Annotated in this window: 56 protein-coding genes (1 of these 56 cut by a window edge); 39 read left to right on the top strand and 17 right to left on the bottom strand. The window is 66.8% G+C overall.

What is annotated here, in order from left to right:
* Together DWV11_RS02320 and DWV11_RS02315 are read left to right on the top strand one after the other, a co-directional pair.
* On the top strand, positions 1–41 hold the end of the coding sequence (locus DWV11_RS02320; protein WP_115787289.1) for a lysophospholipid acyltransferase family protein. Its footprint begins 673 nt before the window's first position; the window shows 41 of its 714 coding nt (coding positions 674–714); its start codon lies beyond the left edge, outside the window; it ends in the stop codon at positions 39–41.
* Positions 42–136: 95 nt separating this feature from the next.
* On the top strand, positions 137–1,507 hold the full coding sequence (locus tag DWV11_RS02315; RefSeq protein WP_115787288.1) for a class II 3-deoxy-7-phosphoheptulonate synthase: 1,371 nt from the start codon (positions 137–139) through the stop codon (positions 1,505–1,507).
* 77 nt (positions 1,508–1,584) lie between these two features.
* Here DWV11_RS02315 and pknB read toward each other — a convergent pair whose 3' ends face one another.
* Together pknB and DWV11_RS02305 are read right to left on the bottom strand one after the other, a co-directional pair.
* Positions 1,585–3,678 (bottom strand): Stk1 family PASTA domain-containing Ser/Thr kinase, encoded by a 2,094-nt coding sequence (pknB, locus tag DWV11_RS02310; protein ID WP_115787287.1) that lies wholly within the window; start codon positions 3,676–3,678, stop codon positions 1,585–1,587.
* An 80-nt stretch (positions 3,679–3,758) separates the two neighbouring features.
* Positions 3,759–5,078, bottom strand: a complete 1,320-nt coding sequence (locus DWV11_RS02305; RefSeq protein ID WP_115787286.1) for a lytic transglycosylase domain-containing protein — start codon at positions 5,076–5,078, stop codon at positions 3,759–3,761.
* 227 nt (positions 5,079–5,305) lie between these two features.
* On the opposite strand from DWV11_RS02305, the gene DWV11_RS02300 reads away from it, so the two are divergent.
* Positions 5,306–5,659: an Rv2175c family DNA-binding protein gene (locus DWV11_RS02300; protein WP_115787285.1), complete on the top strand. Its 354-nt coding sequence runs from the start codon at positions 5,306–5,308 to the stop codon at positions 5,657–5,659.
* Positions 5,660–5,782: 123 nt separating this feature from the next.
* Here DWV11_RS02300 and DWV11_RS02295 read toward each other — a convergent pair whose 3' ends face one another.
* Both DWV11_RS02295 and DWV11_RS20545 read right to left on the bottom strand, forming a co-directional pair.
* Entirely contained in the window at positions 5,783–6,874 is a 1,092-nt protein-coding gene (locus DWV11_RS02295) for a polyprenyl synthetase family protein (protein WP_115787284.1), read from the bottom strand.
* Positions 6,871–7,158 (bottom strand): hypothetical protein, encoded by a 288-nt coding sequence (locus DWV11_RS20545; RefSeq protein WP_342767698.1) that lies wholly within the window; start codon positions 7,156–7,158, stop codon positions 6,871–6,873. The genes DWV11_RS02295 and DWV11_RS20545 overlap by 4 nt, the downstream gene beginning before the upstream one ends.
* Here DWV11_RS20545 and DWV11_RS20540 point away from each other — a divergent pair.
* From DWV11_RS20540 to dnaE, 25 genes are all read left to right on the top strand, one after another.
* A complete protein-coding gene (locus DWV11_RS20540; protein ID WP_342767697.1) occupies positions 7,157–7,282 on the top strand; it encodes a hypothetical protein in 126 nt (41 codons plus the stop codon). The genes DWV11_RS20545 and DWV11_RS20540 overlap by 2 nt on opposite strands.
* Before the next feature lie 303 nt (positions 7,283–7,585).
* Positions 7,586–8,788, top strand: coding sequence for a DNA polymerase IV (dinB, locus tag DWV11_RS02285; protein ID WP_342767699.1), 1,203 nt, complete (start codon positions 7,586–7,588; stop codon positions 8,786–8,788).
* A 235-nt stretch (positions 8,789–9,023) separates the two neighbouring features.
* Positions 9,024–9,386: a DUF3040 domain-containing protein gene (locus DWV11_RS02280; protein ID WP_115787283.1), complete on the top strand. Its 363-nt coding sequence runs from the start codon at positions 9,024–9,026 to the stop codon at positions 9,384–9,386.
* 323 nt (positions 9,387–9,709) lie between these two features.
* Positions 9,710–10,141, top strand: a complete 432-nt coding sequence (mraZ, locus tag DWV11_RS02275; protein ID WP_115787282.1) for a division/cell wall cluster transcriptional repressor MraZ — start codon at positions 9,710–9,712, stop codon at positions 10,139–10,141.
* Between the two features lie 176 nt (positions 10,142–10,317).
* Positions 10,318–11,316 carry a 16S rRNA (cytosine(1402)-N(4))-methyltransferase RsmH gene (rsmH, locus tag DWV11_RS02270; protein ID WP_115787281.1) on the top strand — a complete coding sequence of 333 codons (999 nt, stop codon included), beginning with the start codon at positions 10,318–10,320 and terminating at the stop codon, positions 11,314–11,316.
* Positions 11,313–11,984, top strand: coding sequence for a cell division protein FtsL (gene ftsL / locus DWV11_RS02265; RefSeq protein ID WP_115787280.1), 672 nt, complete (start codon positions 11,313–11,315; stop codon positions 11,982–11,984). The genes rsmH and ftsL overlap by 4 nt, the downstream gene beginning before the upstream one ends.
* A 44-nt stretch (positions 11,985–12,028) precedes the next feature.
* Positions 12,029–13,825, top strand: a complete 1,797-nt coding sequence (locus DWV11_RS02260; protein WP_210725645.1) for a peptidoglycan D,D-transpeptidase FtsI family protein — start codon at positions 12,029–12,031, stop codon at positions 13,823–13,825.
* A gap of 219 nt (positions 13,826–14,044) precedes the next feature.
* The gene (locus DWV11_RS02255) at positions 14,045–15,709 is read left to right on the top strand and encodes a UDP-N-acetylmuramoyl-L-alanyl-D-glutamate--2,6-diaminopimelate ligase (protein ID WP_115787278.1); all 1,665 of its coding nucleotides are present in this window, start codon (positions 14,045–14,047) and stop codon (positions 15,707–15,709) included.
* A 6-nt stretch (positions 15,710–15,715) separates the two neighbouring features.
* Positions 15,716–17,206 (top strand): UDP-N-acetylmuramoyl-tripeptide--D-alanyl-D-alanine ligase, encoded by a 1,491-nt coding sequence (locus DWV11_RS02250; protein WP_115787277.1) that lies wholly within the window; start codon positions 15,716–15,718, stop codon positions 17,204–17,206.
* Positions 17,203–18,312 (top strand): phospho-N-acetylmuramoyl-pentapeptide-transferase, encoded by a 1,110-nt coding sequence (gene mraY / locus DWV11_RS02245; protein WP_115787276.1) that lies wholly within the window; start codon positions 17,203–17,205, stop codon positions 18,310–18,312. Before DWV11_RS02250 ends, mraY begins: the two co-directional genes overlap by 4 nt.
* Complete coding sequence (gene murD / locus DWV11_RS02240; protein WP_115787275.1) at positions 18,294–19,931, top strand: UDP-N-acetylmuramoyl-L-alanine--D-glutamate ligase; 1,638 nt, start codon at positions 18,294–18,296, stop codon at positions 19,929–19,931. Before mraY ends, murD begins: the two co-directional genes overlap by 19 nt.
* 2 nt (positions 19,932–19,933) lie before the next feature.
* A complete protein-coding gene (gene ftsW / locus DWV11_RS02235; RefSeq protein ID WP_115787274.1) occupies positions 19,934–21,202 on the top strand; it encodes a putative lipid II flippase FtsW in 1,269 nt (422 codons plus the stop codon).
* Between the two features lie 6 nt (positions 21,203–21,208).
* Positions 21,209–22,345 carry an undecaprenyldiphospho-muramoylpentapeptide beta-N-acetylglucosaminyltransferase gene (gene murG / locus DWV11_RS02230; RefSeq protein WP_115787273.1) on the top strand — a complete coding sequence of 379 codons (1,137 nt, stop codon included), beginning with the start codon at positions 21,209–21,211 and terminating at the stop codon, positions 22,343–22,345.
* Positions 22,342–23,712 (top strand): UDP-N-acetylmuramate--L-alanine ligase, encoded by a 1,371-nt coding sequence (gene murC / locus DWV11_RS02225; RefSeq protein ID WP_115787272.1) that lies wholly within the window; start codon positions 22,342–22,344, stop codon positions 23,710–23,712. Before murG ends, murC begins: the two co-directional genes overlap by 4 nt.
* The gene (locus DWV11_RS02220; protein ID WP_245953402.1) at positions 23,705–24,571 is read left to right on the top strand and encodes a cell division protein FtsQ/DivIB; all 867 of its coding nucleotides are present in this window, start codon (positions 23,705–23,707) and stop codon (positions 24,569–24,571) included. Before murC ends, DWV11_RS02220 begins: the two co-directional genes overlap by 8 nt.
* A gap of 224 nt (positions 24,572–24,795) precedes the next feature.
* Complete coding sequence (gene ftsZ / locus DWV11_RS02215; protein ID WP_115787270.1) at positions 24,796–26,031, top strand: cell division protein FtsZ; 1,236 nt, start codon at positions 24,796–24,798, stop codon at positions 26,029–26,031.
* 19 nt (positions 26,032–26,050) lie between these two features.
* On the top strand, positions 26,051–26,740 hold the full coding sequence (locus tag DWV11_RS02210; protein WP_115787269.1) for a purine nucleoside phosphorylase YfiH/LACC1 family protein: 690 nt from the start codon (positions 26,051–26,053) through the stop codon (positions 26,738–26,740).
* Entirely contained in the window at positions 26,733–27,488 is a 756-nt protein-coding gene (locus tag DWV11_RS02205) for a YggS family pyridoxal phosphate-dependent enzyme (RefSeq protein ID WP_115787268.1), read from the top strand. Before DWV11_RS02210 ends, DWV11_RS02205 begins: the two co-directional genes overlap by 8 nt.
* 99 nt (positions 27,489–27,587) lie before the next feature.
* Positions 27,588–28,115 (top strand): cell division protein SepF, encoded by a 528-nt coding sequence (locus DWV11_RS02200; protein ID WP_115787267.1) that lies wholly within the window; start codon positions 27,588–27,590, stop codon positions 28,113–28,115.
* Positions 28,116–28,219: 104 nt separating this feature from the next.
* A complete protein-coding gene (locus DWV11_RS02195) occupies positions 28,220–28,507 on the top strand; it encodes a YggT family protein (RefSeq protein ID WP_115787266.1) in 288 nt (95 codons plus the stop codon).
* A gap of 158 nt (positions 28,508–28,665) precedes the next feature.
* Entirely contained in the window at positions 28,666–29,376 is a 711-nt protein-coding gene (locus DWV11_RS02190; RefSeq protein WP_115787265.1) for a DivIVA domain-containing protein, read from the top strand.
* Positions 29,377–29,470: 94 nt separating this feature from the next.
* Positions 29,471–30,127 (top strand): signal peptidase II, encoded by a 657-nt coding sequence (gene lspA, locus DWV11_RS02185; RefSeq protein ID WP_115787264.1) that lies wholly within the window; start codon positions 29,471–29,473, stop codon positions 30,125–30,127.
* Complete coding sequence (locus DWV11_RS02180; protein ID WP_115787263.1) at positions 30,120–31,046, top strand: RluA family pseudouridine synthase; 927 nt, start codon at positions 30,120–30,122, stop codon at positions 31,044–31,046. Before lspA ends, DWV11_RS02180 begins: the two co-directional genes overlap by 8 nt.
* A gap of 113 nt (positions 31,047–31,159) precedes the next feature.
* Positions 31,160–31,783 (top strand): hypothetical protein, encoded by a 624-nt coding sequence (locus DWV11_RS02175; RefSeq protein ID WP_115787262.1) that lies wholly within the window; start codon positions 31,160–31,162, stop codon positions 31,781–31,783.
* A 9-nt stretch (positions 31,784–31,792) separates the two neighbouring features.
* The gene (dnaE, locus tag DWV11_RS02170; RefSeq protein ID WP_115787349.1) at positions 31,793–35,350 is read left to right on the top strand and encodes a DNA polymerase III subunit alpha; all 3,558 of its coding nucleotides are present in this window, start codon (positions 31,793–31,795) and stop codon (positions 35,348–35,350) included.
* 45 nt (positions 35,351–35,395) lie between these two features.
* Here dnaE and DWV11_RS02165 read toward each other — a convergent pair whose 3' ends face one another.
* Positions 35,396–35,899, bottom strand: a complete 504-nt coding sequence (locus DWV11_RS02165; protein ID WP_115787261.1) for a flavin reductase family protein — start codon at positions 35,897–35,899, stop codon at positions 35,396–35,398.
* A 134-nt stretch (positions 35,900–36,033) separates the two neighbouring features.
* On the opposite strand from DWV11_RS02165, the gene DWV11_RS02160 reads away from it, so the two are divergent.
* The 3 genes from DWV11_RS02160 to nrdR all read left to right on the top strand — a co-directional run bounded on the left by DWV11_RS02160 (position 36,034) and on the right by nrdR (position 38,656).
* Entirely contained in the window at positions 36,034–36,594 is a 561-nt protein-coding gene (locus tag DWV11_RS02160; RefSeq protein WP_245953401.1) for a hypothetical protein, read from the top strand.
* A gap of 9 nt (positions 36,595–36,603) precedes the next feature.
* Positions 36,604–37,977 carry a histidinol dehydrogenase gene (gene hisD, locus DWV11_RS02155; RefSeq protein WP_115787260.1) on the top strand — a complete coding sequence of 458 codons (1,374 nt, stop codon included), beginning with the start codon at positions 36,604–36,606 and terminating at the stop codon, positions 37,975–37,977.
* Between the two features lie 169 nt (positions 37,978–38,146).
* The gene (nrdR, locus tag DWV11_RS02150; RefSeq protein WP_115787259.1) at positions 38,147–38,656 is read left to right on the top strand and encodes a transcriptional regulator NrdR; all 510 of its coding nucleotides are present in this window, start codon (positions 38,147–38,149) and stop codon (positions 38,654–38,656) included.
* Between the two features lie 129 nt (positions 38,657–38,785).
* Here the strand turns inward: nrdR and DWV11_RS02145 are convergent, their stop codons facing one another.
* The 3 genes from DWV11_RS02145 to map form a co-directional block, all read right to left on the bottom strand.
* Positions 38,786–39,544: an SDR family oxidoreductase gene (locus DWV11_RS02145; RefSeq protein WP_115787258.1), complete on the bottom strand. Its 759-nt coding sequence runs from the start codon at positions 39,542–39,544 to the stop codon at positions 38,786–38,788.
* 5 nt (positions 39,545–39,549) lie between these two features.
* Positions 39,550–40,350, bottom strand: coding sequence for a polyphosphate--glucose phosphotransferase (ppgK, locus tag DWV11_RS02140; protein ID WP_115787257.1), 801 nt, complete (start codon positions 40,348–40,350; stop codon positions 39,550–39,552).
* 80 nt (positions 40,351–40,430) lie between these two features.
* Entirely contained in the window at positions 40,431–41,309 is an 879-nt protein-coding gene (gene map, locus DWV11_RS02135) for a type I methionyl aminopeptidase (protein WP_115787256.1), read from the bottom strand.
* A gap of 55 nt (positions 41,310–41,364) precedes the next feature.
* On the opposite strand from map, the gene DWV11_RS02130 reads away from it, so the two are divergent.
* On the top strand, positions 41,365–41,580 hold the full coding sequence (locus DWV11_RS02130; protein ID WP_115787255.1) for an SPOR domain-containing protein: 216 nt from the start codon (positions 41,365–41,367) through the stop codon (positions 41,578–41,580).
* 36 nt (positions 41,581–41,616) lie between these two features.
* Here the strand turns inward: DWV11_RS02130 and panB are convergent, their stop codons facing one another.
* Entirely contained in the window at positions 41,617–42,540 is a 924-nt protein-coding gene (gene panB / locus DWV11_RS02125) for a 3-methyl-2-oxobutanoate hydroxymethyltransferase (protein WP_115787254.1), read from the bottom strand.
* A 191-nt stretch (positions 42,541–42,731) separates the two neighbouring features.
* Between panB and glnA (DWV11_RS02120) the strand changes: the two genes are divergently transcribed.
* Both glnA (DWV11_RS02120) and DWV11_RS02115 read left to right on the top strand, forming a co-directional pair.
* Positions 42,732–44,072, top strand: a complete 1,341-nt coding sequence (gene glnA / locus DWV11_RS02120; RefSeq protein WP_115787253.1) for a type I glutamate--ammonia ligase — start codon at positions 42,732–42,734, stop codon at positions 44,070–44,072.
* Positions 44,073–44,081: 9 nt separating this feature from the next.
* Positions 44,082–47,093 (top strand): bifunctional [glutamine synthetase] adenylyltransferase/[glutamine synthetase]-adenylyl-L-tyrosine phosphorylase, encoded by a 3,012-nt coding sequence (locus tag DWV11_RS02115; protein WP_115787252.1) that lies wholly within the window; start codon positions 44,082–44,084, stop codon positions 47,091–47,093.
* A gap of 43 nt (positions 47,094–47,136) precedes the next feature.
* Here the strand turns inward: DWV11_RS02115 and DWV11_RS02110 are convergent, their stop codons facing one another.
* Entirely contained in the window at positions 47,137–47,622 is a 486-nt protein-coding gene (locus tag DWV11_RS02110) for an NUDIX domain-containing protein (protein WP_115787251.1), read from the bottom strand.
* A gap of 90 nt (positions 47,623–47,712) precedes the next feature.
* Positions 47,713–48,039, bottom strand: coding sequence for a hypothetical protein (locus DWV11_RS02105; protein ID WP_115787250.1), 327 nt, complete (start codon positions 48,037–48,039; stop codon positions 47,713–47,715).
* Positions 48,040–48,164: 125 nt separating this feature from the next.
* Here DWV11_RS02105 and DWV11_RS02100 point away from each other — a divergent pair, with 125 nt between their 5' ends.
* A complete protein-coding gene (locus tag DWV11_RS02100) occupies positions 48,165–48,380 on the top strand; it encodes an AsnC family protein (protein ID WP_115787249.1) in 216 nt (71 codons plus the stop codon).
* A 105-nt stretch (positions 48,381–48,485) separates the two neighbouring features.
* Here the strand turns inward: DWV11_RS02100 and glnA (DWV11_RS02095) are convergent, their stop codons facing one another.
* Positions 48,486–49,910: a type I glutamate--ammonia ligase gene (gene glnA, locus DWV11_RS02095; RefSeq protein WP_115787248.1), complete on the bottom strand. Its 1,425-nt coding sequence runs from the start codon at positions 49,908–49,910 to the stop codon at positions 48,486–48,488.
* 273 nt (positions 49,911–50,183) lie between these two features.
* Here glnA (DWV11_RS02095) and DWV11_RS02090 point away from each other — a divergent pair, with 273 nt between their 5' ends.
* Positions 50,184–50,621 carry an RDD family protein gene (locus tag DWV11_RS02090; protein WP_115787247.1) on the top strand — a complete coding sequence of 146 codons (438 nt, stop codon included), beginning with the start codon at positions 50,184–50,186 and terminating at the stop codon, positions 50,619–50,621.
* Between the two features lie 98 nt (positions 50,622–50,719).
* Here the strand turns inward: DWV11_RS02090 and DWV11_RS02085 are convergent, their stop codons facing one another.
* The gene (locus DWV11_RS02085) at positions 50,720–51,472 is read right to left on the bottom strand and encodes a DUF4191 domain-containing protein (protein ID WP_115787246.1); all 753 of its coding nucleotides are present in this window, start codon (positions 51,470–51,472) and stop codon (positions 50,720–50,722) included.
* Positions 51,473–51,684: 212 nt separating this feature from the next.
* Here DWV11_RS02085 and DWV11_RS02080 point away from each other — a divergent pair, with 212 nt between their 5' ends.
* Positions 51,685–52,656 carry a type IV toxin-antitoxin system AbiEi family antitoxin domain-containing protein gene (locus DWV11_RS02080; protein ID WP_115787245.1) on the top strand — a complete coding sequence of 324 codons (972 nt, stop codon included), beginning with the start codon at positions 51,685–51,687 and terminating at the stop codon, positions 52,654–52,656.
* 164 nt (positions 52,657–52,820) lie between these two features.
* Here DWV11_RS02080 and DWV11_RS02075 read toward each other — a convergent pair whose 3' ends face one another.
* Entirely contained in the window at positions 52,821–53,414 is a 594-nt protein-coding gene (locus DWV11_RS02075; protein ID WP_245953399.1) for a DUF5655 domain-containing protein, read from the bottom strand.
* 24 nt (positions 53,415–53,438) lie between these two features.
* The gene (locus tag DWV11_RS02070; protein ID WP_115787244.1) at positions 53,439–53,996 is read right to left on the bottom strand and encodes a COG4315 family predicted lipoprotein; all 558 of its coding nucleotides are present in this window, start codon (positions 53,994–53,996) and stop codon (positions 53,439–53,441) included.
* A 130-nt stretch (positions 53,997–54,126) separates the two neighbouring features.
* Here DWV11_RS02070 and DWV11_RS02065 point away from each other — a divergent pair, with 130 nt between their 5' ends.
* Both DWV11_RS02065 and DWV11_RS02060 read left to right on the top strand, forming a co-directional pair.
* Complete coding sequence (locus DWV11_RS02065) at positions 54,127–54,660, top strand: sigma-70 family RNA polymerase sigma factor (RefSeq protein ID WP_245953398.1); 534 nt, start codon at positions 54,127–54,129, stop codon at positions 54,658–54,660.
* Positions 54,657–55,325 (top strand): anti-sigma factor family protein, encoded by a 669-nt coding sequence (locus tag DWV11_RS02060; RefSeq protein ID WP_115787243.1) that lies wholly within the window; start codon positions 54,657–54,659, stop codon positions 55,323–55,325. The genes DWV11_RS02065 and DWV11_RS02060 overlap by 4 nt, the downstream gene beginning before the upstream one ends.
* 36 nt (positions 55,326–55,361) lie before the next feature.
* On the opposite strand, the gene DWV11_RS02055 is transcribed toward DWV11_RS02060, so the two are convergent.
* Both DWV11_RS02055 and DWV11_RS02050 read right to left on the bottom strand, forming a co-directional pair.
* Complete coding sequence (locus DWV11_RS02055; protein WP_115787242.1) at positions 55,362–56,141, bottom strand: methylenetetrahydrofolate reductase; 780 nt, start codon at positions 56,139–56,141, stop codon at positions 55,362–55,364.
* Between the two features lie 11 nt (positions 56,142–56,152).
* The coding region (locus DWV11_RS02050) for a lipoyl synthase (RefSeq protein ID WP_136017857.1) at positions 56,153–56,977 on the bottom strand (825 nt) is incomplete at its 5' end.

Genomic DNA, 56,977 nt, shown 5'->3' with positions numbered 1-56,977 from the left:
CCGGCCATGACGACGGAGGCGGGACCGGCGGAAAAGTGTGACGGCGCCGCCCGTGCCGGTTACGGCTGCCGAGTCCCCAAAGAGGGCGGCCGCCCACTAGTCTTGTAGGGTGACTGAGCTAATTCCCGCACCCTCCATGACAGGCCCCATGACAAGCACGGCGCAAAGCGGCGCCGCTGACTATCCGGGCCTTGACGACTGGCGTCTACTGCCCATCTCGCAGCAGCCCACTTGGTCGGACAGGGACGTCTTCGACGCCGCCGTCAAGGAACTCTCGGTTCTCCCTCCGCTGGTGTTCGCCGGCGAGGTGGATGTCCTGCGCGAACGCCTCGCCGCCGCAGCCCAGGGCCGTGCCTTCCTGCTCCAGGGCGGTGACTGCGCCGAAACCTTCGAGGGTGCCACCGCGGACAAGATCAGCGCCCGCGTCCGGACCATCCTGCAGATGGCCGTGGTGCTGACCTACGGTGCTGCGATGCCCGTCATCAAGATGGGCCGCATGGCAGGCCAGTTCGCCAAGCCGCGCTCCTCCAACGATGAAACCCGCGACGGCGTCACCCTGCCGGCGTACCGCGGCGACATCGTGAACGGCTACGACTTCACCCCGGAATCCCGGGCCCACGATGCCGGCCGCATGCTGAAGGCGTACCACACCTCCGCCTCCACCTTGAACCTGATCCGCGCCTTCACGCAGGGCGGCTTCGCCGACCTGCGCCTGGTCCACCAGTGGAACAAGGGCTTCACCGAGAACCCGGCCCACGCCCGCTACGAATCCCTGGCCAGGGACATCGACCGCGCCATCCGTTTCATGGACTCCTGCGGCGCCGACTTCGAAGCCCTCAAGCGCGTCGAATTCTTCGCCAGCCACGAAGCCCTGCTGCTGGACTACGAGCGTGCGTTGACCCGCATCGACTCCCGCACCGGCCTGCCCTACGACACCTCCGGCCACTTCCTGTGGATCGGCGAGCGTACCCGCGAACTCGACCACGCCCACGTGGACTTCCTGTCCCGCGTGCGCAACCCGATCGGCGTGAAGCTTGGCCCAGGCACCACCGGCGACGACGCCTTGCGCCTCATCGACAAGCTGGACCCGAACCGCGAACCCGGCCGCCTCACCTTCATCACCCGCATGGGTGCGAAGAACATCCGGGAGAAGCTGCCCGCCGTCGTCGAACGCGTCACCGCGTCCGGCGCGCAGGTGCTGTGGGTCACCGACCCCATGCACGGCAACACCGTCACCTCGCAGAACGGCTACAAGACCCGACGCTTCGACGACGTCATCGATGAGGTCCGCGGCTTCTTCGAGGTGCACCAGGCCTTGGGCACCGTACCGGGCGGCCTGCACATGGAGATGACCGGCGACGACGTGGCCGAGTGCCTGGGCGGATCCGACCCGATTGACGAAGCAGCGTTCGCCGACCGCTACGAGTCCGTCTGCGACCCGCGCCTGAACCACATGCAGTCCCTCGAAATGGCCTTCCTGGTGGCCGGGGCACTGGCAAAGCACTAGCACGAACGTACACTTGAGGCCCCAAAACCGCCGCGGTTTTGGGGCCTCAGCTGTATGTTCGCGTGGGACCCCGGAGCCTAGACTACGCGCAGGGTGACGGTGGAACCTTCCGGCGCCAAAGTGTCCACGGGGTCCTGTTCCCGAACGGTCCCGAAGAAGCCTCCGTAGAGGTTCTCGATCTTCACTTCGAAGCCGAGTTTCTTCAGCTCCTTTTCGGCTTGCTTGGCCTGCTTGCCGACGAAGTTCGGAACCTGGACCATCCGGGGCCCCTTCGACAGGGTGAGTGTCACGGTGCCGCCGCGGTTCAGTGTGCCGTCCGACGGCGACTGGCGGAGCACCGTGCCGGCGGGAGCCTTCTTGTCAAAGACCTCTTCCGCGGCGATTTTCGGTGTCAGCCCGGCATCGCTGATCGCCTTGCTTGCCGAAGCCTGGTTCATGCCGCGGACATCCGGAACCGGGATCGGCTGGGGGCCTTTTGAAATCACCAGGGCCACGGCTGTCCCGTGACGCACCGGTGTGTCCTTGGCCGGCGCCTGCGAAACGACCGTCCCGGCCGGCGCCTGTTCGTCGTACTTCTCCGAGACCCGGCCCAGTGTCATCTCCGCGCCGGACAGCGCTTCCTTGGCCTGGTCCAGGTTCAAGCCAGCCAGGCCCACCAGCGGGAACATCTGCGGGCCCTTGGAGACGAACAGCGTCACGGTTTGGAACTTGCGGATTTCCGTACCTGCCGCGGGGTCGGTACCCACCGTGTAACCGGACTTCACCTCGTCATCGAAGACGTCCTGGGCATTGGACTGGAACCCGGCCGTGCGCAGGAGCTGTTGGGCTTCCTGGGCCGGCTTGTTCTTGAGTTGCGGAATGGTGCCCGGAGACCCGGGGCCCATGCCGAAGAACCAGCCGGCTGTCCCGGCCAGGATGGCCAGAAGCAGTATCACCAACGCCCAGACGACGGCGCGGCGGCGGGGACTGCCCTCCCGCAGGGTGCGCGACGGCGTAGCGGCCGCCCGGGCGTGGTCCTTTTCGGCCTGGCGCGCGGCCCGTTTCTTTTCGCGCGGGGAGAGCGTGGCAGGGGCGCTGTCCTCGCCGCTGCCGCCGGGCAGCGCCGGCGGCAGCACCGACGTCGGGAAGGACTGCGCTGAAAAACCCTGCGCTGAAAAGCCCTGTGCTGGCTGGGGCAGGACCGACGTGGGGTGGTGGTCCAAAGAGATGATTTCCGTCCGGCCTTCGCCGACTTCCCCGGCGCCGGTCTGCTCCAGCAATTCGGTGTGCGCGGGGTCGGAGACTGCCGTGCTTGGAACGGCCGCCGGGGGAGCGAAGTCCAGCTGGCCGTCGTCCAGCGTGGTCCGGATGTGCCGCAGTTCGGAGAGGAGGGCGCCGCCGTCGACGGGGCGCTCCTCGGGGTCCTTCGCGGTGCACCACTGAACGAGTTCGTCCAGGTCGACGGCCAGGCCCGGCGCGGCCGCCGAGGGCGCCGGCAGTTCCGTGTTGACGTGCTGGTACGCCACCTGGATGGGCACTTCGCCGGAGTAGGGCTGGGCGCCGGTGAGCATTTCGTAGAGCATGACACCCGCCGAGTAGATGTCGCTGCGGGCGTCGGCCGCCTGGCCCAGCACGAGCTCCGGTGCCAGGTAAGCGACCGTTCCGATCAGGGAGCCGGTACTGGTGGTTGCGGTGACGGCACGGGCCAGGCCGAAGTCGCCCACCTTGATTCGGCCGTCGTCGGCGATCAGGACGTTTTCGGGCTTGACGTCGCGGTGGATCAGCCCGGCGGCATGGGCTGCGGCGAGGCCTTCGATGACCGGGTCGATCAGGGCCAGGGCCAGGCGTGGGGAGAGGGCGCCCTTTTCCCGGAGGACGTCGCGGAGTGTGTGGCCCTTGATGTACTCCATGACGAGGTACGCCGTGTGGCCGTCTTCGCCTTGGTCGAGCACGCCCACCACATGGGGGTGGGAAAGGCTGGCAGCGGCACGTGCCTCCCGGCGCAGGCGCTCCAGGAAACTGGCGTCGTTCGCCAAGTGCGGGTGGAGGACTTTCAAGGCGACATCGCGGTCCAGCCGTTTGTCCGTGGCCAGGTAGACGGTGGACATTCCGCCGCCGGCGAGCCGGGCACGCACTAGGTAGCGGCCGTCCACGAGGGAGCCGAGAAGATGGTCCGAAACTTGTTCCTGCACCCTACGATCCTAAGTGAGCAAAGACAACGGGCCCGAATCGTCCATGCGATCCGGGCCCGTTGCGTAGCTTGTCGAGCGTCCTAGAACTGCTTCATCAGGGCCTTTACCGAGGCCACGTACTGCTTCGTGTCCGCGTACATTCCGTGCTTGCTGACGGAGTATTGGCCTTGGTAGTAGCCGGCGATCGCCAGGTCAAGGGTCTTGCTGGTGCTGACCAGTGCGCGGATGATCGCCACGCCGGCGGTTGCGTTGTCATAGGGATCAAGCAGGTTGAGCTTGCGGCCCACCAGCTCGGAAGCCCATTCGCCCGAGGACGGAATGACCTGCATGGTGCCGATGGCGTTGGCGGGGGACACGGCGCGCTGGTTAAAGCCGGATTCCTGGTAGGCGAAGGCCATGGCCAGCGAAGGGTTGACGCCCATGCGTCGTGCGGTGTCCGCCACGATGTTTTTCATCTGCTCCCGGGTGGGAACCGGTGACGCCTCGAGGATCGCCTTGTTCCTGTTCGCGGAGCTGACGACAGCGGCCGGGTACGTGTAGCCGAGGAAGGAACTGGGAACCAGCGGCTTGGAGCTCGACGCCGCTTGGAGCGCGGAACCGCCCGGAATCGCCAGCTTCTGCCCGGGGTAGATGATCGTGCTGGCCTTGAGCCGGTTGGCCGAAAGCAGCTCGGACAAGGAGACCTTGTGCCGGTACGCGATGCCGCCAAGGGTGTCGCCGGCCCTGATGGTGTACGAACCCGGGGACGCGGCCGGGGCCGAGGCCGCCGGACGGGGGCTGGCCGGCGCTGCCGCGGTGCTGACCTTGATCTTCTGACCCGGGTAGATGATGGAGTTGCCGTTCAGGCCGTTCCAGGCAAAGACCTTGGACAGCCCGACGCCATGGCGTTCGGCGATCCCGCTCAGGGTATCGCCCGGCTTGACGGTGTACGTCCCGGTGGGGACTGCGGCCGGGGCCGCGGGGCGCGATGCCGGTGCTGCGGAGGAAGCGTTGAGCTTGACCCGCTGGCCCGGATAGATGATCGAGGTGGGGGAAAGCCGGTTGAGCTTCAGCACGGAGTTGGTGTTCAGTCCGTGGCGGGCGGCGATGCCGCTGATGGTGTCGCCCGGCTTCACTGTGTAGCTGGTAGGGACTGCCGTGCCCACCTGCGCCTGCAAGGCCGAGGGAAGGGCGGCGGCAACGGACGACGCCGGGATGACGGTACCGGAAGCCTGCGCGGCCTGCGCCTTGATGGCGGCGGCGAGCGTGGCGGGGATGCGCTGCGGCTGGGAAGCAGGTGCGGTTGCAGCCGCCGGTTGCGCCAAGGCCAGCGATGAGAGCACGACGGCGGGCAACGCTGCAGTAGTGGCCGCAAGCATGGGCATGCTTGTTGTCTTCTTGGACGAGCGTGGGGTCGTCATAGGAAATCCTCATCTCAGCTGCGGGCCTTCGCGGAACGCTGCTGCCAGTGATACCAATGTTACTAATGTGCAAAAAGTTGCAGTTGTGATCAAAGTGAATCTCTCACATATTTGGCAGAGGCACAAGAAAACAGCTGCTCATTGGCACATTCGGGCATAAACCGGCATTGGAAAGCGGTGCGGACCCGGCTAGGCGAAGCGGCCCGGGGCGTGGCAACCTTGTTTCCGTGAGTACTGTAGAAAGCCTTGTTTCCGAATGGCTGCCGCTGCCCGATGTCGCCGAAATCCTCGACGTTCCCATTACCAAGGTCCACGGACTTCTGGATGAGCGCGCACTGGTGGCGCTGCGGGTAGGCGAACGGAAAATCCGAAGTGTCCCGGCCCTTTTCATCCAGGACGGCCATGTGCTGGACAGCCTGAAGGGCACCGTCGCCGTGCTGGGCGATGCCGGCTACACCGATGAGGAACTCATCGTCTGGCTCTTCACCCCGGACGAGTCCCTGCGCGGCCGGCCCGTTGATGCCCTGCGCGAAGGCCGCAAGACCGAGATCCGGCGCCGGGCGCAGTCCCTGGCCTGGTAGCCGCACCCCTTCAAATAGAGGCCTGCTTAATAGAGGACGGCTGAAACGCAGGACGACGGCGGCAGTTCACCTGCCGCCGTCGTCATCTGTTTAACCAGTTGTTCGCCTGGGCTGATTACCGGCTCAGGCGGCGCGGCTCACTGCCGCCTCGGCGAGGCCGCGGAGCGCAGACATGGGAAGGTCCTCGAGGGGGAGCCGTTCCAGGGCTTCGAAAGCCTGGCCGCTGAGCTCGTCGATCATGGCCTCGGTGGCGGCAAGGGCGCCGCAATCGACCATGATCTGCCGGATCTTCCCGACGTCGCTTTCGTCCAGGTCCTGCCGGCCGAGCGTGGCATCAAGGTAGGCGGAGACGGCCGGTTCGCTCTGGTTGATCGCGAAGCCGACCAGGACGGTCCGCTTGCCCTCGCGCAGGTCGTCGCCTGCAGGCTTTCCGGTTGTCCCGGGATCGCCGAAGACGCCCAGGACGTCGTCGCGCAACTGGAAGGCCTCACCCAGCGGAAGCGCGAACGCCGAATAGCCCGCCAGCAGGGCTTCGTCAGCGCCGGCCAGGGCGCCGCCAAGGCCCAGCGGGTGCTCGGTGGAATACTTCGCCGACTTGAACCGGATGATCGAGGTGGCCCGGTCCACCGCGCCTGCACGGTCCCGCACGGGTCCGGCAACTTCTTCGAGGATGTCCAGGTACTGCCCGGCCATGACCTCGGCGCGCATCAGGTTGAAGATGCGGCGCGCTGCAGTTCCCGACGCTGCCCGCGGTCCGATGCCGGCGAAGGCCTCTTCGCTGAAGGACAGGCACAGGTCGCCGGTCAGGATCGCCGCGGCGTGTCCGAAGCGTTCCTCGTCCAAGGCCCAGCCTTCGGACTGGTGGAGCTGGCTGAAGCGCCGGTGCACGCTGGGCCCGCCGCGGCGGGTGTCCGAGCGGTCGATGATGTCGTCGTGGATCAGGGCTGCGGCCTGGAACAGTTCCAGGGCGCAACCGGCGTTGACGATGTCCGGGTGCGCCGCGTCGCCGCCGGCCCCCCGCCAGCCCCAGTAGGCCATGAGGGCGCGGAGGCGTTTGCCGCCGGTCACCAGCTTCGAGATCGAATCCATGAGCGGCGCGACGTCCGGGGAGATGCCGGCCATGACAGTTTCCTGCCCGGCCAGGAAGCTGTTGAGTCCCGCTGCGACGTCAGCGATGAAGCGGCCCTGTTCCGCTGCGAGCTGCGATGCCGTCATTTCAGGGACCCTGCCGCAACGTTGGCACCGACCGTGAAGGTGGACACGCCCGCCTCCTCGACGACGGAGATGTTGGCGGTTTCGCCATTGGCCCGGACGAAGTCTTTGGATTTTGTGCCGCCGACGTTGTCGCCGGGCACGGCCTTGAAGCCCTGTGCGGAGAGCGCGGAGGTGTAGTAGGCGAAGACTGACGACGCCGGAGCAGCGATGGTGCCCACAAGGGCTGCCGAGGCGGGGGAGGAGTTCTTGTCGAGGCTGCTGGACTTGATGCTCGCCTTCGGCATGAGCGGGACCAACCTCTGCGGGAATCCCGGCGCGAGCGATGCGACCGCCGCCGCAGCCCCCGCAGCCCCCGCAGCCGGGGAAGCCGACGACTCGAGGGCAGGCGGCGACGCCGGCACCACCTGAGGCAGACCAGCGGGGGAAGACGAGGGGGAAACTGAAGTTGAAGGGGCCCCACACGCAGCAGCAGCCAGGGCAACGCCGGCAGCGCAAGCAGCCATCGCTATGCGTTGGTGCTTTCGGTAGAACTTCACAGGGTATTCCTCCTGGGGACGGTGCCGGATGCTCCTACAGTTTAGCCTTCGGCCCTTGCCGGATTTCGCGGGACAGATCCGGGCCTCGGACCCGTCGGGCCGCCGGGCATAGGATCTTCATGTGAGAACGGACGGAGACGCAGGCGGCGCCGTCGGGCCTCTTGACCCGGCAACCCTGAAAGAGCTCCGGCGCACCAGTATCCTGCACGTGGACATGGATGCGTTCTTCGTCTCGGTGGAATTGCGCTCGCGTCCTGAGCTGCGCGGCAAGCCGGTCATTGTCGGCTTCCCTTCGGAGCGCTCCGTGGTGCTGTCCGCGTCGTACGAGGCGCGCGGCGTCGGTGTGAAATCCGCCATGCCCATGGCCGTTGCCATGCGACTGTGCCCTACCGCCGTCATTCTCGAGCCCCGCCACCACCTGTACTACGAAGTGTCCGCGGAGCTGATGCGGATCTTTGAATCGATAACCGACCTGGTGGAGCCGCTCAGCGTCGATGAAGCGTTCCTCGACGTCGGCGGGGCCATCCGGCGGCTCGGCGCGCCGCTCGGGATCGCCAAGCTGATCCGGCGCAGGGTGTCCGAGGAACTCGGCATCACTGCTTCGGTGGGGATCGCCGCCAACAAGTTCGTGGCAAAAATCGCTTCGACACGCTGCAAGCCGGACGGGCTGCTGCTGATCGAGGCGGACCGCACGGTGGAGTATCTGCACAGCCTGCCCGTAAAGGCACTGTGGGGCGTAGGCGCCAAGACCGCGGAGGTGCTGGCCAGGCTGGGCATCCGCAGCGTCGCGGATGTGGCTGCCACGCCGCCGGCCGCCCTGCGGAAGATCCTGGGGGCATCAGGGGAGCACGTCCACAGGCTGTCCATGGGACTCGACCCCCGCCCTGTGACCCCGGTCCGGCTGGAGAAGAGCATCGGGGCGGAGGAGACCTTCGCCGTCGACACTTTCGATGACGACCTTCTCCACCGGGAACTGCTGCGCCTCTCGCATCGCACGGCCACGAGGCTGCGGGCCAGCGGAATGCTGGCGCGGACTGTTGCTCTGAAACTACGCTATGCGGACTTTTCCACGGTCACCCGGAGCAAGACGGTCCATGCGCCGGTGGACAGTGCCCAGATTGTGTACCAGGTGGCCTCCCAGCTGCTCGCCTCGCTCGGCAGCAGGCCCATGAGCGTCCGGCTCATCGGGGTGCGCCTGGAACAGCTTGAAACGGCCGGCGGTGCGGCACTGCAACTGAGCCTGGACCGGCGGGACGACAACTGGCGCTCGGCGGAGCAGGCGCTCGACCAAGTGAGCCGCAAGTTTGGCGGGAAAACGGTCCTTCCGGCCAGGCTCCTTGAGCCGGGTAAGGAAAAAGGTCCGGACGGGCCGCGATAGTGACGGAAAGCCGGCTCTGCACACTTGGAGCGTCTTTCAGAACTGTGCGCAACAAACTATCCTAGAAATACACAGAATTAGATCGTCTGGACAAAGTGCCTCATCGCGTCTGGTTCCATGGACAAGGACTGGGAACCCTTTTTCAGGCCGGTCCGTTTAGGGATACAGAGGCGGTGGGTGCCGCTTATCTGGACCGTGGCCGGTTACAAGCCTGGCCGACTACAAGGAGGTCGCGATGCCCCTCTCGGAGCACGAACAGAGGCTTCTCGAGCAACTTGAGAAGCAGCTGCATGAGGACGATCCGAAGTTTGCCAATTCCATGGGGTCGGATCCCATCCGTGCCTGGTCCACCCGGCACATCATCATGGGAGTCCTTGGCACCATCGCTGGTGTTCTGCTCTTGTTGGTTGGCGTCTCCCTCCAGAACATCTTCCTGGGCGTGCTCGGGTTCATCGTGATGGGTGCCGGCGTTTACTTCGCCACCCTCCGCAGGATTTCCGGGCGGAAGCTCAAGTCGCGCAAGTCCGGCAAAGCCAAGAGCTCGTTCATGAACAACCTCGAAGAGCGCTGGGACGAACGGCGCCGCGGCGACGACTAGCCAAGCCCGGATGGAGGGCTCCCCGGAACCCTCCACTTCGCACCACAGACAACGCATCTGAGGAAAAAGGACCCGCTTGACGGGTCCTTTTCCATTTAAGCGCGTGCCTAGAAACACTGGCCCGCCACAGGGCGCACATGTCCCTCCACTTCCCGCCACACCCCTGATTCCCCGGGTTTCCGCGGCACTATCCGCGCCAAGTGGAGCCGAAACGCCCGCAGCTTCGTTGACTGTGGGGACTTGTGGAGTAAAGTGGAGGACGTAAGAGGGTAGTGGCGGAGTGGGGCAGGTACGGCACCTTTTCACGGACGGGCGGTGGGCCAGTGTTTCTGGGCACGCATTCGCCGCGTCTTGACGAGAAGGGACGGATCATCCTCCCCGCCAAGTTCCGCGAGGAACTGGCAGACGGTCTGGTCCTCACCCGGGGGCAGGAACGCTGCATCTACGTCTTCAGCCAGCGGGAATTCGAACGTATCCACGAATCCATGCGGGAGGCCCCCATCTCCTCCAAGCAGGCGCGTGACTACATCCGGGTTTTCCTGTCCGGAGCCTCTGACGAGGTGCCTGACAAGCAGGGGCGCGTGACGATTCCGCCGGCGCTCCGGGCCTATGCAGGACTCGACCGGGAACTGGCGGTCATTGGAGCCGGCACCCGGGCCGAGATCTGGGACGCCCAGGCCTGGAACGAATACCTGGCCGAGAAGGAAGCCGCCTTCTCGGAAACCGACGACGACAACCTTCCCGGATTCATCTAGGTGGATTCATCCGGATACCGGGCAGGACCCGCTTCTTGGACGGGATCTCCAGCCGCCCATTGCTTCGCCAACCTGGCTCACCTTCCCCGGAGCCAGGCGGACGCAGCGATAGGCGCGGATGGGGATCCGGCCCAAGAAGCATTTAAGAGCCAGTGAACGACGCCCGAGGAGGCCGCATGGACGGGCAGGACACGCCGAAGCCGACCTCTGAGCGCCATGTGCCGGTCCTGAAAGACCGGTGTATCAATTTGTTGGCACCCGGATTCGAAGCCGCCCGCAGCCGCGGCGAAACGCCGGTGGTCATCGACGCGACCCTCGGCATGGGTGGCCATTCGGAAGCGATGCTCCAGCGTTTCCCCGACCTGCACCTTGTGGGGATCGACCGCGACGAGGAGGCCCTCGCCCTCGCCGGGGAGCGGCTTAAGCCTTTCGAGAAGCGGACCGACCTGGTTCACGCCGTGTACGACGAAATTGAAGACGTCCTCGAGGACCTCGGCCTGTCCGAAGTGCACGGCATCCTCATGGACCTGGGCGTCTCCTCCCTCCAACTGGACGAAAGGGAGCGCGGCTTCGCGTACTCCTACGATGCTCCCCTGGACATGCGGATGGACACCAGCCGCGGCCAGACCGCTGCCGACGTCGTGAACACCTACTCCGAAGAGGACCTCGTACGGATCATCCGGAAGTGGGGCGAGGAGAAGTTCGCCGGCCGGATCGCGAACCGGATCGTCGCGGCCCGTGCGGAGAAGCCCTTCACGACCACGGGGGAACTCGTCGAACAGATCCGCAGCGTGGTGCCGGCCGCGGCCGCCAAGTCCGGTGGGCACCCTGCGAAGCGCACCTTCCAGGCGCTGCGGATCGAGGTCAACGAGGAACTCGATGTCCTCGAGCGGGCCATTCCCGCCGCCGTCGATTCCATTGCCCTTGGCGGGCGCGTGGTGGTGATGTCGTACCACTCGCTCGAGGACAAGATCGTCAAATCGGTCTTCCAGAAGCGTTCCAAGTCCTCGGCCCCGTTGGGATTCCCGGTGGAGCTTGAAGAACACAAACCCGAACTGAAGATGCTGACCAAGGGCACCGAGGTGCCCACCGCCGAAGAAATCGCCGAGAACCCCCGGGCGGCTTCCGCCCGGCTGCGGGCCGTTGAACGAATCAAAGCAAGGAGAAACGCATGAGCACCGCTGCTGCCAAGGCATCGCAGTCCACTGTGGGCAACACGGCGCGTACCCTGCCCCTGCGTTCGCCCGACGCCGACCGCAAAGTCCGCACGCCGCTCTCCGTGGTGCGGAGCGCCCCCGGGAAACGCCGCGTGCCGTTCTTCGTTTTCTGCTTCGGTGTGCTCGCGGCCGCATTGCTGACCGTCCTCGTGCTCAATATCTCCGTCTCCACGGCGCAGTACAACCTGGTCCAGTTGAAGGCGCAGGATGCCACGTTGACGAAGCAGAACCAGGAACTGACACAGCAGCGACAGGCGTTCGAAGCTCCCCAGAATCTGGCGGCCAAGGCTGCACAATTGGGAATGGTTGCTTCCACTGCCAAGGGCCAGATCAACCTGGAGACACTGGCGATCACCGGCACTGCGACGCCGGCACTCAAGGGTGTAAACCCGGGTGCCGTCATTGCGCCTCCGGCGATCACCGGCCAGCTTGATGTGGTGCCGCCGGCAAGCATCAAGGAACCACTGGCGAGCCACGCTCCGTCCAAGGACGCAGATGACAAGGCCGGGGACAAGGCCAAGGACAAGGACAAGCAGGCAGCCAAGACCGCGGAGCCGAAAACCCCGGCCGTGAACCTCAACGGAGGCTCGGTGCCGGCCCCCCAGCAGAAGGTGCCCGGGCAGTAAGCCTCCAGCCGAACCGACAGCAAGGCCAGCAGCAAGGAAACGACGTGGCGCAGAACTCCGGGAAATCGAAAACGAAGAGGGCGTCAACGGCCAGGCTTCGGCTGCGCGTGGGTCTTGCGTTAATGCTGACCTTGCTGCTGGTGGTCGGTGGCAAGCTCTTCCTCGTCCAGGGCCTGGACGTGGGCGGCATGGCCGAGGCCGGCATCAACAAGCGCCTGACCCCTGTGGAGCTTCCCGCGGAGCGCGGCCGGATCCTGGACTCGAACGGCACCGTGCTGGCCAGCAGCGTGATCCGCTATGACATCGTGGCGGACCAGAGGGTCAACACCAACACCCCCGAGTTCGGTCGCTACAACAGCGCCACCGGGCAGGCTGACACCATCAGCCGGGAGCAGGGCATCAAGGACCTCGCTTCCGCCCTGGGAACCGACCAGGCGGCCCTGACTACTGCGTTGACCGGGGACAAGCCGTACGTCGTCCTTGCCCGGGAAGTGAAGCCGGACCTTGAAGATGCCATCTCCAAGCTGTCCATTCCCGGGGTCGTGTCGAAGGCCATCAGCAAGCGCGTCTATCCCAACGGCAGTGTGGCCGGCGGCGTCATCGGCTTCCTGCAGGACGGCACCACCGGCCAGGCCGGTATCGAGCAGACCCAGGACGCGGCCCTGCGGGGGACCCCCGGCAAACGGGTGTTCGAAATCGGCGCCGACGGCCTGCGCATTCCGGTGGCAACGGACGAACTGACACCCGCCGTCGACGGCAAGGACGTGAAGCTGACGCTCAATACGGACCTGCAGTACTTCGCGCAGCAAGCCATCCAGAGCCAGGTCAACAACCTCAGCGCGCAATGGGGGTCGATCGTGGTGATGGACGTCAAGACCGGCAACATCATCGTCATGGCCGACACCAACGCCCCCGACCCGAACAACCCAGGCGGGGTCGCCGCCGAGGACCGCGGCGTCCGATCGGTGACGGCGGCCTACGAGCCGGGCTCGGTTGAGAAGATGATCACCGCCTCTGCCGCGATCGAAGAAGGCAAGGCCAGCCCGTTGGACACCTTCGTCATCCCGCCGGCGTACACGATCGACGGCGAGACCTTCACCGATGCCTTCGACCACGGCACCGAGAAGAGGACCCTCGCCGGCATCCTGGGCTGGTCGATGAACACGGGCACCGTGATGGTCGGCAGCCGCCTGAGCAAGCAGCAGCGCTACGACTGGCTGAAGAAGTTCGGCATCGGGGAGGCGCCGGACATCGGGCTGCCGTCCGAGGCCAAGGGCATCCTCGCCAAGCCGGATCAGTGGGACAACCGCCAGCAGTACACAGTGCTGTTCGGCCAAGGTGTTTCGCAGTCCACGCTGCAGACCGTCCGGGCGTACCAGAGCGTCGCCAACGATGGCGTCATGCTCCAGCCCCGCCTCATCGACAGCTACATCACGCCGGACGGGAAGGAAGAGAAGGTTCCCGCCAAGGAATCCCGGAGGATCGTCAGCAAGGAAACGGCGAAGAAGGTCCGCGACATCCTTGAGAGCAATGTCACCGAGGGCCAGATCAAGGAGGCCGCTGTCGACGGCTACCGGGTAGGTGCGAAGACCGGCACCTCGCAGGCCCCGCGCGAGGACGGGCTTCCCGGCTTCGACGGCTACACGGCTTCCATGGTGGCCATGGCCCCGATGGATAACCCGCGCTTCATCGTCGAAGTGGTGGTGCAGCGCCCCAAGGGCAACATCTACGGCATCACCAACGGGCCGGTGCTGCGCTCGGTGCTGGGCCAGGTGTTGCGCACGTACAACATTCCGCCGTCCACTGGGACCCCGGCCCGGTTCCCGCAGTTCGCCAAATGAGCCGGTTCGCCACATGAGCCGGTTCGCCACATGAGCCGGTTCGCCACATGAGCCGGTCCGGCGGGCAGGGCCGGCCCGCCGAGTAAGCTTGTGTGGCAGTTGCCCGGCCACACCCTGAGTTCCTACACACCGATCCATCCACGCCGCGTCCGGAACCGTTCGCCCCGAAACATCGGGCCCGGGAGCGGCAAGTTCCACGAGCACCATCGGAGACCCACCTTGCCAGAGCATAATGACGCCGTTCAGAGCCCGCCAGGGAACCCCGCGACGGCGGAAAGCACGGCCGCCGGAAGCAGCGGTTTCCGTCCGGCCCGGGTGTCTCCGGTGCCGTTATGGGAGATCGCGGCGTCGCTGGGAATCCAGGCGCCCGAAGGGAGCGCCGGCGTCACCGTGACGGGCGTGTCCCTTAACTCCCGGACCGTGGAGCCGGGTGACCTGTACCTCGCCCTGCCCGGTGCCAGCCGCCACGGCGCGGAATTTGCCGGACAAGCGGTAGCCGCCGGGGCGGTCGCCATCCTGAGCGACGACGACGGCGCGCAGCGGCTTCTGGCCGACGGCGGGCCCGGTGTTCCGGTGCTGTCCGTCCGCGAGCCGCGTACCGCCGTCGGGCCGGTTTCCGCGCTCGTCTACCGCAGCCAGCCGGCCGGGGAGGCCTCGCCCACGCTCTTCGGCGTGACCGGCACGAACGGCAAGACCACCACCACCTACTTCATCAACTCGCTGCTGAGCGCCCTGGGCATGACGACCGGCCTGATCGGGACCATCGAGATCCTGGCCGGCGCCGAGGCGATTCCGAGCCTGCTGACCACTCCGGAATCACCGGATGTCCACGCACTGCTGGCCTTGATGCGCGAGCGGGGGCTGGACGCGGCGTCCATGGAAGTCTCCTCCCACGCGGTGTCCTACCGTCGCGTGGACGCGGTGATGTTCGACGTCGCGGGTTTCACCAACCTCACCCAGGACCACCTGGACCTGCACGGCAGCATGGAGGAGTACTTCCGCACCAAGGCGGAGCTGTTCACTCCCGGCCGCTGCCGCCGCGCGGTGGTGATCGTCGACGACGAGTGGGGCCGGACCCTCGCGGCGGAAGCACGGGTGCCGGTCACCACGCTGTCCCTGAAGGGTGGGGAGCAAGCGCCGGACGCCGACTGGACCCTCGCCTCCAGCACCCCGCGTGGCCTCGGCAGCGCCTTCGTTCTCCGGCATCGCGACGGCGGCGAATTGCGCGCCCGCACGGCCCTTCCAGGTGACTTCAACATCGCCAACGCGGCCCTGGCCACCATCATGGTGCTGGCCTCCGGAGTCAGCCGTGAGGTGCTCCAGGCGGCCCTCGAAGAGCAGGATCCCTTCGCGGTGGCCGTGCCCGGCCGCATGCAGCTGGTCTCGGAAGCGCCGGCGTCGGTGGTCGACTTCGCCCACAACCCGGACGCCCTTGCCCGCGCCCTCGAAGCAGTGCGTTCCCGTGAGGAAGGCTCCCGGGTGATCGTCGTCTTCGGCGCCACCGGACAGCGGGACCAAGGCAAGCGCCCGACCATGGGGGCGATCGCCGCCCGCCTGTCCGACGTCGTGATCATCAGCGACGACGACCCGCATGATGAGGACGCCGCCGCGATCCGCGCCGAGGTGCTCGCCGGTGCGGTCGCCGCCCGCGACAATGAGCAGCTGGCCTGCGAAATCATCGAATCCTTCCCGCGCGACGTCGCCATCCGCAAGGCCGTCGAGCTCGCCACGGAGAAGGACACCATCCTGGTGGCCGGGCGCGGCCACGAAGTCTGGCAGGAAGTCAAAGGCGTCAACCTTGCCCTCGACGACAGGGAAGAACTGAAGGCCGCCTTGACAGCCAGGGGATTCCGGGTTCCAGCAGACGAGCGGATAGAGTCCTAGACCGAGATGATTGCACTGACAGCGGCGGAAATCGCCCACATCACCAATGGAACCCTCGCAGCCGATCCCGGAATAGTTCCCTCCTCCGTGGTGACCGACTCCCGCGAAGCAGGCGCCGGATCGCTTTACGTGGCCAAGCCCGGAGAACACGCGGACGGCCACAGCTTCGTCGGAGCGGCCTTCGAACGTGGCGCCGTGCTGGCCCTGTGTGAACGCGAAGTCACGGACGCGGAGGGCCGGCCGTACCCTGCGGTCATCGTCGAGGACGCGGTCCTCGCCATGGGCGCCCTTGCCGCCGAGGCGGTCCGCCGGATCCGCGCCGAGCGCGCCGCAGCGGGCGAGCAGTTCACCGTCGTCGGCATCACGGGCTCGGCCGGCAAGACCACTACCAAGGACCTCCTGGCGGGCATCCTGTCCAAGGCCGGGAAGACCGTGGCGCCCCAGGGCTCCTACAACGGCGAGGTCGGTGTCCCGCTGACGGTCTTCACCGCGGACGCCGGCACCCGGTATCTCGTGATCGAAATGGGTGCCACCGGAATCGGCCATATCCAGTACCTCGCCGACATGGTCAAGCCGGACATCGGCGTCGTGCTGGTCGTGGGCACCGCGCACGCCGGCGAGTTCGGGGGAGTGGAGAACATCGCCAGGACCAAGGGCGAACTCCTCGAAGCCCTCGGCACCGACGGCACGGCAGTCATCAACCTCGACGACCCGAGGGTCGCCGCCATGGCCCCGCGTACGGTGGCGCCGATCCTCGGCACGAGTTCCACCGGTGCGGCCGGTGCCGCGGTCGAAGCCCGCAATGCGGACATCGACGCGCTCGGCCATCCCACCTTCGACCTCGTGCTGCCCGACGGCGCCGGGCCGCGTCCGGTGCGCAGCAAACTGATCGGCGTGCACCACCTCGGAAACCTGCTGGCCGCCGCGGCCGCTGCCTACGCCGCAGGCATTCCCGGCGACGACATCGCCGCCTCGCTCTCCGAGCAGAGCGCGGCCAGCCGCTGGCGCATGGAACGCACCGAACGCGCCGACGGGGTCACCGTCATCAATGACGCCTACAACGCCAACCCCGAATCCATGCGGGCCGCCCTGCGCACCCTGGCGGATATCGGCCAGGGCCGGCGCACCTGGGCAGTGCTGGGCGCCATGCTCGAACTCGGCGAGGACTCGATCCGCGAACACACGGCCATCGGCACCCAGGTGGTCCGCCTGAACATTTCCCGGCTCCTGGTGGTGGGACGCGAGGCCCGGGCACTGTACATTTCCGCGATCCAGGAAGGCTCCTGGGGCGATGAATGTGCCTTCACCGAGACCGCTGACGAGGCGTTCGAGCTCCTCCAGAAGCAACTCGAACCGGGGGATCTGGTGCTGTTCAAATCCTCGAACGGGGTTGGCCTGCGGCATTTGGGCGATCGGATAGCATTAGCCCCACATGCGGGGACGATCGTGGACACTGCGGCTGTAGCTGCCGCCAATGAAGGGAACGAACTGCTGTGATTGCACTGTTGATCGGCGCAGGCGTCGCCCTCCTGGTGGCCTTGATCGGCACCCCGCTGTTCATCCGTTTCCTGGTCTCCAGAAGCTACGGACAATTCATCCGCGATGACGGACCCACCTCGCACCACACCAAGCGTGGAACCCCCACGATGGGGGGCACCGTGGTGGTCGCGGCGGTGCTGATCAGTTATGCGCTGACCCACCTCATCATGTGGATGATGAACCCGCGTTCGCCGGGACCTTCAGCGTCGGGCTTGCTGCTGCTGTTCCTGATGGTCGGCATGGGCTTCGTGGGCTTCCTCGACGACTTCATCAAGATCTCCAAGCAGCGCAGTCTCGGCCTGAACGCCAAGGCCAAGCTGATCCTTCAGGCCGTGGTGGGCATCGCCTTCGGCATCCTGGTGCTGTTGTTTCCGAACGCCGACGGCATCACCCCGGCGTCGTTCCAGATCTCCCTGGTCCGCGACATCCCGTGGCTGAACCTTGCCTTCGGCGGCACCATCCTCGGCGCCATCCTCTTCGTGGTCTGGTCCAACCTGATCGTCACGGCGGCCACCAACGGTGTCAACCTCACTGACGGCCTGGACGGGCTCGCAGCGGGTGCCTCGATCATGGTCTTCGGCGCCTACACCCTGATGGGGATCTGGCAGAACAACCAGGCCTGCGGCTCGCCCCGTGAAACCGGCAGTGGCTGCTACATGGTCCGCGACCCCCTGGACCTGGCCCTGCTTGCGGCGATCCTGAGCGCCGCCCTGGTGGGCTTCCTCTGGTGGAACACCTCGCCGGCGAAGATCTTCATGGGCGACACCGGATCCCTGGCCATCGGCGGTGCCGTGGCCGGCTTCGCGATCCTGTCCCGTACCGAACTGCTGCTGGGCATCATCGGCGGCCTGTTCGTGCTGATCACCCTCTCGGTGATCATCCAAGTCGGATATTTCAAGGTCACCAAGGGCAAACGCTTCTTCAAGATGGCCCCGCTGCAACACCACTTCGAACTCAAGGGCTGGGCCGAGATCACCGTAGTGGTGCGCTTCTGGATCCTCTGCGGGCTCTTCGTGGCCGCAGGGCTCGGTATTTTCTACGCTGAATGGGTGGTGCTGCTGTGAACACGAAAGACCGGCACGGAAACGAGCGGCTCAAGGACCTCACCAGCTGGGACGCGGACTGGCGTGGCCTGCGGGTCGTGGTCACCGGCATCGGCGTATCCGGCTTCTCCGCCGCGGACACCCTGATCGAACTCGGCGCCCGCGTGGTGGTGGTCGACGCCGCCACCAGCGCCAAAGCCGAGGCCCAGGCGGACACCCTGAAGATCGTCGGCGCCGCGGACGTCCTGCTCGGACCGGACGCGGTGCTCACCATCCCCGAGATCGACGGCGAGAAGCCCGAACTCGTGGTGACCTCCCCCGGATGGCGGCCGGACCAGGCCCTGCTCGCCGCGGCGAAGCGGGCACACATTCCGGTGTGGGGCGATGTCGAACTCGCTTGGCGGCTTCGGGAACGCAAGGGCCGCAAGACCGCCGACTGGCTCACCATCACCGGCACGAACGGCAAGACCACCACGGTGGGCATGACCGAATCGATGCTGCAGGCTGCGGGTCTGAAGGCGATCGCCGTAGGCAATGTCGGCACCCCGATCCTGGACGCCCTCCGCGACCCGGTCGACTACGACGTCTTCGCCGTCGAACTCTCCAGCTTCCAGCTGCACTGGAGCGAAACGCTGTCCCCGGCCGCAAGCGTCTGCCTCAACGTCGCCGAAGACCACGTGGACTGGCACGGTTCCTATGAGGCGTACCTGGCGGACAAGGCCAAGGTCTTCGAAAACACCCGGATCGCGTGCATCTACAATGCGGAGCAGATCGAAACCGAACGCATGGTGGAGAACGCCGACGTCGTGGAGGGCTGCCGCGCTGTCGGCTTCACCACGCTGACGCCGGCGATCAGCATGCTCGGCGTCGTCGAAGGGCTGCTCGTTGACCGTGCCTTCATCGCCGAACGCAAGGACTCGGCGGCGGAACTCGCTGCACTCTCGGACCTTGGCCCGGTGGCTCCCCGCCACCTTGTGGCCAACGCGCTGGCCGCCGCCGCACTGGTCCGGGCCTACGGCGTCGAGCCCGCCGCAGTGCGTGAGGGACTCAAGCACTACCTGCCCGGCAAGCACCGTATCCAGCCCGTCAGCAAGCACGGCGACGTCCTGTGGATCAACGACTCCAAGGCCACCAATCCGCACGCCGCCGCGGCCGCCCTCGCGGCCTTCGAGAACGTCGTGTGGATTGCCGGCGGCCTGTCCAAGGGAGTCAACTACGACGACCTCGTCAAGGAACAGGCGCACCGGCTCAAGGCCGTGGTCCTCATCGGCACCGATACGGAAGCCTTGGAAGCCTCCCTTCAGCGACACGCAGCGGATGTCCCCGTGATCGGGCAGCCCAAGGGCGAAACTGAAGGAGCGCAGCCTTCCGGCACGGATGAATCGAGTGCGGATGGATCGAGTACGGACGGGTCGGCCAAGGAACTTTCGCCGATCTTCGGGGACACCGTCATGGCGCAGGCCGTTGCCGCAGCCGCACGGATCGCCGTGCCGGGCGATACCGTGCTGCTGGCTCCGGCGGCCGCCTCCATGGACCAGTTCTCTTCCTACGCCCACCGGGGCGACGCTTTCATCCAGGCAGTTCGCGAGCTCGTGGAAGGCGATCTTGTGGAAGGCAAGGCCCAGACCACGGAGGAGTAGCAATGGTCACCACGCCCACCCGCCAGGCGCCAGCCAAGAAGGCAGCCCGGCAGAACACAGGGCTTCGGGACCGCCTCCGCAGGATCTGGGACGGCATCGAAGGCAGGGGCGCGGCGGCCAACAGCTCCACCTACTACCTGATCCTCGGCTGCACCCTCGCCCTGACTGCGATCGGCATCATGATGGTGCTCTCCGCCTCCAGCGTAGAAGCCATCTCGGTGGGCAGGTCGCCGTACGCGGATGCCATGAAGCAGGCCGGCTTCGGCGCGCTCGGGGTCGTCGCCATGTACCTCATTTCCCGGACCAACGTGACCTGGATGAAACGGCTTTCCTGGCCTGCGATGGGCGCGGTGGCGGTCCTCCTCGTCCTCGTCCAGGTGATCGGCCGCAAGACCCTGGGCAACCAGAACTGGATCGACGTCGGCGGGGTCAGCATCCAGCCGTCGGAAATCGCCAAGCTTGCCCTCTGCATCTGGATAGCCACGGTGCTGGCCCGCAAGGAGAAGCTGCTCCACCGCTGGATGCACGTGATCATCCCGGTGGTCCCGGGCGCCGGCCTCATCCTTGGCCTGGTCCTGCTGGGCAACGACCTCGGCACCGCCATCGTGGTCATGGCAATCATCGCCGCGGGGTTGTTCTTCGCGGGTGTGCCCGGGAAGATGCTCGCCATCGCCGGTGCCGCCGGTGCGGTCGCGGCCACCGTGCTGACAGTCAGCAGTGCCAACCGCATGTGCCGGATCACCTCGTGGCTCGGTAACGCCTCGGAGACCTGCAAGGCCCAGTTCGACTTCGACTTCCAGTCCACCAACGGCATGTACGGCCTCGCCCAGGGCGGCTGGACCGGCCTGGGCCTGGGCCAGAGCCGGCAGAAATACAACTGGCTCCCGGAGGCCCACAACGACTTCATCTTCGCGATCATCGGCGAGGAACTCGGCCTCCTGGGCACCATCGTGGTCCTGCTGCTTTTCGCGATCCTGGGCATCGCGATCTTCCGCGTCGTCATCCGGCAGACCGACCCCTTCCAGCGCACCCTGGCCGGCTCGATCATGGTCTGGCTGCTGGGCCAGGCGAGCATGAACATGGCCGTGGTCACCCAGCTCCTGCCGGTCATCGGTGTGCCCCTGCCGTTCATTTCCTACGGCGGCTCGGCGCTGTTGATGTCCCTGTGCGGCGTGGGCGTAGTGTTGTCCTTGGCCCGCGCCCAGATGGCACCCGGCAAGCGTCCCCGCCTGTGGCGCAGCTCCCCGAAAACTGCACGAAAGCGTAAATAGCACTTCATGAATTCCCAGCCCGAGGAAACCCGCACGAGGGAAACCCAGTCCACGTCACTGTCGGTGGTGCTTGCCGGAGGCGGAACCGCAGGCCACATCAGCCCGATGCTCGCCATCGCCGACGCCCTGAAGACCGCCCGCCCCGACGCGTCCTTCCTCGTGGTCGGCACCGCCGAAGGCATGGAAAGCCGCCTGGTCCCGGCCGCCGGCTACGAGCTGGCCACGATCGGCCGGGTCCCGTTCCCGCGCCGGCCTTCCCTGGGCATGCTGAAGTTCCCGGCCCGTTTCGCCGGCGCCGTGAAGCAGGCCGGCCGCATCCTGGACGAGGCCGCTGCGGACGTGCTGGTGGGGGTCGGCGGCTACGTCTGCACGCCGATGTACCTGGCTGCCCGGAAACGGCACATCCCCATCGTCATCCACGAAGCCAACAGCCGTCCGGGCCTGGCCAACAGGGTGGGTGCCTTGTTCAGCCGCCACATCGCCGTGGCGTTCCCGGAAACCCGGCTGCGGCATGCCCGCCACGTCGGCATGCCGATGCGCAAGGCCATTTCGGGCCTCGACAGGCGCTCCGCACGGGCGGATGCCCGCCGCGCCCTCGGCCTGGCCGAAGACCGGCCCGCCCTCATTGTGACCGGCGGCTCGTCCGGCGCCCAAAGTATCAACCGCACCATCTCCGGGGCCCTGGGGGCCCTGGCGACGGCCGGCGTCCAGACGCTGCACATCACCGGGCGGGGCAAGGAAGTCAAGGACGACGGCGGCGCCCTGCTCAGTGCCGACGGCTACCGGCAGGTCGAGTACGTGGACGGCATGGAAAACGTCTACGCCGCCGCCGACGTCCTGCTGGCCCGCGCCGGCGCAGCGACAGTGTGCGAGGTGGCCGCCGTCGGCGTTCCTGCCGTCTTCGTGCCGCTGCCGGTGGGCAACGGCGAACAGGCCCTGAACGCCCGCGCGCTGGTGAACGACGGCGCCGCCCTCCTCGTCGACGACAAAGCGCTCACGGCCGAGTGGCTCGAGCGCGAACTCATCCCGCTGCTCGGTGACCGGCAGCGCCTCGAAAACATGGCCGCCAAGGCCGAAAGCCTCGGCATCAGAAACGCCGATCAGCGGATGGCTGATCTTGTCCTGGAAGCGGTATCCGAATGACCCAGCCCATCGCAGACCCCGTCTCCCTCGGCCGGGTGCACTTCATCGGGATCGGCGGGGTCGGTATGTCCGCCGTCGCCCGGATCATGGTTGCCCGCGGGGTCGCTGTCAGCGGCTCCGACGCCAAGGACCTGCCCGTCATGCACGAGCTCGCGGCGGCAGGCGCCCGGATCGCCGTCGGGTACGCCGCGGAGAACCTGGGCGACGCCCGGACTGTCGTGGCAGGCTCCGCCATCCGGCAGGACAACCCCGAACTGCTCGCCGCCCGGGCCGCCGGCCTGCCGGTGCTGCACCGCTCGGAAGGTCTTGCCGCCACCATGGGCACGGACCGCGTGGTTGCCGTGGCCGGCACCCACGGCAAGTCCACCACCACCTCCATGGTGACGGTGCTCCTGCAGCAGGCCGGCCTGGATCCTTCCTTCGCGATCGGCGCCAACGTTCCGGCACTCGGCGTCAACGCCGCCAGCGGCAGTTCGGACATCTTCGTGGCCGAGGCCGACGAGTCCGACGCGTCCTTCCTGAACTACCGCCCGCTGATCTCCATCGTCACCAACGTCGAGGCGGACCACCTTGACCACTACGGCACGCCCGAGGCCGTCTTCGCCTCCTTCGACGCCTTCGCTGCGCTGCTGCCGGAGCACGGGCTGCTGCTCGCCTGTGCGGACGACGACGGCGCCCGCGCCCTCGCTGCCCGGGTCCGGGCCGCCGGGAGCACCCGGGTCATGACCTACGGAACCGCCGACGACGCCGACGTCCGACTGGAGGACGAGGGCGCCGACGGCAGTTGGGTGAGCCTGGCCGGCGAAAGGCAGCGCCTGGTGCTGCAGGTGCCGGGCCGCCACAACGCGCTCAACGCGGCAGCTGCTTTCGCCGCCGCCGTCGAGCTCGGGATTGAACCCGCGGCCGCCGCCGCTGCCCTGGCGCACTTCAGCGGCGCATCCCGCAGGTTTGAGTTCAAGGGCGAAGGCAGGGGAGTGCGGGTTTACGACGACTACGCGCACCACCCCACCGAGGTGCGTGCGGCACTCTCCGCCGCACGCAGCGTGGCAGCCGGCAAGAATGTCCATGTCCTCTTCCAGCCGCACCTGTTCTCGCGGACCCGCGAATTCGCCCGGGAGTTCGCCGAGGCACTGAACCTGGCGGATACCGCCCTTGTCCTGGACATCTATCCGGCCCGCGAGGACCCCATCCCGGGTGTCACCAGCGCGCTGATCACCGAACACCTGCGCGCCGGCCGTCTCGTGGGCGCGGATGATGCCGTCGGGCAGATCGTTGCCGGTGCGGGGGAGGGCGACATCATCCTCACGGTCGGCGCCGGCGACGTCACGGCCTTCGGGCCGCAGATCGTGGAGCGGTTGCGTGGCTAGCACACGGAAGCCCACCTTCAAACCGGGGTCCGCTTCCTCGCCGAAGGCCGACTCCGGTGCCGGCGTGATCAGCGCCGAGCGGACGATTGAGACGCCTGCGGCGCACGGGCTTGAGCCCCGGTCCGCAGCCAAGGACAAATCCGCGAAGGTCCTTGCCTTCCCCGAACCCAAGGGGCGCAAGCGGAAAAGGATCGCCCTCACCACGGCGGCCGTGATTATCGCCCTGGTGGCCGGGTTCCTCGCCGCCGCGGTCTACTCGCCCATGCTTGCCGTGCGAACGATCACGGTCGACGGCACCAAGCTGCTGAAGGCCGATGCCATCCGGAAGGCACTGGCCCCCGTACAGGGGACGCCTCTTCCGCAAATCGACGACGCCGACATCACGAGGCTGCTCAAGCCGCTGGTCCAGGTCCGTTCGGTCAGCACGGAGGCCCGGCCGCCGTCGACGCTCCTGGTCCACGTGGTGGAGCGGGTGCCGGTGGCCCTGCTCAAGAAGGACAGCGACTATGTGTTGGTGGACGTGGACGGCGTCCAGCTCGGCTCCACGAAGGACCCGGCGTCGGTGCCGCTGCCCCTCATTGAGGGCAACGCGGCCAGGGCGGAGCTGTTTACGGCCATCACCGCTGTGCTGGCAACCCTCCCGGCGGATGTCCTGGCGAAGATGGCCAGCGCGTCCGCCAAATCCCCGGACGCCGTGGAGCTCAGGCTCATCGACGGCAAGACGGTGGTCTGGGGCAACGCGGAGGAAAAGGAGCTCAAGGCCAGGGTGCTTGAGGCGCTCCTGAAGGCGCCGGCCGATCCCAGGGTTCCGGTCAACGTCTACGACGTTTCGGCCCCCCGGCATCCGCTGACGAAGTAGCCTTCGCCGGGTGGACGGAGCAGGTAACGAAGACGCTGCGGTGGCTAATTTGGGGACATTCACACGACACGCGGAGCCGGTCATTGAATGTCTGATTCGCAGCCCATACCGTCGCATAAGAGTTACTTGACATAACTATAACCTTCAACTAGAGGGTTAAGGTCCAAGAATTCAAGTTGGACTCGATCAGTTTCGCTATAGGACACAGGCAAGGGGCACGAAACGTGGCAGCACCGCAGAATTACTTGGCCGTCATCAAGGTCGTCGGCATCGGCGGCGGTGGCGTGAACGCAGTCAACCGGATGATCGAAGTCGGCCTTCGCGGCGTCGAGTTCATCGCCATCAACACCGATGCGCAGGCGCTTCTCATGAGTGACGCCGACGTCAAGCTCGACGTCGGACGCGAACTCACCCGCGGCCTCGGCGCGGGTGCCAACCCCGACGTCGGACGCCAGGCCGCCGAAGACCACGCCGATGAGATCGAAGAGGTCCTGCGCGGCGCAGACATGGTCTTCGTGACCGCCGGCGAAGGTGGTGGCACCGGCACCGGCGGCGCCCCCGTGGTCGCGCGCATCGCCCGCTCCCTCGGTGCGCTGACCATTGGCGTGGTGACCCGCCCCTTCACCTTCGAAGGCCGCCGCCGCGCCACCTCCGCCGAGAACGGCATCGACGCCCTGCGCGACGAAGTCGACACCCTCATCGTCATCCCCAACGACCGCCTGCTTTCCATCAGCGACCGGAACGTCTCTGTCCTTGACGCCTTCCGCTCCGCCGACCAGGTGCTGCTCTCCGGTGTCCAGGGCATCACCGACCTCATCACCACCCCCGGCCTGATCAACCTTGACTTCGCCGACGTGAAGTCCGTCATGCAGGGCGCAGGCTCCGCGCTCATGGGCATTGGTTCGGCCCGGGGCGAAGACCGCGCAGTCAAGGCCGCCGAACTCGCCATCGCCTCGCCGCTGCTCGAAGCGTCGATCGATGGCGCCCACGGTGTCCTGCTGTCCATCCAGGGTGGTTCGGACCTCGGCCTCTTCGAGATCAACGAAGCCGCCCGCCTGGTCCAGGAAGTGGCGCACCCCGAAGCGAACATCATCTTCGGTGCCGTTATCGACGACGCCCTGGGCGATGAAGCACGGGTTACCGTCATCGCGGCAGGCTTCGACGACGTCAAGGCCACCTCGCCGTCCATGAACCAGCAGCCCGCCGCCCAGCCGGCAGCGCAGCAGCAGGTTCCGGCCGCTCCGGAGCGTCCCGCAACCCAGGCAGCCCCGGCCTATCAGCCGGTGCCGCAGCACGTGCCGGCCGGTGTTGCCAGTTCCGGCCTGAGCAACTGGAGCCAGCAGCGTCCCTCGGCGCTGCCCGCCGACTCGGGTTTCGACGTCGACCTCCCCGCCGTGGTTGAGCCGGACCTGTCCGGCGGCCGCAGCGATGACCTCGACGTCCCTGACTTCCTCAAGTAAGCCGGGGAGCCAGTCAGCAGTGTTTTGGTGGCGTAAGGAAGTGCGGCCCGGACTATGGGTCGCCTTCACCGATGCCGACGCCGGCAACCTCGCCTTGCACGTCGGTGACGACCCTGACGACGTCCTGGTGCGCCGGGCCCGGCTGGAATCCGCCGCCGGGCTCGGTGGCCGGACGTTCCAGTACATGTCCCAGGTGCACGGCAACGCCGTGAGCTTCATCGGGGACCCCGCCGAACCGCCCACCGCGGATGCGATGGTCTCCACCGGGCAGCCCCTTGCCGTGATGGTGGCCGATTGCGTTCCGGTGGTCCTCGCGGGGGACACGGTGCAGGGCCCCGTGCTCGGTGTTGCCCACGCGGGCAGGCCCGGCGTGGCGTCCGGCGTCGTCGCCGCGACCGTCGGCGAAATGCGGCAACGGGGTGCCGAAGGCATCACGGCCTGGATCGGCCCGTCGATCTGCGGGAAATGCTATGAGGTACCCGACGAACTCCGGGCCGAGGTCGCCGCAGCCGTGCCGGAAACCTGGTCTGTCACCTCGTGGGGCACGCCGGCACTGGACCTGCCGGCAGGCGTACGCGCACAACTCAGTGAACTCGGCGTGCCGGTCGAATACACCGGGGAATGCACCAAGGACAGTCCTGGCCTGTTCTCCTACCGCCGCCAGCAGCAGACCGGCCGCTTCGCAGGGCTGGTGTGGACACATGCCTGAGCCCGGCCTGACAGGAACCGGATGGGATGGCGGCATGGACGAGCGGGCACTTCAGCTGCAGGAGCGCCTTGCCGCCGTACGTGCCAGGATCGCCGCTGCGACTCTGGCTGCGGGTCGTGCCGACGAACCCAGGCTCATCGTGGTTACCAAGTTCCATCCCGCCGCCGACGTCGCGCGCCTGGCCGCCCTCGGTATCCGGGACGTGGGGGAGAACCGCGACCAGGAAGCCTCTGCCAAGGCCGCAGGCCTCACGGAACTGGGGCTGCGCTGGCACTTCATCGGACAACTGCAGAGCAAAAAGGCCAAGTCCGTCGTGAAGTACGCGCACTCGGTCCAGTCCGTCGACCGCCCGCAGCTCGCCGAGGCCCTGGCCAAAGCCATGCTCCGGGCGCAGCAGGAGGAGGGCCGGGACGAACTGGAATGCTTCATCCAGGTCAGCCTCGACGACGACGCCGGGGAGCACCGCGGCGGGGCCGCGCCGGCCGACGTCGGGCAGCTCGCCGAGAGCATCGCTTCGGCTCCCGGGCTGCGGCTCGCGGGGGTGATGGCGGTGGCACCTCTCGGCGCCCGCCCGGAGGAGGCGTTCGAAAAACTCGCTGGCATTTCCGCGGCGCTGCGCGAGGCCCATCCAGGAGCTGCGGCAATCTCCGCAGGCATGAGCCAGGACCTGGAAGCAGCCGTGCGCTTCGGGGCGACACACCTGAGGATCGGCTCCGATATTCTCGGTTCCCGTCCCCCCGTGGGGTAGCGTCAAAGTATTGGAAGCGACGGGCCTGCGGTTCCATGTCAAGGCATCCATGTCAAGCCACGGGCGGCCCGCCAACTGCAGACACGATTGGAGTCCAGCATGGCTGGCGCATTGCGCAAGACAATGGTTTATCTTGGGCTCGCCGACGGCGATGAGCATTACGAGTCTGAGCACCACCTGCCCCAGAGGGATGAGGAGCACGCCGCCGAGCACGAAGAGCGCCGCGCCCCCGCACCCGTCCGGGAAGCCGTCCGTGAAGTACCCCAAGCCGCCGCCGAAGAGGAATACCGCGCCCCTGTGACACCTATCAAGCGTGCGGCATCGAGCCGCGAAGATACTTCCGGACTCCGCCAGATCACTACCGTCCATCCCCGCTCCTACAATGACGCCAAGATCATCGGAGAGAGCTTCCGGGACGGGATCCCTGTGATCATGAACGTCACCGACATGGGCGAAGCGGACGCCAAACGCCTCGTGGACTTCTCTGCCGGCCTGGTCTTCGGACTTCACGGCAGCATCGAACGGGTCACCAACAAGGTGTTCCTGCTGTCGCCGTCGTACGTCGAAGTCCTTGGCGACGACAAGAAGACCAGCGAAGCACAGGCCTCGTTCTTCAACCAGAGCTGACGGTCCGCCAACGCCGTTCGGATGCCAGGCAGGCCAACTGCCTGGCATCTGTGTTGGAATAGAGAACACCAGCCGTTTGCGATCGAGGAGAACTGAGCTAAGCCGTGGGCATTGTTTTTGGCCTTATTTACATTGCATTGCTGCTGTTCCAGATTTCCCTCATCGTCAGGATTGTCTTTGACCTGGTGCAGATGTTTGCCCGCCAATGGCGTCCGCGGGGCGCTGCGCTCGTGACGGCGCACGTGGTCTATTCCGTGACGGACCCGCCCATCAAGCGGATCCGCCGCTTGGTGCCGCCCTTGCAACTGGGCTCGGTTTCCCTCGATCTGGCCTTCCTGATCGTTTTCATCGTGGTAGTCATTGCGATGGGATTCACTTGGCCACTGGTGTAGCTTCTTTGTAGGACAAGGACCCCGGTGACACCGGTGGCCCGGCCCGGTTCCCGTGATTAAAGACAAAGGGTGTTGAATTGGGGGAATCAGATGATATTTAGGTACCGTAGTTTTTGAACGGCCGGAAGGCCTCCTGACTAGACCAACGAGGTGACCAGATGGCTTTGACGCCAGAAGACGTTGTCAACAAGCGCTTTCAGCCGACTAAGTTCCGTGAGGGCTACGACCAGGACGAGGTTGATGACTTCCTGGACGAGATCGTCGTCGAACTGCGTCGCCTGAACCAGGAGAACGACGAGCTGCGCAAGAAGCTCGCCGAGGCCGGAACCGCCGTCGCCGCCAGCACCACCGCGGCACCGGTCGTCGAGAAGGTCCCCGCGCCGGTCAAGGCCGACAAGGACGCAGAAGCCAAGGCCAAGGCGGAAGCCGAAGCAAAGGCCGAGGCCGAGGCCAAGGCTGCCGAAGCGGAAGCCAAGAAGAAGGCCCAGGCCGGGGCAGCTCCTGCCCCCGCCGCCGCGGCTTCCGTCGCTTCCCCCTCTGCCGAGTCCGCGGCCGGCCTGCTGGCCATGGCCCAGCAGATGCATGACAAGCACGTCGCCGACGGCGAGCAGCAGAAGGAAAAGATCATCGCCGAGGCGCAGATCGAAGCTTCCACCCTCGTCAACGACGCGCAGGACAAGTCCCGCAAGATCCTCGGTGCCCTCGAGCAGCAGCGCTCCGTCCTTGAGCGCAAGGTCGAGCAGCTCCGCGGCTTCGAGCGCGACTACCGCTCCCGCCTGAAGGCCTACATTGAAGGCCAGCTGCGTGACCTTGACGCCCGTGGTTCCGTCGCCGCCCCCGAGGTCGGCGAAGCTGCCGCAGAGGTCTAAGCAAGTATTCTGAAAGCCGGTGGCTGAGGACTCCTCGGCCACCGGCTTTTCGCTGTTAAGAACAGCGACCCCACGGCCCCCGGATGAAAGCACTATGAGCGACGAACACAACAGCGGCACCGCCGAACCGGACCGCACTATGCGCCGGACCCCGCGACCGGGCCTGCTCTGGCTCTTCGCGGGCTTCGCGGCGTTCGCCTACGCCTTTGACCAGCTGACCAAAGTGTGGGTCACGAGCACCATGGTGGAGGGCGAACGCATTCCGGTCCTGCCGCCCTTGCTCCATTGGTACTACATCCGCAACTCCGGAGCGGCCTTCTCGATCGGGGAAAACGTCACCTGGGTCTTCACCCTTGTCATGGCCGGGGTGTCCGTTGCCATCTTCTTCCAGCTGCGCAAGCTCGGATCGGTTTGGTGGGCCCTTGCCCTCGGGCTGCTGCTCGGCGGCGCCCTCGGCAACCTGACCGACCGGCTTTTCCGCGAACCCTCGTTCGGCATGGGGCACGTCGTCGACTTCATCCAGCTGCCCAACTTTGCGATCTTCAACATCGCCGACTCCGCCGTTGTCTGCGCGGTCGTCGTGATCTGCCTGCTGACGCTGCGAGGGATCGGCCTGGACGGTTCGAAGCAGCAAGGGGCGCCAACGCAGCCCGGGAGCGGGCAGGATGACGCCGGAACTGACCGGGCTGACAAGGACCGTGCCGAAAAGGACCGTGCCGAAAAGGACCGGGGGACCTCCGGCGATGCCTGAGACTTTCGTAGTACCCGGGGAGCTGGGCGGTGCCCGTGCCGATGCCGGCCTGGCGAAGCTCATGGACATCTCGCGCTCCGCCGCCGCCCTGCTGCTGGCCGAAGGCAACGTACGGGCGGGCACGGCCGTGCTGGCTAAGTCCGCCAAGCTCACCGCCGGTTCCGTTCTGTCAGTGACCGTTCCCGAGCGCCGGGACCCCTTGGAAGTCGTGGAGGAAGTAGTGGAAGGCCTGAACATCCTGCTGGACGATGAGGACTTTGTTGTCATCGACAAACCCGTGGGTGTTGCGGCGCATCCTTCGCCCGGCTGGGTGGGTCCCACCGTAGTCGGCGGCCTGGCTGGAGCGGGGTACCGGATCTCCACCTCGGGCGCGCCTGAACGCGCCGGCATTGTGCACCGGCTCGACGTCGGAACCTCGGGGGTGATGGTGGTCGCCAAGACCGAACATGCCTACACGGTCCTGAAGCGGGCCTTCAAGGAACGGACCGTGGACAAGGTCTACCACGCGGTGGTCCAGGGCCTGCCCGAACCCCTCGAAGGCACCATTGACGCCCCGATCGGCCGCCACCCCGGCCACGACTGGCGCTTTGCCGTCATCGAGGACGGCCGTCCTTCGGTGACCCACTACGAGGTCATTGAAGCCTTCGGCAAGGCGAGCCTCGTGGAAGTGCACCTGGAGACCGGCCGCACCCACCAGATCAGGGTCCACTTCTCGGCGTTGCGCCATCCCTGCGCCGGTGACCTCACCTACGGCGCCGACCCGCGTCTCGCGGCCACGCTTGGCCTCACCCGGCAATGGCTGCATGCCCGCAGGCTGGGCTTCACCCATCCCCGCAGCGGTGACTGGGTGGAGGTCACCAGCCAGTACCCCGCGGACCTGCAATACGCGCTGGACCTGCTGGCCAGCGGCAACGCCTGATCCTCCGCACTGATCTTCCGCACCGGGGGCCGGCTCCGTTGACCCCGCCCCCGCCCGGGGTTAGCGTGGGTGCATTCATTGGCCCATCCGGTCCGCAGGGCAGGAGGCACGGGATGAAATCAAGCCAGCGGGGAAGCCTTTCCAGGCCGGCCGCGACGGTGATCGCCGGCACGGTGCTCTGGTTTGCCGGCATTACCCCGGCGCAGCGCGTCTACACCACCGCGGACCCGGCACACCGCCTCGAGATCCTCAAACGCTCCGGCGGGAAGTGGGTGGCCGGGCAGCATGTTGCCGCGATGGGCACCGCGGCAGTGCCCGTGGCTTTCGCCGCCCTCGCCCGGGAGTTTCCGCGTGGCCGGGCCCGGGCACTCGCCGGAACCGCGGCGACTGCCCTGCTTGCCGGAGCCCCGATGTTCGTCTGGTGCCTGGCGGACCGGGGGAGCGACATCGAGCGATTCGCCTACCGCAAGGCTTCCTGGTGGCCGTTCACCGTTTACGCCTGGTCGCACGTCGCCACACTCGCGGCGCTTGCCGGCGCCTTCGCCGCGCTTCCGGCCCCGCGCCCCACGCGCACCGCCCTCGCCCTGGCCGGAACGTCCGCCGCATCCGCCGCCGTGCTGGCCGCCACCGGTGACATACCGCCCTTCGTGTTCTATCTCGCAGAGGGTGCAGCCGCCGTCGTACTTCTTCGCCGGACACCCGACGACGGCGGGGACGCCCCGGCCCCTCGACGGTAGACTGTCGTGGTGACTTCCAGCAATGCCTCGTTCGTCCACCTGCACACCCACACCGAGTACTCAATGCTGGACGGCGCGGCCCGGCTCGGCGAGCTGTTCAACGAAACCGAACGGCTGGGCATGCCGGCACTGGCAACCACGGACCACGGCTACCTCTTCGGTGCCTTCGATTTCTGGAAGAAGGCCACCGACAAAGGAATCAAGCCGATCATCGGCGTCGAGGCCTATGTCACGCCCGGCACCGCCCGCACCGACAAGGAACGCGTGCGCTGGGGCGATGAGAGCCAGCGCAAGGACGACGTCTCCGGTGGTGGCGCCTACACCCACATGACGTTGCTCAGCTACAACAACACCGGCATGCGCAACCTCTTCCGGGCCTCGTCGATCGCCTCCCTCGACTCGGTCTTCGGCAAGTGGCCCCGCCTGGACCGGGAGCTGCTGAACACCTACTCCGAAGGCCTCATCGCCACCACCGGCTGCCCCTCGGGCGAAATCCAGACCAGGCTCCGCCTCGGCCAGTACCGCGAGGCGCTCGAAGCCGCCGCCGAATTCAGGGACATCTTCGGCGCGGAGAACTACTTCTGCGAGCTGATGGACCACGGCCTGGACATCGAGCGGCGGGTCACCGGCGACCTGCTGCGCCTGGCCAAGGAACTGAACATTCCGCTGGTGGCCACCAACGACCTCCACTACACGCACGAACACGACGCGAAGGCCCACGAAGCCCTGCTGGCCATCCAGTCCGGCTCGACCCTTCTGGAACCCACCTACGACCAAGGCGGCTCGCGCTTCGCGTTCTCCGGCAGCGGATACTACCTGAAATCCCCCCAGGAGATGCGGGAACTGTTCCGCGACCATCCGGAGGCCTGTGACAACACGCTCCTCATCGCTGAGCGCTGCGAAGTGTCCTTCAACACGGGCGCCAACTACATGCCGCGCTTCCCCTGCCCGCCGGGGGAGGACGAGACCTCCTGGCTGGTCAAGGAAGTGGCCAAGGGCCTGGAATACCGTTACCCGCAGGGCATCCCGGACAAAGTCCGCAAGCAGGCGGACTACGAACTCGACGTCATTACCTCGATGGGCTTCCCCGGCTACTTCCTGGTGGTTGCCGACTTCATCAACTGGGCCAAGAACAACGGCATCCGCGTCGGCCCGGGACGTGGTTCCGGTGCGGGCTCCATGGTCGCCTACGCCATGCGCATCACGGACCTGGATCCGCTCGAGCACGGGCTGATCTTCGAACGCTTCCTCAACCCGGACCGTGTGTCCATGCCCGACTTCGACGTCGACTTCGACGATCGCCGCCGTCCGGAAGTCATCGACTACGTGACCCGGAAATACGGCGACGAGCGCGTAGCCATGATCGTCACCTACGGCACCATCAAGACCAAACAGGCGCTCAAGGACTCCTCGCGCGTGCTCGGCTACCCCTTCAGCATGGGCGAAACGCTCACCAAGGCCCTGCCGCCCGCCGTCATGGCCAAGGACATTCCGCTTGCGGACATCCAGAACCCGCAGGCGAAGCGCTACGGCGAAGCCGGTGACTTCAGGCAGTTGATCTCCACCGACCCCGAAGCCGCCAAGGTCTTCGAGACCGCGCTCGGCATCGAAGGCCTGAAGCGGCAATGGGGTGTCCACGCTGCCGGCGTGATCATGTCCTCGGACCCGATCATCGATGTGATCCCGATCATGCGCCGCTTCCAGGACGGCCAGGTGATCACCCAGTTCGACTACCCCACGAGTGAAGGCCTCGGCCTGATCAAGATGGACTTCCTGGGCCTTCGGAACCTGACGATCATTTCCGACGCCCTGGAGAACATCAAGCTCAACCGGAACATCGAGCTGGATCTCGAAACCCTGGCCCTGGACGACCAGGCGTCCTACGAACTGCTCGCCCGCGGCGACACCCTGGGCGTGTTCCAGCTCGATGGCGGACCCATGCGTTCGCTGCTCAAGCTGATGAAGCCTGACAACTTCGAAGACATCTCCGCCGTGCTGGCCCTGTACCGCCCGGGTCCGATGGGCGCCAACGCGCACACAGACTACGCCCTGCGCAAGAACAAGATCCAGGACGTCATCCCGATCCATCCGGAGCTCGCAGAGCCCCTGGAGGACATCCTCGGCGGCACCTTCGGCCTGATCGTGTACCAGGAACAGGTCATGGCCGTGGCGCAGAAACTGGCTGGCTACTCGCTCGGCCAGGCAGACATCCTGCGCCGCGCCATGGGCAAGAAGAAGAAGGAGGAACTGGACAAGCAGTTCGCCGGCTTCTCCCAGGGCATGCAGGACAACGGCTACTCCATGGAAGCGGTCAAGACCCTCTGGGACATCCTGCTGCCGTTCTCCGACTACGCCTTCAACAAAGCACACTCCGCCGCGTACGGCGTGATCTCCTACTGGACGGCCTACTTGAAGGCGCACTACGCGCCCGAGTACATGGCCGCCCTGCTCACCTCGGTAGGCGACGACAAGGACAAGTCGGCCATCTACCTGAACGAATGCCGGCGCATGGGCATCACGGTGCTGCCGCCGGACGTCAACGAATCCGCGCTGACCTTCACCCCTGTGGGCAATGACATCCGCTTCGGCATGGGCGCCATCCGCAACGTCGGCTCGAACGTCGTCGACTCCATGGTGAGCGCACGGCAGGAGCAAGGCCGCTTCGAGTCGTTCTCGGACTTCCTGATGAAGGTCCCCGCGGTGGTGTGCAACAAGCGGACCATCGAGTCCCTTATCAAGGCCGGAGCCTTCGACTCCCTGGGGCACTCCCGCCGCGCCCTCGCGATGATCCATGAAGAAGCAATCGATTCCGTCATCACCCTCAAGCGCAACGAAGCGATCGGCCAGTTCGACCTCTTCGCCGGGTTCGAGGACGACAAATCGGAGCCCTCATTCACCACGGATATCCCGGACCTGCCGGAGTGGGAGAAGAAGGACAAACTCGCCTTCGAACGCGACATGCTGGGGCTCTACGTTTCAGACCACCCGCTGCAGGGCCTGGAAGGCGTGCTGAGCCAGCATGCCGAGCAGTCCATCTCTTCGATCATCGCCGAAGACGGCCCGCACGACGGCGCCATCGTCACCATTGCGGGCATGATCACCTCGCTGAGCCGCCGGATCGCCAAGGCCAGCGGCAACGCCTACGCGCGGGCAGAAATCGAAGACCTCGGCGCGTCGATGGAGGTCATGTTCTTCGGGCAGGTCTACGGGCCCATCGCGTCCGTTCTCGCCGAGGACCTGATCGTGGTGGTCAAGGGCCGCCTCCAGCGCCGCGACGACGGGGCCGTCACCCTGAACTGCATGGAACTGTCGGTCCCGGACCTGAGCGAGGGCGTGAACGGGCCGCTGGTCATCACCATGCCCACCCACAAGGCCACCGAGGGAGTTGTCACCGAACTGAGGGACGTGCTCGGCAACCACCGGGGCAACTCCGAGGTCCGGCTGAACCTGCACGGGGATACGAAGATCGAGGTGATGGCACTGCCGATCCACCTGCGCGTGAACCCGAACCCGGCCCTGTTCGGCGACCTGAAGGTGCTGCTCGGACCGGCCTGCCTGGACAGCTAAGCGGGATGGACAGCTAAGCGGCCCGGCTCAGATTTCGTACCCGGCTCAGATTTCGTAGTCGAGCGGGACCGGCTGTCCGTACGTGCCCGAGTGGTACAGCAGCGGACTGCCGTCCTCGCCCACTTGTCCGTCCACCACCTCGACGACGACCACCGCGTTGTTCTCGAAGGAAAGCCGCATCTGGATCTTCCCGATGAGCCAACCGGTCACGTTCTTCAGCAGCGGCACGCCGAAGGGCCCGGGTTCCCAGTGGTCGCCCTCGAACCGCTGCCCGCCGCCGCGGGCGAAGCGGTCCGCCAGGGCCTCGTTCTCGTGGCCGAGCATGTGCAGCCCGATGTAGGTCGAGTTCGCCACGGCCGGCCAGGAACTGGAACTGCGCGACATGTTAAAGGTGAAGCGGGGCGGCTCGGCGGACAGCGACGCCACCGAGGTCGCGGTGAAACCGAAGGGCCTGCCGTTCAAGTCCGCGGTGATGATCGCCACGCCCGCAGCGTGCCGGCGGAACATTTCCCTGAAGGTTCCCACGAAGGACGGGGTGTCCGCAGCCATGGCCAGCTCCTGCTCAGAATCGTTGGGTGGTTCTTGGAATCAGCGTATTCCCACGAACCCTCAAGGAGGTATTCCGGGTATGCCGCCGGGGCCACGTTGCGGCGGCAGACGCAATGTTTGTTAATGTGGCACCCATGACCCTGCCTGCGTATGAGAGCACCGGAGCCGCCTGGAACGGGATCCCGGCCGTCCACGACGGGGACCCCGTACGGCGCGGCCGCGCCTGGACCTGGCTTGTTGTGCCCGCGGCCGCCGGAATCCTGCTCGGCATCGCCTGGTGGCTGCTCGCCCCGGGCGGCGCAAATCTTCTCACCCGGGACCCGGCCCTCGCGGATCCTTCGACCCCCTTGACGCGCCTTCCCCGGGATCTGGTGCTGGCCGCCCTGCTGCTTCTGGCAGGCTGCTTCGCAGCCGTCCTGCTCGACGCGAGCCGGCCGGACCAGGGCCGCGGACTGCGCACCTTCCTGGCTGCTGCCGGGGGACTGGCAGGTTCGGCTGTTGCCTGGCAGGCGGGGCTGCTGGCCGCCGCATGGTGGGGTCCCTCCGGCGCCGTTCCCGCCGGTGAGGACGGCTTCACGCTCCGGTCCGCCGTCGTCCTGCTTGTCTGGCCCTTCACGGTCGCGCTGCTGGCGTTCCTCTACAACTTGATCAGCCTGCTGGGCCGCGGAACACGGACCGGCGACCAGGCACACTAAAATGGCCGGGTGACCATTTCTCCGGAGAATCCAGCCGCCACTGTTACCGACTCCCTCGTGTTCCGCAGGATCGACCTGCGCGGCCGCGCGCTTTCACTCGCGGAACTGCGTGCCGCCGTACCGCGGGCACAGCATCAGACGGTGGCCGACGCCGAACAGAAGGTCCTGGAGATCATCGCGGCCGTGCGCTCCCGCGGTTTCGCGGCACTGGGCGAATTCGCCCAGGCGTTCGACGGCGTCGAGCAGTCCCACCCCCGGGTCCCGGCGGCGGCGCTCGCCGACGCCCTGGAGAAGCTCGATCCCGCCGTCCGTTCGGCACTGGAGGAGTCCATCAGCCGTGCCCGGCAGTTCGCCGTTGCCCAGCGCCCGGCGGACGTCGACGTCGAACTGGGCGACGGTGCCGTCGTCAGCCAGAACTGGGTGCCGGTGGGCCGCGTCGGGTTGTACGTGCCCGGCGGCCTGGCGGTCTACCCGTCGTCCGTGATCATGAACGTGGTACCCGCCCAGGCGGCCGGAGTCCCCTCCGTAGCCTTGGCCTCGCCGCCGCAGAGGGAGTTCGGCGGCCTGCCGCACCCCACCATCCTGGCCGCAGCCGCGCTGCTCGGCATCGACGAGGTCTACGCCATCGGCGGTGCCCAGGCAGTGGCCGCCTTCGCCTACGGGGTCCCGGGTGCTGACGGCGAGGAGACCCTCGAACCCGTGGACGTCGTCACCGGTCCCGGCAACATCTTCGTGGCGACGGCCAAGCGCCTCGTCAAGGGTGTGGTGGGCATCGACTCGGAGGCGGGCACCACCGAGATCGCCATCCTCGCCGACGGCACGGCCCGTCCGGACCTGGTGACCGCCGACCTCATCAGCCAGGCTGAGCACGATCCCAAGGCGGCATCCGTACTCGTCACGGACTCACCGGACCTGGCGGCGGCGGTGGACGCCGAGCTCAAGCGCCAGGCCGCCCGGACCAAGCACAGCGAACGCGTGGTGACAGCCCTTTCGGGGCCGCAGTCCGGCGTCGTGCTGGTCGACAACCTGGAGCAGGGGATCGCGGTGTGTGACGCCTACGCGGCAGAGCACCTGGAAATCATGACGGCGGACGCGCCGGCGGTTGCAGCCCGGATCCGCAACGCGGGGGCGATCTTTGTCGGCGACTACAGCCCGGTCAGCCTTGGTGATTATTGCGCCGGTTCCAACCACGTGCTGCCCACGAGCGGCACGGCGGCGTTCTCTTCGGGCCTCAACGTCACCACCTTCCTGCGCGCGGTGCAGCTCATCAATTACAGCCGGCCGGCGCTGGAAGAAGTCAGCCGGCACATCGTGAGCCTGGCCGGAGCCGAGGACCTTCCGGGCCACGGCGACGCCGTCACGATCCGCTTCGCAGGGGCGTAAAGCACTACATATACGGCGGCTACCACTACATGTAGTACTTACATGCTTGTCATTAGCCCGGGTCCGAACGTAAAATGGTGGCGGAAGCATCGCTTCCGCCACCATTCGTGTTCCGGCCGCATTCGGCCGGGGAACCAGGCAGGATCAGCACCAGGAGAGGGAGGCCGGCGTGTATTGCCCGTTTTGCCGCAATCCCGACTCCCGGGTGGTCGACAGCCGCATGGCCGAGGACGGCTCCTCGATCCGCCGCCGCCGGCAGTGCCCCGAATGCGGCCGCCGGTTCACCACTGTGGAAACCACCAGCCTGTCCGTCGTGAAGCGTTCAGGTGTCGGGGAACCGTTCAGCCGGAGCAAGATCATCAACGGCGTCCGCAAGGCGTGCCAGGGCCGTCCCGTCACCGAGGACGATCTTGCGATGCTCGCCCAGGAGGTCGAGGAGAACATCCGGGCATCGGGTGCTGCGGAAATCGACGCGCACCAAGTGGGCCTCGCCATCCTCGGTCCGCTGCAGAAGCTGGACCAGGTCGCGTACCTCCGCTTCGCCAGTGTCTATCAGGCGTTCGAATCCCTCGAGGACTTCGAATCCGCCATCGCTCTGCTGCGCGAAGAAGCCCAGCTTGGGCCGGACGCCGCGGGGAAGAACGGCCGGAGCAAGGCCGGCGCCAAGGGCTCGCCCTAGCTTCCTGAAAGCCGGTAGCTCGTTGAAAGACTCCGGTGGTGGCGGCGGAGGGGAAGCCCCTGCCACCACCGGAACTACGTCCTCCGCGGCGTCCTGGTCGGGTCCAGTTTCGCCTGACGGGGCTTCGGCCTAGCGGCCGCCGGACACCGGGAGCACGGCACCGGTGATGTACGCGGCGTCGTCGGACATCAGCCATACCACCGCGGCTGCCACTTCCTCCGGTTGCGCAGCGCGGCCCATGGGAATCAGAGGGTTCAACCGCTCGATCCTGTCCGGCATCCCCGCAGCCGCGTGCAGCCCTGTGTTGGTGCTGCCCGGCGCCACGCAATTGACCCTGATGCCCTGGCCCGCCACTTCTGCGGCGAGGCCCGTGGTCAGGACGTCCACGGCGCCTTTGGTAGCGGCGTAATGAACCCACGTTCCCGGTGAACCGGCCTTCGTGGCCGTCGACGAAATGTTGATGATCGAGCCGCCGGGGCCGCCGTTTCCCGCGGACAACCGGCGCACGGCCTCCTGGCAGACGAAGACCACCCCGGCCACGTTCACATCGACTACCCGCTGCACTGTCTCCGCGGGGACGTCGACCAGGCCACCGATAAGGTTGCCCGTTATTCCCGCGTTGTTGACCACGGCGGTGAGCGGGCCCATGGCCGCCGCTTCGTCGAACATGGCCCGGACCTGGCCGGGCCGGCTCACATCGGCCTGGACGGCTTCGGCGCGTCCGCCGGCGGCGCGGATGCCGCCCACCACCTCCAAGGCGCCGCTGGCGTCCGAGGAGTAGTTGACGGCAACGCTGTATCCGGCAGCCGCGGCCCGGCGGGCAATGGCCGCGCCGATGCCGCGGCTCGCGCCGGTGACGATGACGACGCCGGAGCCTGCTTCGGCCAAAGCGGCTACTTGACGAGCTTGTGGTGGAAGGCGACTTCCAGCGCGGCACCGACGATGCCGGCGTCGTTCTTCAGCTCCGCTGTGACGATCTTGGTCCGCAGCTGCAAGTGCGGGAAGTATTCGTCCGAGCGCTTCGAGATCCCGCCGCCGATGATGAACAGCTCGGGGGAGAAGAGGAACTCGACGTGCTGCAGGTAGCGGTTGAGCTTGACCCCGTACTCGTCCCAGCTCAGGCCGTCACGCTCACGGGCGACGGCGGAGGCCTTGGTTTCGGCGTCGTGGCCGTCGACCTCGAGGTGGCCGAGTTCGGCGTTGGGGACCAGCTGGCCGTTGAAGATAAACGCGGAGCCGATGCCCGTGCCGAGGGTGATCACCAGGACGGTGCCGTCCACGCCTTCACCGGCGCCGTAGCGGGCTTCGGCAAGGCCGGCGGCGTCGGCGTCGTTGATGACTTCGACCGGGCGGCCGAGCCGGTCGCTGAACAGCTTGTCGACGTCCGTGTCCAGCCAGGACTTGTCCACGTTCGCGGCGGAGCGGACCACGCCATGCTGGATGATGCCCGGGAAGGTGACCCCGACCGGTGAGCCCTCCGCCGGCGCGTCGGGACGGCTGGAGAGTTCCTTGACGATCTCGGCCACGACCTCGGCCACGGCTTCGGGAGTGGAAGGCTGCGGGGTGGGGATCCGGAACCGCTCACCGAGGAGCTTGCCCTTCTTCAGGTCCACGATCCCGCCCTTGATGCCGGTGCCGCCGATGTCGATCCCGATCAGCGGGGCGTGCTTGTGGTTCTTCGAATCCTTCGTCAATGCAAATCCGTTCTTGGCAGGGGTTGGCGGCAGATAGGGCACTAGGCAGATGAGGCAGCCGGGACGTCCGGGCGGCCCGGTCAGGGCAGCGTGAGGATCTCCGCGCCGGTGTCGGTCACCAGCAGCGTGTGTTCGAACTGTGCGGTGCGCTTGCGGTCCCGGGTCACGACGGTCCAGTTGTCCGGCCACATGTCCCATTCGACGGTGCCGAGGGTGAGCATGGGCTCGATGGTGAAGACCATGCCGGATTGGATGACCGTGTTGTAGGCCGGTGCGGCATCGTAGTGCGGAATGATCAGGCCGGTGTGGAAGGCCTCACCCACTCCGTGGCCTGTGAAATCACGGACCACTCCGTAACCGAAACGCTTTGCGTAGGATTCGATGGCCCTGCCGATCACGTTGATTTCGCGGCCGGGTGCCACTGCCTTGATGGCCCGGTTGAGGGACTCCTGTGTCCGCTCCACCAGGAGACGGGACTCTTCGTCCACGTCGCCCACCAGGAAGGTGTAGTTGGTATCACCGTGCACGCCATTGATGAACGCGGTGATGTCGATGTTCAGGATGTCGCCGTCCTGGACCACGGTGGAGTCCGGGATACCGTGGCAGATGACCTCGTTGAGCGAGGAACACAGCGACTTGGGGAAGCCGCGGTACCCAAGGGTGGACGGGTAAGCGTTGTGGTCCATGAGGAACTCGTGCCCCATCCGGTCCAGTTGGTCCGTGGTGACGCCCGGCTGGATGTGCTTTCCCACCTCGACGATGGCCTGAGCGGCTATCCGGCCCGCGATGCGGATCTTCTCGATGGTCTCCGCAGACTTCACTTCCGAGCCGGTGAATTTCGTCGGTGCGGGCTTGCCGACGTACTCGGGGCGTGCGATCGACGCCGGAACCGGCAGCTCGGGGCTGACGGTTCCTTGGGTGAGCGTGCCGATGGGTGCAGTCAAAGCGGGGGAAGGCATAGATTGATCATATAAGGGAGCAACGAGACGCAGCTAACAATGCGGGCGGCCGGGCATGGCCGCCGCGAAAAGTTACGCGGCGGCCGCCCGTAGGGAAGGAACCAACGTGACGGAGTATTGGTACAACGTGCAGACTCACCAGGTCGAGGAGGACGCGATGTCCGACTGGACCCAGCTGATCGGGCCGTACAAGACCCGGACGGAAGCCGAACACGCCCTCGAGAAGGTCCGGGCCCGCAACGAGGCCTGGGAAAAGGATGACGAAGACTAGGATGACCGGAAGGCGCGCGCCCGACGCGAAACCGGCCTAGAAGGAGTGTTCCGGGCCGGGGAAGCTGCCCGAGCGGACCTCGTCCGCGTACGTCCGGGCGGCCTCGCCCAGGATCTCCCGCAGGTTGGCGTACTGCTTGACGAACTTGGCCATCTTGCCGCCGCGGAGGCCGGCCATGTCCTGCCAGACCAGCACTTGGCCCGTGGTCTGGTTGCCCGCTCCGATGCCGATCGTGGGTACCTTGATCGCGGCGTCGACGGCGGCAGCGGTCTCCGCGGGAACCATTTCCATCAGCACGCTGAAGGCACCGGCATCGACGAGCGCAAGGGCGTCGTCGATCAACCGCTGGGCGTCGTCACCGCGGCCCTGGACCCGGTAACCGCCCAGCGCGTGCTCGCTCTGCGGAGTGAAACCGATGTGGGCCATGACCGGGATGCCGGCCTGCACCATGGCGCGGACGGTCGGCGCGTAGTAGGCGCCCCCTTCGATCTTCACCGCCTGGGCCAGGCCCTCCTTGAGGAAGCGCACGCCGGTGGCCACCGCCTGTTCGGCGGATACTTCGTAGCTGCCGAACGGCAGGTCCGCGACGACGAAGGCCCGCTTGGTCGACCGGGCGACGGCGCGGCAGAGCGGGAGCAGCTCGTCCACCGTGACGGGCAGGCTGCTTTCGTTGCCGAAGACATTGTTGGACGCCGAGTCGCCGATCAGGAGGACCTCGATGCCGGCCTGGTCGAAGATTTCGGCGCTGTACTGCTCGTAGGCCGTCAGCATGGCGAAGCGGGAACCGTTGGCCTTGGCCTGTTGCAGGTGGTGGAGGCGCACGCGGCCCGACGGGGCGGCGCCGGGGACTCCGCCGGACGGCGCGGGGGCCGGCGACGGGCCGGAGCCGTACGGTGCTGAGGTTTCGGGACTGCTGCCGGATTCGGGGGTGCGCGATTCAGGATTGTTGCTCGGGGCCATGACTAGAGCGTATGCGGTCCCCGGCCGGGTAGCCACCGGCGAGACAACGCTCCCGATTTGTAAACGCTGTGTTACGGGCAGCCCTTGCACCGGCATTCGCGGGCAATGCTTAGTAGAGTGAAGGCTGAGCTGCTGCGGGCCCGGAGAAAACTCCGCCTGCAGTGTGGACATTGAATCTGAAAAGGGGCCCCATGGACCGCCAGCAAGAGTTCGTACTGCGGACCATCGAAGAGCGCGACGTGCGCTTCGTGCGCTTGTGGTTTACCGACGTCGTCGGATCGCTCAAGTCGGTGGCGCTTGCCCCGGCTGAGGTGGAAGGCGCCTTCGAAGAAGGCCTTGGCTTCGACGGATCGGCGATCGAAGGCCTCGCCAGGGTCTTCGAGTCGGACATGCTTGCCCAGCCGGACCCGGCCACCTTCCAGATCCTGCCCTGGCGCGGCGACACCGAACAGACCTCCCGGATGTTCTGCGACATCCTCACTCCGGACGGGGAACCGTCCGCCGCGGACCCCCGCAACGTCCTCAAGCGCACTCTCGCGAAGGCCGCGGACATGGGCTTCACCTGCTACACGCACCCCGAAATCGAGTTCTACCTGCTGAAGTCCAGCGAACTCGGCCCGGGCGGCGCGCCGGTTCCCGTGGACGAAGGCGGCTACTTCGACCACGTCCCGGGCGGGGTGGCCCAGGACTTCCGCCGCACCGCGGTCACCATGCTCGAATCCGTGGGCATCTCCGTGGAGTTCAGCCACCACGAAGGCGGTCCCGGCCAGAACGAGATCGACCTCCGCTACGCCGACGCCCTGCAGACGGCCGACAACATCATGACCTTCCGCACGGTCATCAAGGAGGTGGCCCTGCAGCAGGGCACCTACGCCACCTTCATGCCCAAGCCGTTCACCGACCACCCCGGCTCCGGCATGCACACCCACTTCTCGCTCTTCGAGGGCGACACGAACGCCTTCTACGAAGCCGGCGCTGAGTTCCAGCTCTCCAAGACGGCACGCCAGTTCATCGCGGGCATCCTCAAGCACGCCCCCGAGTTCACGGCCGTGACCAACCAGTTCGTCAACTCCTACAAGCGGCTGTGGGGCGGCGGTGAAGCCCCGAGCTACCTGAGCTGGGGCCACAATAACCGCTCGGCCCTGGTGCGGGTGCCGCTCTACAAGCCCGGCAAGGGCCAGTCCGCCCGGATCGAATACCGCGGCATCGACTCCGCCACCAACCCGTACCTCGCCTATGCGGTGCTCCTGGGCGCCGGCCTGAAGGGCATCGAAGAGGGCTACGAGCTGCCGCCGGCGGCTGAGGACGACGTCTGGTCGCTGACGTCCGCGGAACGCAAGGCAATGGGCCACGCTCCGCTGCCGTCCAGCCTGCACGACGCCATCCGCGCCATGGAGGACTCCGAACTCGTCGCCCAGATCCTCGGGGAGCAGGTGTTCGAACACTTCCTGCGCAACAAGCGGGCGGAGTGGCAGGACTACCGGCTCCAGGTCACCCCGTACGAGCTTCAGCGCAACCTCGGCATCCTCTAGGCGGGCGGCATGAGCCTGGCACGCCGGCTCATATCGGCCGGTTTCAGCGATCTTGATAAAGGGGGGCGCTTCCTCGGCGCCCGCGAACTCGACGGCATCGACCAGGAAACTCTGTTCGCGGGCCTGCACCTGAGCGCCAGCCCCGATACGGCCCTGCAGACCTTGGTGCGGCTGATTGAGAAGCACCCTGCACTTCGCGAGCTCGCGGCCGCGGACCAGGACCGCAGCGAACCGCTGTACCGGCTCCTCGGGGCCTCCGAAGCCCTGGGCGAGTTCCTGATCCGGCATCCGGAGCACCTGGACGTCTTCGACGAACGGGTCAGCCCGGAACCGCAGGCCCAGGACCCGGCGGTGCTCCGGGCACGCCTGCTCGCCTCGGTCCGTGCGGACGCCGCCTCGCCGCGGCCGGTGGCGGGCCTGACCGGCCCGGCGGCGTACGCCGCCCTGCGCACCGCCTACCGGCGCGGCTTGACCGAACTGGCCATCAGGGACCTGTGCGCGGCCAGCCCCCAGGATGCCATGCCGATCGTCGGGGCCGAGCTCGCCGACCTTGCGGGTGCCGCGATCGAGGCTGCCCTCGCCGTGTCCCGCGCCGAGGCGTCCGCCACCTTCGATCCGGCGGACGTCGCCGCTGTCCGGCTGTCCGTGATCGGCATGGGCAAATGCGGCGCCCGCGAGCTGAACTACATTTCCGACGTCGACGTCATCTACGTGATTGAGGCGCAAGGGCTGGAGGATGCCCACGCTGCGACTATCGGCACCGCCTTGGCGAGCGGGATCTCACGGGCGATTTCCTCCACCGCCCCCGAACCCGGTCTCTGGGAAGTCGATGCGAACCTGCGCCCCGAGGGCAAGTCCGGGCCGCTGGTGCGGACCCTGCCCTCGCACCTGAGCTACTACGCCCGCTGGGCGGACAGCTGGGAGTTCCAGGCGCTCCTGAAGGCCCGCACGATCGCCGGCGACAGGGAACTCGGCGCCCGCTACGAGGAGGCCGTGCAGCCCCTGGTCTGGGCGTCGTCGGGCCGCGAGGGCTTCGTCGAATCCGTCCAGGCGATGCGCCGCCGGGTCACCGACAACATCGCTCCCGCCGAGGAACAACGCCAGATCAAGCTCGGTCCCGGCGGCCTGCGCGACGTCGAGTTCACCGTCCAGTTGCTGCAGCTCGTCCACGGCAAGTCCGACGAGACACTGCGCTGCCGGGACACGACATCGGCCATCGCTGCGCTCTCCGCCGGCGGCTACATCGGCCGTGCGGACGCCGCGGCCTTCGACAGCGCCTACCGGTACCTGCGTCTCCTGGAACACCGGATCCAGCTCTTCCAGCTGCGCCGCACGCACCTGATGCCCACCAGCGAGGACGCCCAGCGCTTCCTGGCCAAGGCTGTACTCGGTCCGTTCTCCTCGGAACGCCCGCACCCTGACGCCCTGATCGGCACCTGGCAGAAGACCAAACGCTCCGTCCGTGAGCTGCACGAACGGATCTTCTACCGCCCCCTGCTCAACACCGCGGCAAGCCTCAGCAGCGAGGATGCCCGGCTCAGCCCGGAAGCCGCCCAGGGGCGCCTGGCGGCCCTCGGTTACCGCGATCCGCGCGGCGCCATGCGGCATATCGAAGCGCTCACGGCGGGCGTCAGCCGCCGGGCGGCACTTCAGCGGCAGCTGCTGCCGATCCTGCTCGGCTGGCTCGCCGAAGGAGTGGATCCCGACGCCGGCCTGCTCGCCTTCCGCCGGGTCAGCGAGGCCCTCGGCACCACCCATTGGTACCTGGGAATGCTCCGCGATTCGCAGGCGGCGGCCGAACGGCTCTGCCACGTCCTCTCCAACTCCCGGCTGATCGCCGACCTGCTGGAAGTTTCCCCTGAGTCGGTGGCCTGGCTGGGCAACGACAAGGAGCTCAAGCCGGTGTCCTTCGAAGGCCAGTGGCAGGAGATCCAGTCGAAGATGTCCCGGCACGCCGAACCGGAAAGCGCCATGCGCCTCATCCGGCTCATCAGGCGCCGGGAAATCCTGCGGATCGCCATAGCCGACAGCTCCGGCCTGCTCGACCAGGACGAAGTGGGCACAGCCCTGGCAGACACGGACCGTGCCGCCGTCCTGGGCGCCCTGCATGTGGCCGAGAACATCGTCTCCGACGGCGGCCCGCTCAAGACCCACGTGCTGGTGGTGGCCATGGGGCGTCAGGGCGGCCGGGAAATCGGCTATGGTTCGGACGCCGACGTCATGTACGTCCACCGTGCCCAGCCCGGTGCAGGCGACGAAGAAGCCCAGAAGCAGGCGCTGGCGATCGTCGCCCAGGTGTCCAGCCTGCTGACCCAGCCGTTGAAACCGGCGATCAAGGCTGAACGGGTCCTCACGGTCGACGCCGACCTGCGGCCCGAGGGCAAGAACGGGGCGATGGTGCGCTCCCTGGATTCCTACGCCGAGTACTACCGGCGCTGGTCCCTGATCTGGGAGGCGCAGGCACTTCTGCGGGCCCAGCCGATGGCGGGCGACGACGGCCTCGCCGCCGACTTCGTCGACCTTGTCGATCCCATCCGGTACCCGGTGACGCTTGCTGACACGGAGCTCCGGGAAATCCGCCGGATCAAGGCCCGTGTGGAATCGGAGCGGCTGCCCCGTGGCGCCGATCCTGCCCGCCACGTGAAGCTTGGCCGCGGCGGCCTCAGCGACGTCGAATGGCTCGTCCAGCTCCTGCAGCTCCAGCACGCAGGAAAGCACCCCGCCTTGCGGACCACCTCCACCATGGAGGCGCTGGACGCCATCGAGGAACTGGAGCTGCTCGGGAAGAAGGATAGCCAGCTCCTGCGCGACACCTGGCGCATGGCAAGCCGGATCCGCTCGGCCAACGTCATCTGCACCGGCCGCGCCTCGGACCTGCTGCCGGCCTCCCGCCGGGACCTGGAGGCGGTGGCCCGCTGGTGCGGCTACGCGCCAGGCCAGGCAGCGGTCTTCGAGGAGGACTATCTGCGGATGAGCCGGCGTACCCGGGCCGTCTTCGAACGGCAGTTCTACGGCCAGTAGCGCCCGCCGCCGGCGGAATGTCGGGCGCCTTCTTCCCAGGCCCTTAGACGACTTCTTCGCGGTCCTGGAGCTCAAGGACCCGGCCTTCGCGGAGTCCCGTGAGGGCCGAGGCCACGTGGAATGCTCCGTGGACCCCGAAGTAGTCCGGGAAGTCCGCTTCGGCGACGAACCGCCATTCGGTGAGTTCCTCTTCCTGCAGGACGATCCGCGCGTCCGCGGACAGCACACCACCGTCGTAGAGGAAGTTCAGGCCGTCGCCGATGGGGGACGGAAACGCGGAGTGACCGATGATGAGCAGGGCTCCCGGGATGATGTCCAGGCCCAGTTCTTCGCGGCCTTCGCGGCGTGCGGCGGCGCGGGGCGCTTCCCCGGCATCGACTGTGCCGCCGGGCAGAAGCCAGCCGTCCTTGTAGTTCGGCTTCACCGCGAGGACCCTGTCCTGCCGGTCGCGGATGACGAGGCCCGCGGCAACACGCCGGCGGGGGAGGGTGCGGAAGTACTCGCGGCTTTCGGGACTGAGTTCGGCCATGCCGCCACCGTAACAGGAGGGGAGCCCGGGTCGGGGAAATGTGACCTTCCGCCCTGCGGCTGTGCAACGTTGTGTTGTGGGGGCGGGACCTTACTGCCCGGTGTGGTGGCCCATCTGCGTCTGGTTCAGTGCCGTGGGTGGCTCGTACAGGTTCGGTTTCCGGTCATCGTCCGCGCTGAGCGGCTCGCGGTTGCCGTAGCTGCGGGGTGTGTTGAGGTCACGGGAACGCAGGCGCAGTCCGACTGCGAGCAGGCCGAGGGAGTCTGCCAGCAGGACCAGCCCAAGGACGAACAACACGGTTGTTCCGGCGTCGGCTTCGCCGCCGGCAACGGCCGCGAGCGGCCGGGGCAGGATCAGGACGCACGCGGCGAAGGCGAGTCCCGACAAGACCAGCAGGATGGTCCATTTCTTCTTCATTGCGTCCCCCAAAGTCGTTCAGTCGAAATCCCTGTGGCCCCATTCAACCGGGAACCGGAACAAAACGAAAGGCACGCCGTCAACCTGCATTGACGGCGTCGTGCAGGTCAACTAAGGTTGACGGCATGGAGGTGGACCGCATGAAGGCCCTGGTGGGATCGATGGATGGGATGGGACCGACTGAGGCGCTCTACGCCGTGGCGGAACTGCAGAAGGAAGTCGGCAGGGCCGAGGCCGGGTTGGTGCGGGCGGCCCGGCAGGCCGGGCTGTCATGGGAGGCGATTGCCCTCTGCCTTGGCGTCAGCAAGCAGGCCGTGCACAAGAAGTACGGCAAGCAGTAGCCCGGCCGCAATAAGTCCGGAGTGCGCGGAAAGGCCGGCCGCAGCGTGACGCTGCAGCCGGCCTTTGCCGTTGCGGGAAGCCCTCAGGTGCCCGGCGGGGTCTGACTAGACGCCGTAGTAGAGCTCGAACTCGTAGGGGTTCGGGCGCAGGGCCAGCGGCTTGATCTCGTTCTCGTACTTGTACTCGATCCAGGTGTCGATCAGGTCCTGGGTGAAGACGCCACCGGCCTGCAGGAACTCGTTGTCCTCACGCAGTGCTTCCAGTGCTTCCTCGAGGGAGCCCGGAGCCTTCGGGATGTCCTTGGCCTCTTCGGCCGGGAGCTCGTAGAGGTCCTTGTCGATCGGTGCCGGGGGTTCAATGCGGTTGCGGATGCCGTCGATGCCGGCCATCAGCTGGGCAGCGAAGGCCAGGTACGGGTTGGAGGAGGGGTCCGGAGCGCGGAACTCGATGCGCTTGGCCTTCGGGTTGGAGCCCGTGATCGGAATGCGGATACCGGCGGAGCGGTTGCCCTGCGAGTAGACCATGTTGACCGGAGCTTCGAAGCCCTTGACCAGGCGGCGGTAGGAGTTCACCGTCGGGTTGGTGAAGGCGAGGACGGCTGAAGCGTGCTTCAGCAGGCCGCCGATGTACCAGCGTGCGGTGTCGGAGAGGCCGGCGTAGCCCTTCTCGTCGTAGAACAGCGGTTCGCCGTTGTTCCAAAGGGACTGGTGGCAGTGCATGCCCGAGCCGTTGTCACCGAAGACCGGCTTCGGCATGAAGGTGACCGACTTGCCCCAGGCGTCGGCGGTGTTCTTGATGACGTACTTGAACTTCTGCAGGTCATCGGCAGCCGCCGTCAGCGTGGTGAACTTGTAGTTGATTTCGGCCTGGCCGGCGGAACCGACTTCGTGGTGGGAGCGCTCGACCTCGAGGCCGGCCTTGTCCAGCTCGACGCACATGGCGTCGCGCAGGTCGGCCTGCTTGTCGGTGGGGGAGACGGGGAAGTAGCCGCCCTTGACCGGGGTCTTGTAGCCGAGGTTTCCGCCCTCTTCTTCGCGGCCGGTGTTCCAGTGGGCTTCCTCGGAGTCGATCTTGTAGAAGCTGCCCTGCGGGGCGGACTGGTACTGGATGTTGTCGAAGACGAAGAACTCGGCCTCGGGAGCGAAGAACGCGGTGTCGGCGATGCCGGTCGATGCGAGGTAGGCTTCGGCCTTCTCGGCAACGCCGCGGGGGTCGCGGTGGTAGGGGTCGCCCGTGCGCGGGTTCACGATGGAGAAGTTCAGTGCCAGGGTCTTCTCGATGCGGAAGGTGTCGATGAAGGCGGAGGTCACGTCCGGGATCAGCTGCATGTCCGATTCGGCGATGCCCTGGAAGCCGCGGATGGAGGAGCCGTCGAACAGCTGGCCGTGCACGAAGAAGTCCAGGTCAACGCTCTTGGCCGGCACGTTGAAGTGCTGCTGCACGCCGGGCAGGTCGGTGAAGCGGATATCGACGAACTTGACGTCTTCTTCCTTGATGAACTGGAGAACTTCTTCCGCAGTCTTGAACATCTATGCTCCTAACGCATAACAGGTAACGGGCATTTGCCGTCTGATCCAGCGAAAACCGAAGCCGGCGGGACACAAAAAAGTGCCCCCGGTGCGGTGGCTAGCAACTTATACAACCTTAGGGATATGGGGTTTCCCGGGAGTATCAGCTTTGTTTCGGGCAGGTTACAGAACCGCCTCCTGTGTAAACGCTACTTGCCGGATGGTCCGGGGTCCACGTTGTCCGCAACGCGGCGCGGCGCGGCGCGGCGCCGGTGATGCCGTTAAGCTTGGTGGGTGGTTTCCCGTAAAGATCTCGGCTCATGGCTCACCGGTCCGGACACGTCCGGCATTTCAAAGTACCCGGGGGAGCGGCTGGGCCTTCCCGAGTCCGGCCCGGGCTCCATGGCCCGTGCCGGCCGGCGCATCCTCGGCATCTGCATCGACTGGGGCCTGGCGCTGGTGATCAGCAACTTCGCCTTCGGCGGCAACCAATGGGCCACGCTCGCCGTCTTCGCCATCGAACAGATTCTCCTGATCGGCACCCTCGGCTACAGCATCGGACACCGTATCGCCGGCATCCACGTTGTGAGGCTGGGCGGCGGACCCGCCGGGCCGCTTGCCGCCCTGGTGCGTACCCTGCTCCTCTGCCTGGTGATTCCCGCCGTCGTTTTCGACCCGGACCAGCGCGGCCTCCACGACAAAGCGATGAACACGATCCTTATCAGGATGTAGCCGTCAGGACGCAGCTGCGTCCGCTCCGACACGACAAACCTGATAGACAAAGGAACCGCCCCCACGACTGGAGGCGGTTCCTTTGTGTTCCCGGATGATCAGCGTCCGCGCTGGGGACGTGCCTTGTACGGATCGATGCCCTTGGGGATCGGCAGGCGGTTGCTGCCCAGCGACGAGATCCGCTTGCTGACGGCATTGACCTCGACCTTGGTGAGCTCGTTCTTGAGCTTGTTCATGGTCTTGGCGATCTGGCTGAGCGGAACCTGGCCTTCACCGCGGCCGCTTTCGATCACGTGGATGGTGACGTTCGGCAGGATGCGCGCGAGCTTCTTGCGTTCGGCGTCCAGCAGCGGCTTGGCCCGGTGCGAGGGCCCTTCGCTGACGAGGACGACGCCGGGACGACCGATCGCACGGAACACGGCATCCTGCGTGCGCGGGTTGACGGCGACCGGCTGCTCTTCGGTGATCCAGCCCCGGCGCAGGGTTCCGAGGGCGGCACCTGAGGCGCCCGGCTGGTTTTCGATCTGTGCGAACGCGGCCCGCTCGGCGCGGCGGGACAGGATGAAGACGGCGGCGAGCAGGCCCAGCGGAATGCCGATGATCAGGCCGGTGATCGGGTTCTGGAGAAGGAAACCGATCAGGAGGCTGACGGCGACGACGCCCAGGAAAGCAAGCACCATCAGCCAGACAACCTGCGGGTCGCTCCGGCGGGTCATCTTGAAGACTTCGCCGATCTGCTTGAGCTGGCTCGGCTTCTTTGCCTTGGCTTCCTTGGGCTTGCGGGAGAACAGCCCGCGCTTCGGAGCGTCTGCCGAGGGGGTCGATTTGCTGGAGTCAGGGGATTTCGCCATAGTGCCTTAATTCTACGTGATGACAAAGGACCGGACGCCTGCTGAAAGGCGCCCGGTCCTTGTGGCTTGCTGGATGTTACGCGCCCGGGGTCGCCGGAACGTTCCGGCGACCCCGCAGCGTTCCGGCGAATTCGTGGGCTGAGGAGTTTTCCACATAGAGAGACTGGCACCTGTCGCCGGACCATGGCCCCGCCAAGGCTTGGTGCATGACAATGTCCCAGACACCGATCCTGTCCGCGCCGTCGTCCATGCCCCAGCTCCCGCCAGCCGGTTCCCTCTGGCGGACGGATCAGCTGCTTGCCGCAGGGTTGAACTCCCGCGCCATCACCGTCCTGGTTCGCCACCGTGAACTGATCCGACTCCGGTATGGCTGCTATATCCGGGCATCACTGTGGAACAGGCAGAAGCCTTGGAACCGCAGCGAACAGCTGATCTTGGCACATGCCCACGGAACCCGCACCACGTCGAACGGCAGCTTTGCCTATAGCCACACCTCCGCAGCGCGGATACATGGATTGTTCGTCTGGGATGCCGACGATCTGGTCCATGTCCTCCTGCAGACCCGGCCGTCCGGCTGCCGTTTGGGAAAGGACGTCCGTGGGCACACCCGGCCGTTCAGTGAATCCGACGTCGTCACCGTCAGACGGCTGCGGGTTACGTCACTGGAACGGACGGCGGTCGATTGTGCCCTCATGCTGGGCTACCGGCAGAGCCTGATCATTATGGACAACGCACTCAGGCAGGGCGCCGACCTGCTCCGAATGAAGGAAATGGCGGAGGCCGTTCCGGGGCGGCGCGGCGTGAAGAATCTCCGCAGGGTTCTCGAAAACGCCGATCCGCGCTCCGAATCGGCCGGCGAGACCTTGACTCGTGAGCTCCTGCAACGGCTGCGGATCCCGATGCCGGAGATGCAGCTTGAAGTCATGAGCCGGGCCGGACGCCATCGCATGGACTTTGGCTGGAGGGAACGCAAGATCGCGCTCGAATTCGACGGCAAGACCAAATACTTCGACTATGCGCCCACCGAGGAAGTTCTCTACCGGGAACGGCAGCGTGAAAACGCCCTCACTGAGGATGGCTGGATGTTTGTGCGGCTCAAATGGCAGGACTTATTCAACGAGGAAACGTTCAAGGCCAGGATCGTGACAGCATTGCGCCGCCGCCCGGATCCCCGGGCTAACTGAGCAGTTCCCGGCCAACCGGGCGGGCCGCCGTCGTCGAATATCACCCGGGGTCGCCGGAACGCTCCGGGGTCGCCGGAACGCCGCGGGGTCGCCGGAACATTCCAGCGACCCCGCAGCCCTCCCGCGAACTCGCGGACAGGAAGCCCACGGAAGCGCCCGGAAGCCTACGAATTCTCCGCCAGCGCCCTCTCCAACAGAGCGAACAGTTCCCCGTCGACGCCGTCCACGGACATGAGCCGGACCTTGCGGTCGAAGAAGTCGCCCTTGCGGACCTTGACCGCTTCCACCCGGCCGCCCGGAGTCACGGCCGAACGCAGGAGGACGTCCACGCTTGTCGTGTTCGCCCGCGTCACCTGGGCGAACTTCCGCCTGGTGCTGTGCAGCGACACATAGCCTTTGCGCATCTGGATCGCGACGCCGTCGGTGGCTGCGGCCCAGGCGAGCAGCGCGTCGGCGATGGGACGCAGCTCGGGGTGCTTGGCGTACTGGCCGGCGATCAGTTCGTCGGCGTCGCGCAGCATGAAGTCGGGGTAGCCGAACATTTCCCAGGACACTGCGTACTGGGCGTAGCCGGTGATGCCGTGTTCGTCCCGCATCCAGCCGCGCAGCTCGGCGTCGTTCTTCAACCCGGCCGCGCGGCCCCGTTCGGCCCACCAGTGGACGTCGTGCCCGGACTTGCGCAGCAGCAGCTCCTGGTTGCTGTCCACCATGAGCTTCCAGGTCCCGGCGGTTGCCGTGAGGTCAGGGGCTGAGGCCATGCCCCGATCGTAGCGAAGACCCGCTCAGTACCCCATCCCCGCATTCTCCTTGATCATGTCGCCGGACGGGCTCACCAGGTACCAGACGTTGCCGTAGCCCTGGCCCTTCACATCACCGGCGGCGGTGTCCTGCGCGAAGAAGTAGACCGGCAGGCCGTTGATGGTCACCTGCTTCTTGCCGTCCGCCGTCGGGATAGTGCCGACGGTTCCGGTCACGCCTTCGACCGCGGGTTTGTCGGAGGTGGTGGTCACTGCGGGCCACAGCGCCACGCAGGCTCCTTCGCAGGCGCTCTTGCCGGAGTCCTTCACGTCCTTGGTGAAGAAGTAGACGCTCATGCCGTTGGCGCCCACCACGATGTTGCCCGCGCTGGAGGTGGCTGTCTTCAGTTCCGGCCCGGCGGCCGGGGCGCTCGACGCCGGCCCGGAGGCCGGGGCGCTCGACGCCGGGGCGGCGCTGCCAGGGGAGGTGCTGCCGGGAGAGGTGCCGGGGCTGCCGCCGCAGCCGGCCAGGGTGACCGCGAGGATCAGTGCAGCCGCTGGGGCCAGTACGCCGGGACCGCCGATCGTGTGCAGGCGTTTCATGGGTTCGCTCCTTACGCCGGGTCCGGCCTGATCGGCCGGACAGTCACCCGGTACGACGCCGGCAGGTGAAGAATGGTTCACAGGGGACTGAACCTTTTTGCTGCGGCCGGCGTCGTATCAGCCGGAAGCAATGTCAACCCAGGAGGCAGCGATGCCGTCGGACGGCAACATGAGCGACGAGGACGTGGTGGCTGCGATCTACCGCGACCACGGCACCGCACTCCGCCGCTTCGTGCTCAGCTGCACCAGCGACGAAAACCAGGCGGACGACGTCGTGCAGGAAACGGTACTGCGCGTCTGGCAGCACGCGCCGCAGATCACCGGAAGCCTGCGCAGCTACCTGTTCCGCACTGCCCGGAACGTCATCATCGACAACTATCGCAAGGCCCGCCGCCGCCCGGCAGAAACCGGGCCCGACGCCCTGGAACTGGCCGAGAGCAGCGAACGGGTGGACGAACTGCTCAACCGGGTCCTCATGGAGGAGGCACTGCTGCGGCTCAGCCAGGAACACCGGGAGGTCCTGGTGGCGCTGCACTACCAGCGCTTCACCGTCAACGAGGCAGCGCTGCGGCTCAACATTCCCGCCGGCACCGTGAAATCCCGGGCCTTCTACGCCGTGCGCGCCCTGCGCACCATCCTGGACGAAATGGGGGTGCAACGATGAACGAGCACACGCTCCTGGGCGCCTACCTGCTGGGCGGGCTGGAACCGGCCGAGGCGCTCGCCTTCGAAGAACACCTCGCCGGCTGTGCCGCCTGCCGCCGCGAACTCGCCGAGCTGGAAAGCCTCCCAGCCTTGCTCGACGCCGTTCCGGTGCCTGACGCCGTCGCGCTCGCCGCTTCCGCGGGACGGCGGCCAGCGGACCACGCCGACCCGGATGCCGCGGCGCCGGTGCTGCTGGAACTTGCCGCCCGACGCCGGAAGTCGCGGCGGTGGCGCGCCGCACTGGTGGCGGGAGTCGCCGCAGCATGCCTCGCCGGCGGCCTCCTCGCCGGACCGGCGGTGGGCGGCCTGCTCAACCCGCCGCCCAAACCGGATGCCAGGTACTCGCTGCAGGCCGAAAACGGGATGCAGCTGACCGTCGGCCTGGTCAAGAAAACGTGGGGCACCGAGCTCGAGCTCGAGGGCCGCAGCATGCCGCTCGAGGGCACCCTGTACCTGTGGGTCAAGGACCGCGACGGCGGCGAGGAACTCGCCTGCGGCTGGACCGCGACCCCCACCGGGCGCATCAAGGTCACGGGCGCCACACCGGTGCAGCTATCCGGGATCTCCGGGGTGGAACTGCGGGACGAGGCCAGGAAGACGGTGGCCGCGGTCTCGGTGCCATAGCTTGTGCCATGGCCGGCCGGCCGAATCGCCCGCGCCCTACGCCACGTCAGCCATCCACTCCGGCAGTTGCAGGTTGTTGAAGCTGTAGAGGTGGATGCCGGCGATGCTCCCGGCGGGGTCCGCCAGCTCCGCCACCAGGTTTCCGGGAGAGTAGCGGTCCCCGAGGAACAGCTTGCGGGCCAGCGTCTTCTGCTTGCCGAGGAACTTCATGGACGAGCCCACGCCGATCTGCGTCGCCAGGGACAGCAGCTTGGCCCGCGGCACGGCGCCGGCCACCCCCGCCCACACCGGCAGGGTGACGCCTTCGCGGCGCAGCAGTGCGGCGTAGCCGTGGATTTCCGGCGCCGAGAAACACATCTGGGTGACGATCCTGGCGGCGAGGTGCTGCTTCGCCAGCAGGTCGTCCACCAGTTCAAGGCCCCCCACCGCGGGATGCCCTTCCGGGTAGCCCGCGACGCCGGCCGTGATCCTGCCGCCCGAGTGTTCGGCGAGATCCTCGAGCAACTCCCGTGAGGTACCGTACGGGCCCGCGGGCTGCTGGGCGTCGCCGCCGATCGCGAAGATTTCCGTGATCCCCGCGCTTTCGCAGTCGCGGACGATTCCGGCAAGCTGCCCGCGGCTTTCCAGCGCCCGCGCCGCGATGTGGGGAACGACGTCGTAACCCAGCTCCCTGAGCTCAAGGGCCGATTGCATGGTGCGGGCGATGCCGTGGTGCGGCAGGCACGTGATGGTCAGGGTGGTGGATTGCGGCACGGCGGCCACGAGCTTCCCGGCGATGCCGGCCGAGGGGATGATTTCGAATCTGGTGGGAAACATCGGATCCGCCCTTAGTTGCCTGAAGCTTTTGCGGGCGCGCTGAGGAGGGTGCGGGCTTCCTGGCGGGTGGTGCCGGAGTCCTGGATGCCCTCGGCGATGTGGGCCAGATGCGCGGGGATGTCGCGGCCTTTCTTGCGCATGGCGGTGGCCCAGAGCCGGCCGGCCCGGTAGGAGGAGCGGACCAGGGGGCCGGACATGACGCCGAGGAAGCCGATCTCTTCGGCTTCGTCGGCGAGGTCGACGAATTCCTGGGGCTTGACCCAGCGGTCCACGGGCAGGTGCCGTTCGCTCGGGCGGAGGTACTGGGTGATGGTGACCAGGTCGCAGCCGGCCTCGTGCAGGTCCTTGAGGGCTTCGCTGATTTCTTCGCGGGTTTCGCCCATGCCCAGGATCAGGTTGGACTTGGTGACCATGCCGTGGTTGCGGCCCTGGGTGATGACGTCCAGGGAGCGTTCGTAGCGGAACGCGGGGCGGATGCGCTTGAAGATGCGCGGCACGGTTTCGACGTTGTGCGCGAACACCTCCGGGGCGGAGTCGCAGATCGCCTTGATGTGGTCCGGGTTGCCGGAGAAGTCCGGGATGAGCAGTTCGACGCCGGTGCCGGGGTTCAGTTCGTGGATCTTGCGCACGGTTTCGGCGTAGAGCCAGACGCCTTCGTCTTCGAGGTCGTCGCGGGCCACGCCGGTGACGGTGGCGTAGCGCAGGTTCATCTGCTGCACGGAGCGGGCGACCTTGGTGGGTTCGAGCCGGTCCAGGGGGGAGGGTTTGCCGGTGTCGATCTGGCAGAAGTCGCAGCGGCGGGTGCATTCGGAGCCGCCGATCAGGAAGGTCGCTTC

It is taken from the genome of Arthrobacter silvisoli (genome assembly GCF_003369445.1).
Taxonomy (GTDB): Bacteria; Actinomycetota; Actinomycetes; order Actinomycetales; family Micrococcaceae; genus Arthrobacter; species Arthrobacter silvisoli.
This window is presented reverse-complemented; position numbering and strand designations above follow the sequence as displayed.

Coding starts and splice junctions, on each gene's coding strand:
- DWV11_RS02295 (WP_115787284.1), bottom strand. CDS start 6,874: ATGACGGCATCGCAGCTCGCAGCGGAACAGGGCCGCTTCATCGCTGAC.
- DWV11_RS02200 (WP_115787267.1), top strand. CDS start 27,588: ATGGCTGGCGCATTGCGCAAGACAATGGTTTATCTTGGGCTCGCCGAC.
- DWV11_RS02105 (WP_115787250.1), bottom strand. CDS start 48,039: ATGAAGAAGAAATGGACCATCCTGCTGGTCTTGTCGGGACTCGCCTTC.
- DWV11_RS02100 (WP_115787249.1), top strand. CDS start 48,165: ATGGAGGTGGACCGCATGAAGGCCCTGGTGGGATCGATGGATGGGATG.
- DWV11_RS02315 (WP_115787288.1), top strand. CDS start 137: ATGACAGGCCCCATGACAAGCACGGCGCAAAGCGGCGCCGCTGACTAT.
- DWV11_RS02080 (WP_115787245.1), top strand. CDS start 51,685: ATGTCCCAGACACCGATCCTGTCCGCGCCGTCGTCCATGCCCCAGCTC.
- DWV11_RS02180 (WP_115787263.1), top strand. CDS start 30,120: ATGCCTGAGACTTTCGTAGTACCCGGGGAGCTGGGCGGTGCCCGTGCC.
- murD (WP_115787275.1), top strand. CDS start 18,294: ATGGGTGGTGCTGCTGTGAACACGAAAGACCGGCACGGAAACGAGCGG.
- DWV11_RS02280 (WP_115787283.1), top strand. CDS start 9,024: ATGCCCCTCTCGGAGCACGAACAGAGGCTTCTCGAGCAACTTGAGAAG.
- DWV11_RS02085 (WP_115787246.1), bottom strand. CDS start 51,472: ATGGCGAAATCCCCTGACTCCAGCAAATCGACCCCCTCGGCAGACGCT.
- ftsL (WP_115787280.1), top strand. CDS start 11,313: ATGAGCACCGCTGCTGCCAAGGCATCGCAGTCCACTGTGGGCAACACG.
- DWV11_RS20545 (WP_342767698.1), bottom strand. CDS start 7,158: ATGCCGAAGGCGAGCATCAAGTCCAGCAGCCTCGACAAGAACTCCTCC.
- DWV11_RS20540 (WP_342767697.1), top strand. CDS start 7,157: ATGAGCGGGACCAACCTCTGCGGGAATCCCGGCGCGAGCGATGCGACC.
- DWV11_RS02175 (WP_115787262.1), top strand. CDS start 31,160: ATGAAATCAAGCCAGCGGGGAAGCCTTTCCAGGCCGGCCGCGACGGTG.
- glnA (WP_115787248.1), bottom strand. CDS start 49,910: ATGTTCAAGACTGCGGAAGAAGTTCTCCAGTTCATCAAGGAAGAAGAC.
- DWV11_RS02110 (WP_115787251.1), bottom strand. CDS start 47,622: ATGGCCGAACTCAGTCCCGAAAGCCGCGAGTACTTCCGCACCCTCCCC.
- glnA (WP_115787253.1), top strand. CDS start 42,732: ATGGACCGCCAGCAAGAGTTCGTACTGCGGACCATCGAAGAGCGCGAC.
- map (WP_115787256.1), bottom strand. CDS start 41,309: ATGCCTTCCCCCGCTTTGACTGCACCCATCGGCACGCTCACCCAAGGA.
- ftsW (WP_115787274.1), top strand. CDS start 19,934: ATGGTCACCACGCCCACCCGCCAGGCGCCAGCCAAGAAGGCAGCCCGG.
- DWV11_RS02065 (WP_245953398.1), top strand. CDS start 54,127: ATGTCAACCCAGGAGGCAGCGATGCCGTCGGACGGCAACATGAGCGAC.
- DWV11_RS02060 (WP_115787243.1), top strand. CDS start 54,657: ATGAACGAGCACACGCTCCTGGGCGCCTACCTGCTGGGCGGGCTGGAA.
- murC (WP_115787272.1), top strand. CDS start 22,342: ATGACCCAGCCCATCGCAGACCCCGTCTCCCTCGGCCGGGTGCACTTC.
- DWV11_RS02305 (WP_115787286.1), bottom strand. CDS start 5,078: ATGACGACCCCACGCTCGTCCAAGAAGACAACAAGCATGCCCATGCTT.
- murG (WP_115787273.1), top strand. CDS start 21,209: ATGAATTCCCAGCCCGAGGAAACCCGCACGAGGGAAACCCAGTCCACG.
- panB (WP_115787254.1), bottom strand. CDS start 42,540: ATGGCCCCGAGCAACAATCCTGAATCGCGCACCCCCGAATCCGGCAGC.
- DWV11_RS02160 (WP_245953401.1), top strand. CDS start 36,034: ATGACCCTGCCTGCGTATGAGAGCACCGGAGCCGCCTGGAACGGGATC.
- lspA (WP_115787264.1), top strand. CDS start 29,471: ATGAGCGACGAACACAACAGCGGCACCGCCGAACCGGACCGCACTATG.
- DWV11_RS02205 (WP_115787268.1), top strand. CDS start 26,733: ATGCCTGAGCCCGGCCTGACAGGAACCGGATGGGATGGCGGCATGGAC.
- DWV11_RS02070 (WP_115787244.1), bottom strand. CDS start 53,996: ATGAAACGCCTGCACACGATCGGCGGTCCCGGCGTACTGGCCCCAGCG.
- DWV11_RS02115 (WP_115787252.1), top strand. CDS start 44,082: ATGAGCCTGGCACGCCGGCTCATATCGGCCGGTTTCAGCGATCTTGAT.
- DWV11_RS02190 (WP_115787265.1), top strand. CDS start 28,666: ATGGCTTTGACGCCAGAAGACGTTGTCAACAAGCGCTTTCAGCCGACT.
- DWV11_RS02250 (WP_115787277.1), top strand. CDS start 15,716: ATGATTGCACTGACAGCGGCGGAAATCGCCCACATCACCAATGGAACC.
- rsmH (WP_115787281.1), top strand. CDS start 10,318: ATGGACGGGCAGGACACGCCGAAGCCGACCTCTGAGCGCCATGTGCCG.
- DWV11_RS02165 (WP_115787261.1), bottom strand. CDS start 35,899: ATGGCTGCGGACACCCCGTCCTTCGTGGGAACCTTCAGGGAAATGTTC.
- DWV11_RS02055 (WP_115787242.1), bottom strand. CDS start 56,141: ATGTTTCCCACCAGATTCGAAATCATCCCCTCGGCCGGCATCGCCGGG.
- DWV11_RS02130 (WP_115787255.1), top strand. CDS start 41,365: ATGGCCGCCGCGAAAAGTTACGCGGCGGCCGCCCGTAGGGAAGGAACC.
- DWV11_RS02075 (WP_245953399.1), bottom strand. CDS start 53,414: ATGGCCTCAGCCCCTGACCTCACGGCAACCGCCGGGACCTGGAAGCTC.